The sequence below is a fragment of the Paenibacillus sp. J31R34 genome (assembly GCF_059383715.1).
Map to the genome: position 1 here is coordinate 1 of NZ_JBXENU010000015.1, position 57,671 is coordinate 57,671.

49 protein-coding genes, 1 rRNA gene and 1 pseudogene (1 of these 51 running past the window's edge) are annotated in these 57,671 nt (G+C 49.2%); 21 read left to right on the forward strand and 30 right to left on the reverse strand.

The genetic code is table 11. The features are described from left to right. Positions 1–209: ribosomal RNA gene (locus tag AC50YG_RS28670) — 16S ribosomal RNA — on the reverse strand; the annotation flags it as partial. A 557-nt stretch (positions 210–766) separates the two neighbouring features. On the opposite strand from AC50YG_RS28670, the gene AC50YG_RS28675 reads away from it, so the two are divergent. The 5 genes and pseudogenes from AC50YG_RS28675 (at position 767) to AC50YG_RS28695 (ending at position 4,097) form a co-directional block, all read left to right on the forward strand. Continuing rightward, positions 767–934: a hypothetical protein gene (locus AC50YG_RS28675; RefSeq protein WP_494831972.1), complete on the forward strand. Its 168-nt coding sequence runs from the start codon at positions 767–769 to the stop codon at positions 932–934. Then, positions 925–1,230: pseudogene (locus tag AC50YG_RS28680) on the forward strand (adenine deaminase C-terminal domain-containing protein); the annotation flags it as partial. The gene AC50YG_RS28675 and the pseudogene AC50YG_RS28680, both read left to right, overlap by 10 nt. Before the next feature lie 225 nt (positions 1,231–1,455). Next, positions 1,456–2,133, forward strand: coding sequence for a GntR family transcriptional regulator (locus AC50YG_RS28685; RefSeq protein WP_494831974.1), 678 nt, complete (start codon positions 1,456–1,458; stop codon positions 2,131–2,133). A gap of 18 nt (positions 2,134–2,151) precedes the next feature. Further along, entirely contained in the window at positions 2,152–3,237 is a 1,086-nt protein-coding gene (uxuA, locus tag AC50YG_RS28690; RefSeq protein WP_494831976.1) for a mannonate dehydratase, read from the forward strand. Next, on the forward strand, positions 3,234–4,097 hold the full coding sequence (locus AC50YG_RS28695; RefSeq protein ID WP_494831978.1) for an SDR family oxidoreductase: 864 nt from the start codon (positions 3,234–3,236) through the stop codon (positions 4,095–4,097). Before uxuA ends, AC50YG_RS28695 begins: the two co-directional genes overlap by 4 nt. 225 nt (positions 4,098–4,322) lie before the next feature. On the opposite strand, the gene AC50YG_RS28700 is transcribed toward AC50YG_RS28695, so the two are convergent. The 3 genes from AC50YG_RS28700 to AC50YG_RS28710 form a co-directional block, all read right to left on the reverse strand. Next, the gene (locus AC50YG_RS28700; RefSeq protein WP_494831980.1) at positions 4,323–6,299 is read right to left on the reverse strand and encodes an ABC transporter substrate-binding protein; all 1,977 of its coding nucleotides are present in this window, start codon (positions 6,297–6,299) and stop codon (positions 4,323–4,325) included. 427 nt (positions 6,300–6,726) lie between these two features. Continuing rightward, on the reverse strand, positions 6,727–8,325 hold the full coding sequence (locus AC50YG_RS28705) for an acyl CoA:acetate/3-ketoacid CoA transferase (protein WP_473759049.1): 1,599 nt from the start codon (positions 8,323–8,325) through the stop codon (positions 6,727–6,729). Between the two features lie 74 nt (positions 8,326–8,399). Continuing rightward, complete coding sequence (locus AC50YG_RS28710; protein WP_494831982.1) at positions 8,400–9,200, reverse strand: enoyl-CoA hydratase/isomerase family protein; 801 nt, start codon at positions 9,198–9,200, stop codon at positions 8,400–8,402. Between the two features lie 206 nt (positions 9,201–9,406). On the opposite strand from AC50YG_RS28710, the gene AC50YG_RS28715 reads away from it, so the two are divergent. The 5 genes from AC50YG_RS28715 to AC50YG_RS28735 all read left to right on the forward strand — a co-directional run bounded on the left by AC50YG_RS28715 (position 9,407) and on the right by AC50YG_RS28735 (position 14,091). Further along, positions 9,407–10,456, forward strand: coding sequence for a LacI family DNA-binding transcriptional regulator (locus tag AC50YG_RS28715; RefSeq protein ID WP_494831984.1), 1,050 nt, complete (start codon positions 9,407–9,409; stop codon positions 10,454–10,456). A 208-nt stretch (positions 10,457–10,664) separates the two neighbouring features. After that, complete coding sequence (locus AC50YG_RS28720) at positions 10,665–11,480, forward strand: transporter substrate-binding domain-containing protein (protein WP_473759052.1); 816 nt, start codon at positions 10,665–10,667, stop codon at positions 11,478–11,480. Positions 11,481–11,483: 3 nt separating this feature from the next. Continuing rightward, positions 11,484–12,152 carry an amino acid ABC transporter permease gene (locus AC50YG_RS28725; RefSeq protein WP_341279484.1) on the forward strand — a complete coding sequence of 223 codons (669 nt, stop codon included), beginning with the start codon at positions 11,484–11,486 and terminating at the stop codon, positions 12,150–12,152. Positions 12,153–12,162: 10 nt separating this feature from the next. Next, positions 12,163–12,903, forward strand: a complete 741-nt coding sequence (locus AC50YG_RS28730) for an amino acid ABC transporter ATP-binding protein (protein WP_341279485.1) — start codon at positions 12,163–12,165, stop codon at positions 12,901–12,903. Between the two features lie 18 nt (positions 12,904–12,921). After that, positions 12,922–14,091, forward strand: a complete 1,170-nt coding sequence (locus AC50YG_RS28735) for a MalY/PatB family protein (RefSeq protein ID WP_494831987.1) — start codon at positions 12,922–12,924, stop codon at positions 14,089–14,091. A gap of 217 nt (positions 14,092–14,308) precedes the next feature. On the opposite strand, the gene AC50YG_RS28740 is transcribed toward AC50YG_RS28735, so the two are convergent. From AC50YG_RS28740 to AC50YG_RS28755, 4 genes are all read right to left on the reverse strand, one after another. Then, positions 14,309–16,303, reverse strand: a complete 1,995-nt coding sequence (locus AC50YG_RS28740) for a methyl-accepting chemotaxis protein (RefSeq protein WP_494831989.1) — start codon at positions 16,301–16,303, stop codon at positions 14,309–14,311. A gap of 347 nt (positions 16,304–16,650) precedes the next feature. Beyond that, positions 16,651–19,131, reverse strand: a complete 2,481-nt coding sequence (locus tag AC50YG_RS28745; RefSeq protein ID WP_494831991.1) for a CopD family protein — start codon at positions 19,129–19,131, stop codon at positions 16,651–16,653. A 148-nt stretch (positions 19,132–19,279) separates the two neighbouring features. Next, positions 19,280–20,344, reverse strand: a complete 1,065-nt coding sequence (locus tag AC50YG_RS28750; protein ID WP_494831996.1) for a DUF4198 domain-containing protein — start codon at positions 20,342–20,344, stop codon at positions 19,280–19,282. 165 nt (positions 20,345–20,509) lie between these two features. Further along, positions 20,510–21,184 carry a response regulator gene (locus AC50YG_RS28755; RefSeq protein ID WP_473759057.1) on the reverse strand — a complete coding sequence of 225 codons (675 nt, stop codon included), beginning with the start codon at positions 21,182–21,184 and terminating at the stop codon, positions 20,510–20,512. A gap of 253 nt (positions 21,185–21,437) precedes the next feature. Here AC50YG_RS28755 and AC50YG_RS28760 point away from each other — a divergent pair, with 253 nt between their 5' ends. Beyond that, complete coding sequence (locus AC50YG_RS28760; protein WP_494832000.1) at positions 21,438–22,865, forward strand: FAD-dependent oxidoreductase; 1,428 nt, start codon at positions 21,438–21,440, stop codon at positions 22,863–22,865. A gap of 151 nt (positions 22,866–23,016) precedes the next feature. Here the strand turns inward: AC50YG_RS28760 and AC50YG_RS28765 are convergent, their stop codons facing one another. The 3 genes from AC50YG_RS28765 to AC50YG_RS28775 form a co-directional block, all read right to left on the reverse strand. Then, a complete protein-coding gene (locus tag AC50YG_RS28765) occupies positions 23,017–23,334 on the reverse strand; it encodes a hypothetical protein (RefSeq protein ID WP_341279491.1) in 318 nt (105 codons plus the stop codon). Positions 23,335–23,389: 55 nt separating this feature from the next. Beyond that, positions 23,390–23,710, reverse strand: coding sequence for a hypothetical protein (locus AC50YG_RS28770; protein WP_494832002.1), 321 nt, complete (start codon positions 23,708–23,710; stop codon positions 23,390–23,392). A 237-nt stretch (positions 23,711–23,947) separates the two neighbouring features. Beyond that, a complete protein-coding gene (locus AC50YG_RS28775; protein ID WP_494832004.1) occupies positions 23,948–25,390 on the reverse strand; it encodes an S-layer homology domain-containing protein in 1,443 nt (480 codons plus the stop codon). Positions 25,391–25,857: 467 nt separating this feature from the next. Here AC50YG_RS28775 and AC50YG_RS28780 point away from each other — a divergent pair, with 467 nt between their 5' ends. From AC50YG_RS28780 to AC50YG_RS28800, 5 genes are all read left to right on the forward strand, one after another. Further along, a complete protein-coding gene (locus AC50YG_RS28780) occupies positions 25,858–26,553 on the forward strand; it encodes a GntR family transcriptional regulator (RefSeq protein ID WP_473759062.1) in 696 nt (231 codons plus the stop codon). A 121-nt stretch (positions 26,554–26,674) separates the two neighbouring features. Next, positions 26,675–27,421: an ABC transporter ATP-binding protein gene (locus tag AC50YG_RS28785; protein WP_494832006.1), complete on the forward strand. Its 747-nt coding sequence runs from the start codon at positions 26,675–26,677 to the stop codon at positions 27,419–27,421. Then, entirely contained in the window at positions 27,418–28,299 is an 882-nt protein-coding gene (locus AC50YG_RS28790) for an ABC transporter permease (protein WP_494832008.1), read from the forward strand. Before AC50YG_RS28785 ends, AC50YG_RS28790 begins: the two co-directional genes overlap by 4 nt. A gap of 99 nt (positions 28,300–28,398) precedes the next feature. After that, the gene (locus tag AC50YG_RS28795) at positions 28,399–29,511 is read left to right on the forward strand and encodes an ABC transporter substrate-binding protein (protein ID WP_494832012.1); all 1,113 of its coding nucleotides are present in this window, start codon (positions 28,399–28,401) and stop codon (positions 29,509–29,511) included. Between the two features lie 100 nt (positions 29,512–29,611). Next, a complete protein-coding gene (locus tag AC50YG_RS28800) occupies positions 29,612–31,003 on the forward strand; it encodes an allantoinase (RefSeq protein WP_494832017.1) in 1,392 nt (463 codons plus the stop codon). 159 nt (positions 31,004–31,162) lie between these two features. Here the strand turns inward: AC50YG_RS28800 and AC50YG_RS28805 are convergent, their stop codons facing one another. The 6 genes from AC50YG_RS28805 to AC50YG_RS28830 form a co-directional block, all read right to left on the reverse strand. Beyond that, complete coding sequence (locus AC50YG_RS28805) at positions 31,163–32,974, reverse strand: tetratricopeptide repeat protein (protein ID WP_494832019.1); 1,812 nt, start codon at positions 32,972–32,974, stop codon at positions 31,163–31,165. A gap of 570 nt (positions 32,975–33,544) precedes the next feature. Next, a complete protein-coding gene (locus tag AC50YG_RS28810; RefSeq protein WP_494832021.1) occupies positions 33,545–34,153 on the reverse strand; it encodes a cupin domain-containing protein in 609 nt (202 codons plus the stop codon). 32 nt (positions 34,154–34,185) lie between these two features. Next, the gene (locus tag AC50YG_RS28815; RefSeq protein ID WP_494832025.1) at positions 34,186–35,139 is read right to left on the reverse strand and encodes a DUF8832 domain-containing protein; all 954 of its coding nucleotides are present in this window, start codon (positions 35,137–35,139) and stop codon (positions 34,186–34,188) included. Between the two features lie 129 nt (positions 35,140–35,268). After that, positions 35,269–35,469 (reverse strand): copper ion binding protein, encoded by a 201-nt coding sequence (locus AC50YG_RS28820; RefSeq protein ID WP_341279501.1) that lies wholly within the window; start codon positions 35,467–35,469, stop codon positions 35,269–35,271. Positions 35,470–35,497: 28 nt separating this feature from the next. Then, positions 35,498–35,812 carry a metal-sensitive transcriptional regulator gene (locus tag AC50YG_RS28825; RefSeq protein ID WP_338556994.1) on the reverse strand — a complete coding sequence of 105 codons (315 nt, stop codon included), beginning with the start codon at positions 35,810–35,812 and terminating at the stop codon, positions 35,498–35,500. A gap of 222 nt (positions 35,813–36,034) precedes the next feature. Continuing rightward, the gene (locus AC50YG_RS28830) at positions 36,035–36,901 is read right to left on the reverse strand and encodes a YitT family protein (RefSeq protein WP_473759072.1); all 867 of its coding nucleotides are present in this window, start codon (positions 36,899–36,901) and stop codon (positions 36,035–36,037) included. Positions 36,902–37,038: 137 nt separating this feature from the next. Here AC50YG_RS28830 and AC50YG_RS28835 point away from each other — a divergent pair, with 137 nt between their 5' ends. After that, a complete protein-coding gene (locus AC50YG_RS28835; protein ID WP_494832029.1) occupies positions 37,039–37,641 on the forward strand; it encodes a TetR/AcrR family transcriptional regulator in 603 nt (200 codons plus the stop codon). A 67-nt stretch (positions 37,642–37,708) separates the two neighbouring features. Continuing rightward, positions 37,709–38,899, forward strand: coding sequence for an MFS transporter (locus AC50YG_RS28840; RefSeq protein WP_494832032.1), 1,191 nt, complete (start codon positions 37,709–37,711; stop codon positions 38,897–38,899). A 108-nt stretch (positions 38,900–39,007) separates the two neighbouring features. Here AC50YG_RS28840 and AC50YG_RS28845 read toward each other — a convergent pair whose 3' ends face one another. Continuing rightward, the gene (locus AC50YG_RS28845; protein ID WP_473759077.1) at positions 39,008–39,574 is read right to left on the reverse strand and encodes a PadR family transcriptional regulator; all 567 of its coding nucleotides are present in this window, start codon (positions 39,572–39,574) and stop codon (positions 39,008–39,010) included. 119 nt (positions 39,575–39,693) lie between these two features. Between AC50YG_RS28845 and AC50YG_RS28850 the strand changes: the two genes are divergently transcribed. Continuing rightward, positions 39,694–41,142 carry a DHA2 family efflux MFS transporter permease subunit gene (locus AC50YG_RS28850; protein WP_494832035.1) on the forward strand — a complete coding sequence of 483 codons (1,449 nt, stop codon included), beginning with the start codon at positions 39,694–39,696 and terminating at the stop codon, positions 41,140–41,142. Positions 41,143–41,294: 152 nt separating this feature from the next. Here the strand turns inward: AC50YG_RS28850 and AC50YG_RS28855 are convergent, their stop codons facing one another. Further along, positions 41,295–42,776, reverse strand: coding sequence for a carboxylesterase/lipase family protein (locus AC50YG_RS28855; protein WP_494832037.1), 1,482 nt, complete (start codon positions 42,774–42,776; stop codon positions 41,295–41,297). Positions 42,777–43,042: 266 nt separating this feature from the next. Next, positions 43,043–44,245, reverse strand: coding sequence for an MFS transporter (locus AC50YG_RS28860; protein WP_494832039.1), 1,203 nt, complete (start codon positions 44,243–44,245; stop codon positions 43,043–43,045). Between the two features lie 178 nt (positions 44,246–44,423). On the opposite strand from AC50YG_RS28860, the gene AC50YG_RS28865 reads away from it, so the two are divergent. Continuing rightward, positions 44,424–44,786 (forward strand): winged helix-turn-helix transcriptional regulator, encoded by a 363-nt coding sequence (locus AC50YG_RS28865; protein WP_494832041.1) that lies wholly within the window; start codon positions 44,424–44,426, stop codon positions 44,784–44,786. Positions 44,787–44,984: 198 nt separating this feature from the next. Here the strand turns inward: AC50YG_RS28865 and AC50YG_RS28870 are convergent, their stop codons facing one another. The 5 genes from AC50YG_RS28870 to AC50YG_RS28890 form a co-directional block, all read right to left on the reverse strand. Then, positions 44,985–46,682, reverse strand: coding sequence for a glycerol-3-phosphate dehydrogenase/oxidase (locus AC50YG_RS28870; protein ID WP_494832043.1), 1,698 nt, complete (start codon positions 46,680–46,682; stop codon positions 44,985–44,987). 258 nt (positions 46,683–46,940) lie between these two features. Then, a complete protein-coding gene (locus AC50YG_RS28875) occupies positions 46,941–47,948 on the reverse strand; it encodes a LacI family DNA-binding transcriptional regulator (protein ID WP_341279510.1) in 1,008 nt (335 codons plus the stop codon). A gap of 273 nt (positions 47,949–48,221) precedes the next feature. Then, on the reverse strand, positions 48,222–49,046 hold the full coding sequence (locus tag AC50YG_RS28880) for a carbohydrate ABC transporter permease (RefSeq protein WP_473759092.1): 825 nt from the start codon (positions 49,044–49,046) through the stop codon (positions 48,222–48,224). Further along, entirely contained in the window at positions 49,047–49,895 is an 849-nt protein-coding gene (locus AC50YG_RS28885; protein WP_494832046.1) for a carbohydrate ABC transporter permease, read from the reverse strand. It lies immediately after the preceding gene. A gap of 444 nt (positions 49,896–50,339) precedes the next feature. Next, entirely contained in the window at positions 50,340–51,674 is a 1,335-nt protein-coding gene (locus AC50YG_RS28890) for an ABC transporter substrate-binding protein (RefSeq protein WP_494832047.1), read from the reverse strand. A 311-nt stretch (positions 51,675–51,985) separates the two neighbouring features. Here AC50YG_RS28890 and AC50YG_RS28895 point away from each other — a divergent pair, with 311 nt between their 5' ends. Beyond that, positions 51,986–52,396, forward strand: coding sequence for a VOC family protein (locus AC50YG_RS28895; RefSeq protein WP_494832049.1), 411 nt, complete (start codon positions 51,986–51,988; stop codon positions 52,394–52,396). A gap of 101 nt (positions 52,397–52,497) precedes the next feature. Here AC50YG_RS28895 and AC50YG_RS28900 read toward each other — a convergent pair whose 3' ends face one another. The 5 genes from AC50YG_RS28900 to AC50YG_RS28920 all read right to left on the reverse strand — a co-directional run. Then, positions 52,498–53,064, reverse strand: a complete 567-nt coding sequence (locus tag AC50YG_RS28900; RefSeq protein WP_473759100.1) for a beta-class carbonic anhydrase — start codon at positions 53,062–53,064, stop codon at positions 52,498–52,500. A 208-nt stretch (positions 53,065–53,272) separates the two neighbouring features. Beyond that, a complete protein-coding gene (locus AC50YG_RS28905; RefSeq protein ID WP_494832156.1) occupies positions 53,273–54,316 on the reverse strand; it encodes a zinc-binding alcohol dehydrogenase family protein in 1,044 nt (347 codons plus the stop codon). Continuing rightward, entirely contained in the window at positions 54,316–55,281 is a 966-nt protein-coding gene (locus AC50YG_RS28910; RefSeq protein WP_494832051.1) for an aldo/keto reductase, read from the reverse strand. Before AC50YG_RS28910 ends, AC50YG_RS28905 begins: the two co-directional genes overlap by 1 nt. A gap of 14 nt (positions 55,282–55,295) precedes the next feature. Beyond that, on the reverse strand, positions 55,296–56,810 hold the full coding sequence (locus AC50YG_RS28915) for a UxaA family hydrolase (protein WP_494832053.1): 1,515 nt from the start codon (positions 56,808–56,810) through the stop codon (positions 55,296–55,298). Next, positions 56,803–57,671 carry the 3' portion of a tagaturonate reductase gene (locus AC50YG_RS28920; protein ID WP_494832055.1) on the reverse strand. The gene runs 643 nt beyond the window's last position, so only the last 869 of its 1,512 coding nucleotides appear in the window; the start codon falls outside the window, past its right edge — the gene reads right to left on this strand; the stop codon is at positions 56,803–56,805. The genes AC50YG_RS28915 and AC50YG_RS28920 overlap by 8 nt, the downstream gene beginning before the upstream one ends.

A 57,671-nucleotide genomic window follows, 5' to 3' on the forward strand; every position in this document is an offset into this window, starting at 1 on the left:
CAACTCCGATCATGCGACCAAGTTGTGTATCCGGTATTAGCATTCGTTTCCGAATGTTATCCCAGTCTTACGGGCAGGTTACCTACGTGTTACTCACCCGTCCGCCGCTAAGTATCAGGAGTGCAAGCACTCCATCAACTCCGCTCGACTTGCATGTATTAGGCACGCCGCCAGCGTTCGTCCTGAGCCAGGATCAAACTCTCCATTTAGGTGTTTGACTTGCTCATTACTTTTTTGTATCGCTTTACATTAACCGAAGTTAATGTGGCAGTTTCACTCGTTGTTCAGTTTTCAAAGAACAATTTCTCTTGCTTGCGTTTCGTTCTTGTCTGCCGTATGTCTCAGCGGCGACTCATATAATATATCACGGGTGCCTAGAGGATTGCAAGTGTTTTTTCAAAAAAACTTTTAACTATTTCATTTTATTTAAAAACTGCGCTCGAACTTCCGTTCATAATACCTCACTATAATGAAGTAATTATTTTAAACAGCCTATAAATGACTAGAATTTTAATCAAATACCTTTAATTATCATAGTTCCTGTCTACCTCCTTTCTCCCGAACAGTATTCATATATCTATTTCATTCTCTAAAGCTGCTCATACAACCGGAGCTAGAGCATCAATGTTCGGGTATTTCAATACTCTTATTAAACATTGATAAATGGCAACGTATACATAAATACTGCAACAGCCAATACGTGCAAGATTTTAGATTTAGCGAAAAATCATACAACCCCTGTAATCCGCTGAGCAGGGCGCCGTTAATGCGCAAGCCGGTATTCGATCACCGCGTGCATGGACAAGATGGACTCGGCGATGCGCTCAAAGAGGTTGCCCCCTCCACCGAACGAATAAGCAAAGACAGCTTCGGTTCTAGTTTCCTAATTGAGCAGTTGCAGAAGTATTCTAGCGAAGTTTCGCTGATATGCTGATTGCCGCGAATACGGTGATTAAGCAGCAGGGAGGATTTTGCGTTGTAGATAATGGACAATTGCTCGCTAACCTGCATTTGCCTGCCGGGGGTATTTTGACCGAGGCTCCGCTTGAAGAAGCTGGCCCAGCTGTCAAGCAGCTGCGTGAAGCGATGCAGTTGATCGATTATCGCCATTATAATCCGATTATGTCGATTGCTACCCCTTCCATGCCTGTCAGCCCTTTTCTGAAAATGACAGACTATGGCCTCATTGATGACAATGCAGGCAAAGTCGTTTCTTTAATTGTCAGCTAAAGGCTCATAAGCAGCCACTATAGCAAAAGCAACAAGTATCGTTCAGCATTCATCTGCTTGGACTAGACTTGTTTTGCTTTAGGCAGGCGGATATCGCGCATGCTCTGAAGGAAATATTTTTCACCAAAAATGTTTCCGCTTCCAAACTACCATACAAGTATGGTAGTATAGTGAAAACGTAGCTTTTAGCTTAAGAAATGAGCCTATCTACCGAGGAGGTGAACGATGGATTTTACGATAAAGCCCACTGCCGTATCGACGCGGGATGCGATTTATTTGACGCTGAAGGAGCAGATTTTGAGCCTTGAGCTGCCTCCCGGCACGAGCATTTCGGAGAAGGAAATCTCCCTAAAGCTTGGCGTCAGCCGCACCCCCGTTCGGGAAAGCTTCGTTCGGCTGGCGCAGGAAGGATTGCTGGAAATTTTTCCGCAGCGCGGCACTGATGTGTCGCTCATTGATTTGGAGCTGGTCGAGGAAGCACGCTTCATGCGCGAGCAGTTGGAGACTGCGGTTATCCGCCTCGCCTGTATCAGCTTCCCTGCCGAACGCTTGACGGCGATGCGTCACAATCTCGCCTTGCAACGGGCTTGCGTAGAAAGCCAGGATTACAAAACGATGTTTGATCTGGACGAGGCTTTTCACCGCACGTTGTTCGAAGGCTGCCGCAAAAGCAACACTTGGGCCGTCATCCAGCAAATCAACGTCCATCTCAACCGCAGCCGCATGCTTCGTCTTGCTGCCGATCACCATTGGGAGCATTTGTACGAGCAGCATTTGCAGATGGCACAGGCGATTGAAAGCAGCGATACTCAGCTTGCCGAACGGCTGATGAAAGAGCATTTGAACCTGACGATTGCCGATCAGGCGCTATTGAAAGAGAAGTTCCCTACCTACTTCAAATAATCGGAGGCGAAACGCATTATGAAAATGGTATTTCGTTGGTTTGGCGAAGGCAATGACACCGTCAGCCTTGACCAAATCAGACAAATTCCCGGCACGGAGGGCATCGTCTGGGCGCTGCATGACGTTCCAGCTGGCGATGAATGGCCGATGGAAAAAATTATGAAGATTAAAGAAGCAGCGGACAAAGCCGGCCTGCACATTAAGGTCGTTGAAAGCGTCAATGTTCATGAGGACATTAAGCTTGGCCTGCCAAGCCGCGATTTGTACATCGACAACTATAAGAAGACAATTGCCAAGCTTGCGCAGGTCGGCGTCAAAGTCATTTGCTACAACTTCATGCCGATTTTCGATTGGCTGCGTACCGATCTTCATAAGGAGATGGAAGACGGCTCGACGGCACTTTTTTATGAAAAAGCGATGATTGATAATGTCGATCCCTTCGAACTCGTTAAACGCATCAACGAAAACTCCAAGCTGACGATGCCGGGCTGGGAGCCGGAGCGGCTGCAATATTTGACCCAGCTGTTCGAAGCCTATCAGGGAGTTACGCAAGAGCATCTATGGGCAAATGCGAAATATTTCCTCGATGAAATTATTCCATTTGCTGCTGAGCATGACATTAGAATGGCCATTCACCCGGATGATCCGCCTTGGCCGATTTTTGGCCTGCCGCGCATTATTACTGGGCAAGATAATATTCGCCGTTATCTCCAATTGCATGACAGCCCTTATAATGGTCTTACTTTATGCAGCGGATCGCTGGGCGCTAATCCAGAAAATGATATCGTGTCGATGATTCACGAGTTTGCCGACCGTATACCGTTCACGCATATTCGCAACGTACGCGTCTATGAAAACGGCGATTTCATCGAATCGTCACACCGGACACAGGATGGTACAGTCGATATCGCTGGTGTTGTGCAGGCCTACCATGAGGAGCAATTCGAGGGCTACTGCCGTCCGGATCACGGCCGCCATATTTGGGGCGAAGAGTGCCGTCCAGGCTACGGCTTGTATGACCGTGCACTCGGCATTATGTACCTTTGGGGCTTATGGGATGCGTATCAGAAAGCTGCCGCCGCGGAAGGAGCTGCTGCGAAGTGAGTGAAACGATAAGTTTACCGAAGCATGCCTCTATCGAGGGCAAAGTCGTCGTCATTACAGGCGGCGCAGGCGTATTATGCCGCGCAATGGCGCTGGAGCTCGGACGGCAAGGAGCGAAAATTGCCGTGCTTAACCGCACATTGGAAAAAGGCGAGCAGGTTGCCGCAGATATTAAAGCCGCAGGCGGACAAGCTATTGCGGTCGCATGCGATGTTACCAACCAGCAAAGCGTTGCGGCAGCGGCGGAAACGGTGCTTGCCCAGCTTGGTCCGTGCGACTTGCTCATTAATGGCGCGGGCGGCAATCATCCGAGCGCCAATACGACGAATGAGACGTTCCAGCCGGAGGATTTGGACAATCCCGACGTTACCTCCTTCTTCGACTTGAAGGTGGACGGCTTTCGCAATGTGCTTGATTTAAACTTTGTCGGCAGCCTGATTCCGACTCAAGCTTTTTCCAAGCAGATGCTTGGCAGGGCTGGCGCAGCCGTTATTAATATTTCGTCGATGAGCGCACCGTCGCCGATGACGAAGGTTCCGGCGTACAGCGCAGCCAAAGCTGCCATTAACAATTTCACGCAGTGGCTCGCTGTCCATTTAGCTGATGCTGGCATTCGCGTAAATGCAATTGCTCCTGGCTTCTTCCTGACCCAGCAAAACGAGCGGCTGCTGCTGAATGAAGATGGCTCCCATACGGCGCGGGCAGGCAAAATCATCGCCCACACGCCGATGCGCCGCTTCGGATCGCCGCAGGATTTGCTAGGCACGCTGCTATGGCTGGCGGATGAGCAAATGTCCGGCTTCGTCACCGGCATTGTCGTTCCGGTCGATGGCGGCTTTATGGCCTATTCCGGCGTCTAGTCTATCCAGCTCTTCAAGCGTAAACGTCTGTCGCCGTCCCTTGGCGGCAAAGCTAGTGTCTCAAGGATGAAATATAAGCCGATTATAAGGTGAAACTTATAAATTCTTAAATTTTAAAGAAATAAGTCGGGCTCCTTCATCACCTATGAAGGAGCCCGACTTATTTGACTAGCTCAGCTTGAAATCAAGCTGTCGATCGTATTCTTTTTCAACAACTGCTGCATATTATTTCAGGGCTTCATTGATCTGGTCTAATACTAGGTTAATAGCAACCGGACCATAATAGGCAATCCACAAATTCGTATCTTCTTTGTAAACATGGCCGTTTTGGACGGCTTTCATGTTTTTCCAAATGGCCGAGCTCTCGAATTCCTTCGTCAGCTCCAAATTGCTGCTGTCCTCCATCAGAAAGAGATGGTCGACCTCAAGCTCAGGAAGCTTCTCAAGCGACAGCGACGCACTGCTGTTCTCTGCATCTACCGCCATTACAGGCGGAGTCAGCCCCAGCTCATTGTACAAAAGCGCAGCTGTACGATGGGCTGTTGTATGCAGCCTCACAATATTGTCACGCGGTCTTAGCAGCGCAAACGTCTGGCCTTTGTATTTTTCGGATAGCTCTGCCTTCAGCCCGGAAATTTTGCTATTGTATTGATCAAGCACCTGCTGGGCTTCCTGTTCCTTGTCCATAATGAGGCCAAACGTATTCAGCGTTGTCTGCCAATCCTCATTGCGTTCAAAAATAAGCGTCGGCGCGATTTTCGTCAGCTGGTCGTAAATTTTATCCTGAAACTCCGTACCAATAATAATATCCGGCTCAAGAGCGATAATCGCTTCCAAATTAGGCTCATCCTTCGTGCCGAGCGTAACGACATCTACCAGCTTGCCCGCCATGTAATCCGGAAATTGCGATTTTTCCGATTCTGTCACTACGCTGCCGGAAGGCTGCTCACCAATGGCAATGAGCTGATCCATGAACTGGGTATCCAGCACAGCAATTCGCTGCGGCGTTTGCTCCAGCTTCAGCTCGCCCTTCATATGAGTAATGGAACGCGGCGCACTTTCCTTCGAGCCCGTGTCCGTTACGCTTGGCGACGCAGTTATGCTATTGGATGGAGCTGACACTCCTCCTCCTGCGCTCGTGTTCGTACCGGCCGCGCCTGAGCATGCAGCCAGCAGCAAAGTTAGACTAAGCAGCAGACTGACCGTCCATCCTGCTTTAAAGCTTCTGTTTGTATACATCGTTCCAGCACCCCTAAAATGGTATTGATAATGATTTTCATCACTACCTTTACCACTATACGGACGCCGCTTCCTTGCAGCAATTGCATATCGCGACAACTCGGATGGATTATGACGACTGTCCGCCACAGGCTCACGGGCGATTTTAAAGCTGCTGGGGGAGCACCCCACATGCTTTTTGAAAATGCGGCTGAAATAGTAGCTGTCCGGATAACCAACCGCAGCTGCTATATCCTTCAATGAAGCATCTGTACCTAAAAGCAGCTCACGCGCCTTCTGCATCCTCACTTGAATCAAATAATCGATGGGCCCTGCCTGATAGCGGGCTTTAAAAAGGCGCTGCAGCTGCCTTGGGCTGCAATGAAGCAGCTCGGACAACAGCGCAAGCGTTACCGCCTCGCCATAATGCTCATCCAAATAACGGCTGGCCTGCGCAGCGATATCCGGCACTGCCGCTGCAATCTCTTGGTGATGCAGCTGCCCCAGCAGCTCACAAATGAGCTGGTAAAACAGCGATTTCGTCTGCAGCTTCTCCAGAGCGCCCGCTTGCTTCCATTCCTGCTCCATACGGGCGATTTTCAAATAAATAGCGGCATGATGCAGCGGCGCAAAGCCATATTGCATGTGAAACGGCTTGCTGCGCTCCAGCAGCTGCACATACTCCTTACGTACAGGCAGCGGTAACGACGCTTTATAAAATATGAAATAATATTCGAGTCGACCGGAGGTTGCCTCCATATCAAGAAACGCCCCTTTGCCTGCATGGCAAAGATAACAATACTCGGCGCGATGCTCCATTCCATCAAGCATGATCCGCCCCTGCCCCCGCGAGGTAAAAAGAAAAGCGCTCGCAGGCAGCTGATACGAGCGCAGCTCCTCACCTAGCTCCAGCACCGCATGCCGGATATCAAGCACCTTGATGGAGGCTTGGTTCCACAATTGAATGTGTTCATTCAAGTTCATCGCCCTTGTTCAACTCCTATGGATCAAATAGGTCAGACCGTAAAGCTCCTCTCCCCATTATAGTGATAACAATTCTCATAGTCGATTGGAAGATGTGAGGAATACAGCACAAAAAGCCGTCAAATCACTCATTGATTCGACGGCCTTTAATTATTAAAGAACAGCCTTAAAAGCTGTTCTTGTTGCTCTTGTTGCTCTTGTTGTTCTTGTTGTTCTTGTTGTTCTTGTTGTTCTGTTGTTCTGTTGTTCTGTTGTTCTGTTGTTCTGTTCTGTTCTGTTCTGTTCTGTTCTCTTTTCTTTAATTGTAGGCGGAAGTATGTTTGAGTTGACTGGACTTTTGGTAGTTCAGACGAATGTGACTCAGCCTATGGCTGGATTACATTCGTAGAACGGACAACGGCCAGGCAACCAATCATACTGTAGCGAATCATACTGTAGCAGCATCCCACTCTTGCTTGAGGCCCATAGGCTCCGCTTGGAAGAGTCTTGCATCCATCAGCTTGAGCTCCGGTGAAATAAGCGGCTCAAACGCCAGCAGATCAAGAACATCCCGCTGCAAATCGATTCCTGGGGCAATCTCGCAAAGCATCAGACCGCGAGCTGTAAGCTGGAACACCGCTCGCTCCGTAATAAAAATAACTTCCTTGCCGTTTTGCGCCGCCTCGACTCCGTTGAAGGAAATGTCTGCGAGCGCGGGCACGATTTTGCGGAAGCGTCCTTCCTTTGCAATGTCGACCTGGCCATCCTTTACCTGGACGTCGAGGCCTCCGGCGGTAAAGGTGCCGCTGAATACGACTTTTTTGGAATTTTGGGCAATGTCGATAAAGCCGCCCACACCCATAATTTTCCCATTGAACTTATGAACATTCACATTTCCCGCTTGGTCCATTTCAGCAAAGCTCAAGAAGCTGACATCCAGCCCGCCGCCATCATAAAAATCGAACTGGTACGGCTGGTCAAGCACCGCCCTAGGGCTGATCGTCGCTCCAAAAATAATGCCTTTCGCTGGTGTGCCGCCTATCGGACCCAGCTCCACCGTAAACGTCAGCGCTTCGCCAACGCCCTCCTCGGCCGCCACATAACCAACACCATCAGATATGCCAACTCCAAGATTGGCTACGGCTCCAGGGAATGCCTCCATGAGCGCCCGCCTTGCGATAATTTTGCGTTCAGTTAGCTGCAAAGGCTCGATACCGCCCTGTACGGCTAGCAAATCACCGCTCATATAGCGGTTGCTTTCCGTCTGGTACGTCTGCATTTGCTCTGGAACGACGACGACGGCATCGACCAGGAAGCCGGGAATTTTGATCGTCTTCGGATGCTGCGAACGAGCTTGAACCATTCGCTGCACTTGTACAATGACAATGCCGCCGCTATTTTTCGTAGCCTGTGCAATGCTGAGCACATCCAGAAAAGTCGGCTCATCCTCCATCGTAATATAACCGTCTGTATCGGCAGTCGTACCGCGAATAATCGCCACATCCGGCTTAATCGACGGATAGAACAGCCATTCCTTGCCGTCGATTTCCATCAGGCGGACAAGCTCCTTCGTCGTGCGCTCATTAAGCTTGCCGCCTTGCTGGCGAGGATCAACGAATGAGCCAAGCCCAACATGGCTCAAAATACCGGGATGCCCTGCTGCCGTGGAACGGAACAGCTGTGTAATGACACCTTGCGGGAAGCAATACGCTTCGATTTGGTTCGTCTCAGCCAGCTCCGACATCCGCGGCGACTGCCCCCAATGCCCGCCAATCGCTTTGGTGCAAAGGCCGGCAATCGCGATCGGGCTCATCCCTCTATCTGCCCGGTCACCGAGACCGGTTGTGTGAAGATAAGTCAGCCCGCTTGGCTGCTGCTCTTTGTGATAGCGATCAGCGAGTGCTTCAATGACAGCAGTCGCCTCGACAATTCCGCCGCCGGCGCCGCTAAAGGCGACCGTGGCTCCGTCAGGAATGAGGCGCACGGCCTCATCAGCGGTCAAAATGGGAACCGGACCGGTTCTTTTTTTCAAAGTTGCATTAGACATGATGGATAATTCTCCTTCTTTGGCTGCTTTCGTCTGTGCTGCTATATAAGTTGAGCAAATCAGCGGTTAGAATGTTACACTTTTTGGACGGTATCACCTGCGAAAACAGGAGGACGCTTCTCGAAGAAGGCCTGCATGCCTTCCTTAAAATCTTCGCTTTCCGCTACCTTTTGCGAAATATCGAGCTGCGTTAAATCAAGCCATGACTGCTCTGGCATAAAAATGCGGGTAAGCGCCTCCTTTACAGCGCGTACGGCCGAGCCGGATTTTGCGGCAATTTCCTCTGCCCAGCGATAGGCCAGCTCATAAGCGGTTCCTTCGTGTGCAATCTCATTGACTACGCCCAAGCTAAGCGCTTCCTGCGCACTCATCGGCTTGGCAAGCAGCATAAACTGCATCGCTCTTCCTGCTCCGATGAGGCGGGTGATGCGGTAGGCGCTGCCGCTTCCCGGGAATGACCCAATGTTTACCTCTGGCAATGACAGCACAACATGAGGTGCAGCTACCCGCATATCGCAGCTAAGAGCCCAGTCAAAACCACCGCCATAAGCGGAGCCGTCCAAAGCGGCAATCGTCGGAATCGGCAGTACGGACAGGCGGGTGCGCAGCCGAATCTCGCTTTCCATTTTGTCGCTGACATACGTATCTTTTTCCAAATGCTGCTGTATTTCATTCATGTCTGAGCCCGCCGAGAATACTTTGCCATTATGAGTAAGCACAACAACGCGAAGCTCGCCATCCGACTCAATATCGGCTAAAATCTTCTCAAGCAGCGCAAGCCCGTTATTCGTTCCCAAGTTCAGCGGAGGATTGTTGAAGCGGATAATTCCGATACGGCCTTCCTTGTGAAATTCAATTCCCGGATTTGCTGACATGACAATAACCACCTTATTATGAGATTATAAATTATCATTGCTGTCCAATTGAACAGCTGCCGTTCGCTATTAGATCGATCTAATCTTTCCATTGATTATAAAAAACGGCATCCCCCCTGTCAACAGCAAGCCGGGGAATCTATAGTCATTCCATATGCTGCGATTATGTACTATAATTTTCACTAATGAAAGAGGTGTGACTGATTGTGGGCGATAAAAAAGAAAAACGCGTAACGCTTCAGGATGTCGCGAAGGATGCAGGCGTGTCACGCGCCACGGCATCGCTCGTTGTCAGAGGCAGTACGTCCATTACTGAGCAGACGAAACAGAAGGTTCTTGCATCGATGAATAAGCTCGGTTATGTCTATGATCGCGTCGCAGCAAGCTTTCGCTCCAGACGCTCTTCTACTGTGGGCATTATTATAACGGATATCGGCAATCCCTTCTTCTCTGAGCTGCTCGCCAACTTGCAAGATCGGCTCGATGAACTCGGTTATACAACGCTGCTTGGCATGACTTTTGAATCGGATAGCAAGCAGGAGCGCATACTCGAGACGATGCTGGAGCATCATGTTTGCGGCATTATTATGGCTCCCGTTGCGGGGACAAACCCTGCCGTATTTGCCCGGCTAAAGCATTTAAACGTCCCTTGCGTCCTTATCGGCCGTGAAATTTCCGGAGCACGCGTTGATTATATCGGCACCGATTTCCAATGGGGCACGAAGATGGCTGTCCGGCATTTGGCCGACCAAGGGCATAAGCATATTGCTCTGCTTGGCGGCACGCCTCATACATCCGCTTATAACGAACGGCTCGCTGGCTATTTGGAAGGACTTGAGGAATCCCGCATCCCGACCGATCAGCACCACATTATTCCTGGCCCGCCTACACGCGAAAGCGGCGCTGTCATTATTAATCAGCTCATCCGTCAGAACAAGCTGCCTACAGCGGCGCTGTGCCATAACGATATTGTCGCGCTTGGCGTCATCGTCGGACTTAGGGAAAATCGGCTTGTCGCCGGCAAGGATATGGCTCTCGTTGGTTTTGACGATATTAAAGAAGCAGCTACGGCAAATCCTGGCTTGACGACGGTTGCCGTTGGGTCTGGCCAGTGGGGAATCGAGGCGGCAAACCTGCTCCACCAGCGCATCAGCGCCGAAACACCTACAGCGGCTGCTCAGGAGACGGCTAGAATTATTTTGCCGCCAAAGCTTGTTATCCGCGAATCCTCAACACATTTTATGGGCGTGCATTAATCGATGCACCCCTGTCATTTAGCTGGCGAAATGGTCATTGACATTCAATTTTTAACTTGCTATAATTCCAACAAAACTAATAGGAAATAGACGTTACGCGTTTATTTACTAATAGAATCAAGCGCGAACGGTTTCGCTGGCTACAGCAGCACCCGGACACGTTTGGCTTATAATTAGATCGATCTACTAAGAGGAGGCTTTTGTCAACATGTTTGGAAAAAAAAGTGTGGTCTTATTAATGCTTGCCATGACGTTAGTACTGGGAGCGTGCGGGTCGAAAACGACTAATGATTCTGAAAGCGCTAGCTCTGGCAACAAAACAGAAAGCAAAGAATTAAATCTGGCAACGTTTGGCGTCAGCATCGGTTTCTCCAAGAAAGATGGGGACAAGCTGGAAGGTTATGATATTGCTGTAGCAGAAGCTGTTGCCAAATATTTGGGCTACACGAAAGTAAACTGGACGACTGCTGATATGGCGGGCATGTTCGGCATGCTGGACGCTGGCAAGATCGACACGATCGCCAACCAAGTGGAAGCTAACGAAAAACGTAAAGAAAAATACATCTTCTCCAATACTTATATTTATTCCGGAGCACAGCTGATCGTCCGCGCTGATGATGATTCCATCCAATCGCTGGCTGATTTGAAGGGCAAGAAAATCGGTGTTGACGTTGGTACAAGTAAGGAAGCTTACTTGCGCGCCAATGATCCTAACAACGAGCTGAACATTACAACTTATGAAGATCCTAGCGTAATCTTGAATGATGTTGCTCTGAAACGCCTTGATGCTTATATTATGGACCGCGCCGGTGCACAGCTGCTGATCGACAACTCGGGCCTTGCTTTGAAGAAAGCGGGAGACCCGGTTTACACTTACGAGGAAGCATTCCCGTTCCCGAACACCGAAGACGGCAAGAAGCTGCGTGATTCCTTCAACGAAGCACTTGAGGCCCTTGCAAAAGACGGCACGCTGACGAAGCTATCGAATGAACATTTGAAACAAGACATCAGCAAGGCTAACTAAACGATGAATTTCGATACAGCGTTTATATTCGAAGCGATACCCAAGCTGCTGAAGTATTTGCCGATGACGCTGATGCTGGCGGTCGGCTCCATGCTTCTGGCTTGTCTTATGGGTATTGTGCTGGCGCTCATTATTAACAATAAAATTTTTATTTTGTCACCAGTGGCAAAAGTATATATTTCCTTCTTTCGCTCGGTGCCTACTCTTGTTACGCTGTTTATCTTTTATGTGGGAATTCCGCAAATTTTTCCGGAATTCACCTTTATTGATGCAATTACCGCAACAATCGTTGCTCTCAGCTTTAAAAATGCCGCCTATTTGGCGGAAGAATTCCGTGGGGCGCTGAATGCGGTCGATAGCGGGCAAATGGAAGCCTGCCTTTCAGTCGGCATGACCAAATGGCAGGGCTTCCGCCGAGTTATTTTGCCGCAAGCGATGCGGATTGCCGTTCCAAGTCTAGGCAACTATTTGATTATGCTGGTCAAGGAGTCCTCGCTCGCCTTTACAGTTGGTGTGACCGACATTTTCGCGCAAACGAAAATTTTGGCCAGCAACTCCTTCCGTTTTTTGGAGAGCTATATTGCCGTTGCCCTCATTTATTGGGCCGTAACGATCGTGCTGACCATGCTGCAGGGAAAATTGGAAAAGGCAATGAGCAAGCCTTATCGATAGGAGTTCTGTTATGCTAAAAGTGAGCGGGTTAAGCAAGCATTTCGGCGATAACGAGGTGCTGAAGCAAATCAATCTGGAAGTGAAGCGCCGCGAGGTCGTTGCGATTATTGGACCGTCCGGTTCGGGCAAATCCACGCTGCTTCGCTGCCTCAATCTGCTGGAAACGCCGGATGCCGGCCACATTGAAATTGATGGTTTCGAGGTCGATGCAAGAAGGCTGAAGAAATCAGATGCCTACGCCCTGAGACAGAAATCGGCGATGGTTTTCCAGCATTACAATTTATTCAAAAATAAGACGGCGCTGCAAAACGTCATTGAAGCGCTTATTGTCACCAAAAAGATGAATAAGCCTGATGCCGAAGCACTGGGCCACAAGCTGCTGGATCAGGTTGGGCTAGCAAGCAAAGCAAGCAGCTATCCTGCCATGTTGTCCGGCGGACAGCAGCAGCGCGTGGCCATTGCTCGTGCACTGGCCGTCAATCCTGCGGTGATTCTACTCGATGAGCCAACCTCGGCGCTTGACCCCGAGCTTGTTGGGGAAGTTCTGCAGGTCATCCGCTCTATCGTTGCTACGGACACAACGATGCTGATTGTGACCCATGAAATGTCCTTCGCCCGGGAAATTGCTGACCGCGTCATATTTATGGCGGACGGCTCGATTATCGAGGAAGGCGATCCGCAAAGCCTGTTCGGACAACCGCAGCAGGAGCGGACGAAGAAATTTTTAGGAACGGTCTTTTCCAAAAACTGACGACAGGGGAAGAGGCAAATGATGACTCGCACACATAATTTTAGCGTACAGCTCGATCGACGTCATACCGATTCACAAATGCACACCCTATTTCCGGAAGATGTGCTGCCCATGCATTTGGCAGAAACAGATTTTACAACGGCACAGCCCATAATTGATGCACTCGCTGCACGGGTAGAGCATGGCATGTTTGGCTATGTCGCCGAAAGCGAGGGACTGGCGCTTGCTGTCCAGCATTGGATGGCAAGCCGCTTTCAATTTCCAATAGAGCCGAAATGGGTCGAGTATTCTCCCTCTGTTGGCTCTTCACTCGTATTTGCCGTGCAAGCTTTCACACAGCCCGGTGACCGGGTATTGATTCAGACACCTGTCTATCATGCTTTCCACAGCTTGATTGATAATAGCGGACGCATTAAAGCGGAAAATAAGCTCAAGCTGCACAATGGACGCTACGAGATCGATTTTGAGGATTTGGAGCGCCAGCTTAGCAACCCGCGTACGAAGCTGATGCTGCTTTGCAATCCGCATAATCCGGTCGGACGCTGCTGGACAAAGCTAGAGCTGACAAGAATCGCCGAGCTTTGCCTGCGCTACAATGTATTCGTTATCGCAGACGAGGTACATGCTGATCTGGCTTACGAAGCGTTTACTCACATTCCGCTGCCAGCTATTTCGGATGAAATCGCTCAGCAATGCATCGTCACCGTCAATCCAAGTAAAACGTTCAATCTCGCTGGCATGCGCGCCTCTGCCGCTATCATTCCTAATGAGCGCTGGCGTGAAGCTTTCCGTATTGCCCTTATCAACAACAAAGCGATTGACCGTCCCGTGTTCGGCGTGGTGGCGCTGGAGGCCGCCTACTGGCATGGCGGCTACTATGTTGATCAGCTCGTTGCGTATCTGGAGGAAAATGTACGGTTTGTAGGGGAATATTTGCGGAAACATATTCCTCAAATCAAGCTCATTCAGCCGGAAGCAACCTATTTATTATGGCTTGATGCCCGTGAGCTGGGCTTGCCTCCGGAGCAGCTTGCCCCTTATTTTATGCGGGAGGCAAAAATTGCGTTCAGGGATGGCTCCTCCTGCGGCAACGGCGAAGGCTTCCTTCGCATGAGTGTCGGCTTTCCCACAGCTGTGCTGGAACAAGCTCTTCACCAAATGAAGCAAGCCGTTTCCAAGCTGGGGTGAACTACTGACTAATTAGGCATTGGCTGCGCGCGAAGCTGCGTCGTTTAACTTTCGCTATAGCGTTCAGCCACCGAGCAGCAATAAAAACAGCCATCCTGCATGGCAGCCAATAGGCTGCGCAGGACGGCTGTTTTTGTATTTAATCCTCTATTGATTTCCGTGTTTATTGTTTATTTCTTTGTCTACGCTAATCAGGCGTGCATCGTGTTATCGCAGCTTACAGTTTAAAGCTGCCTACTTTGTTTTGCAGCTCGGAAGCAATTTCCGACAGGCCGACTGCAGATGAGGAAATGCCCTCCATCGCATCAAGCTGCTGGTTGCCAGCCTGTGTCACTTGGCGAAACGATTGTGACGATTCGTTCGCAATGCCCGAAACCTCGTGAATGGACGCCGCCACTTCCTCGGCACTTGCCGACATCTCCTCCGTCACCGCCGAGACATCATGAATTTGCTGGACAATCAGCCTCGTGGAATGTTCAATGCTTGCCAGCGCCTGTCCTGCTTCCTCCGTTATACGCAGTCCTCCCCGCATATCCTCGGAAACTTTGTATTTCATCATATCGTAAGTAGCTGCAACCAGCTTCGTCATTTGGCCAATCGTATCCAATATTTCATCGGCTGTCGTCTTCGTCTGATCTGCCAGCTTCTGCACTTCCTGTGCAACGACGGCAAAGCCTTTGCCATGATCGCCTGCCCGCGATGCTTCAATGGCCGCATTAAGCGACAGAAGATTCGTCTGCTTGGCAATGCCTGCAATCGCTGTACTCATCTGCGTCACCTGTGCGCTAAGATCATGCAGCTGCTCGATCTGCTCGGAGGACTGGTCGATGGATTCGCCGATTTTTCTCATTTGAACCGTTACTTCCTGTACTTTATCGCTGCCTTCCGCAACATTCTGCTCCGTCTCCTTCGACGATTGCACAATTTCAGACGATGCTTCAGCAATTCTCGTAATGCCGATCGCCATTTCCTCCATCGTTCTGCGCGTCTCGTCCGTCATGCGCGCTTGATTGTCCGCCCCTTGTGCCGCTCCGCCGATCAGCTCCGATACAAGCTCCACCGTCTTCGTATTTTCAGTTGTGCTTGCACTAAGCTGCTGGCTGGCAGCCGCCAGCTGATTCGACGAATCCGCCACTTCCATAACAATACCGCGGAGAGAATCGACCATCGCGTTGAAGTTACCCGCAAGCTCCCCGATTTCGTCCCGGCGCTTCGTCTCGACTTTTTCCTGCAAATAACCTTCGCTTACCCGTCTGGCCGCACGGTTCAATTGCTCGATAGGCCTTGTAATGGCCCGGATAATAAAGAATAAAATGCCGAATGCCGCAACGAGCGAAATGACCATGACGAGCAGCGAGTTAAGCAATATAGGCAGCGCGGCCTCCCTAAACTCCTCGGTTGGCAGAGCCCCGACCAATTTCAGTCCGGTATCCTTGTTCGTCACGTAAAAGGCTTTGCGTTCCACATTGTTAATCGGATCATTGTAGAAAAGCTCCCCGCTATCCTGCCCAAGAATGGACTGAATACCTTCATTATTAATAGGAGTTCCTACTTCAATCGTAGGATGCGCCAAAATAACGCCCTGCTGATCCATCAAATAAACAAAGCCCTCCGAGCCGATTTTAACATTTTGAATTAATTGCCCGATTGCCTCTACGCTCAAAGCAACGGTAACCCCGCCCTGACCATCTGCAAACGCTTGAGACACAGTAATCGTATACTTATTCGTCGTTGCCGATAAGCCCGGCTGGGATACGACAACTTCTCCTGAAGCCGCCATAATCGCCTTGTACCAAGAGCGCTCCCGCGGGTCGTAATCCTCCTGACCCGGATTCGGCGATTTCATCCAGCTGCCGTTCGCGTTGCCAATCGTTACAATTTCCACCTCGGGATGGTTTGCTGTAAAATTGTCTATAAGCGCCTGAGTAGTCTCAGCCTTTTCATCTACTGCTGCCGATGAGAGCAAGTAGGCTAGTTGCTTCACATTGGCTTTCTCAAGCCCAATGATCTGATCGATCGACATATCAAGCGAGGATACCGTAGAGGCTGCTGTTTGTCCCATTTTATCCTGAAGCTGAATTTTAGCATTGCTGTAAGAAAAGAATGTAGAAACGGCAAGTGAAAGAATGAGCATCAAGGAAATATAGAGAAGAAGCCTGCTTCTAAGCCTCCTCATATAAAACTTTTGCTGCCATTGCGTTTTTTTCTTCATCTCTCTCTTCTCCTTCATGATGTAATCTCCCCAGCTTGCATTTATTGTATATGTAATTATAGTCGACAGACCTCATTTGAAAATTGATAGATTTTTCATTGTATTTGTAACAAATTTTCAACAAAAAGATTATTGTATCCGTCTCATCTCCAATTCACGATTGAAATGGTTGCTAAATCATTCCATACTAAAGGAATTCTTTCCTTTCTATTCCTTTTCACTTATTTAAAATAAAGAAAGAGGAGCAAGATTTGCTCCTCTTTCCGTTGTATACTCATTCGTTTATGTTCGGATTATATGCCAAAATAGTCGTTTCGCGGGCTAGCGGTTATCGCTTATTTCACGCATTAAGGTATGCGCTTCTCGTAGCGATGCTCCTTGCCCGTTGAATCGGTAATGACAATCGTCATATCCCATATATCGCCGACCGCAGGCACGGGAGCCTTAGACAAATACGTATATTTGTCAAAGCCTTCAAAGCCATAAGGATCTGGCCCGCCCTTATTAAACTCGAAGGGAATGTTCCGCATATCCCCCTGCTCGCTATCATCCTTCGCTTGTACCGCGATAAGCGTTGGAGCGCCCATACCAGTCGGCAGCCACACATCCAGCTGATAGATCTGCTCTTCTGGCTTAATTCGCATAGACATATGGGCTTTATCGCCCATCACATGCCAGTACACAGGTTCAGCAAAAGCAGGCTGCTCTGGTGGCGCAGTGGAAGACAGCATGCCAGCTACGATAAAAGCAGCCAGCGCCAGCAGCGCCTCTACACGCACCGCTTGCACAAATTTAGGAGCAGAGCTGTTGTCTGCTACCCCCTTTTTCATCCCTGCCGCCAAACGCGGCATTAGGGAAAAACGATGATAAGCGCCAATGCCGATAACGGCAACCAGCAGCAGCGTTTTTAGCACAACCAAACGTCCATAGCTGCTGCCTGCGAGCTCCGTCCATGCGTTAAGCCGCTGCAACGACAAGATGAGACCCGTTGCGGCCAGCAAAATAATAATAGGCAGCGCGGCCTTTGAAAATCGCTTGATCATGAGCATTAACGCGTCTCGCTGCTCTTCGGCGCTAGGAAAACTAGTCTTCCAAGTGGCCCCAATAATGGCGAGGATGCCGCCGAACCATATGGCTGCGGTCCATATATGCACAATATGCGACAGTACCGCCACTGATAGGAAACTAGAAGCATTAGCATGACCCGTTAATGGGTAAAGCACCGTTAACAGCAAAGCCATCAACCACTTCAACGGCGCAACCCAGCGTTCATCACGCTGCGGCGCATAGGCCAGCAGCAGCATAAGCGCCGCCAATGCAGGCCGCAGCCATGCTGCGCGTCCCACCATCGTCGTGGATAAAATCTTTTGGTACAGCGCTCCGCCGCTTCCCATTTCAAATGCGCTAAGCTGCTCTGCTAACAGCCATACGTGGAAAAATCCTGTGGCGCCAAGCGCTATCGCCGCACCTATAAACAAGAGGCGCTCGCTGCGCTTGCTAAGCAGCCGCGGTATCGCTGAGCTATCCGCACGCGACCAAAGCACATACCTGGCATATAAAAAAGCAACTATGCACGCCGCAGCAATGACCTCAATAATTCGCAGCAGCGTGTAAATAACTGTACGCCAATCGCTCTGATGTCCAGCATCATGGTCATCCGAATGGCCGATCATATTGCCGTTCGCATCCATGTCCATGTCCATGTCCATATCGTGATTGGCTCCATGATCGCCAGACATGGAATGCCCATGCGATTCATCCGCTGCTTGCGCCGCCTCGCCCGCTGCTCCATCTCCTTCCACTGCAGTAGGCGATTCGGATGCGGTGTTTGATGGGTCAAGACCGGTTGCAGCTTGCTGCTCACCGTTAGCCAATGCAGCAGAATCGCCGCTTGCCGCTTTCCCGTCGCTCTCTTTAAGAGAGCCTGCAGCCTCTTCACTTCCCACGGATACTTCGCTGCTCCCAGCTCCAGCCGATCGATCCGGCTCCGCTACCGAGCTAGTACCGCCTGCTGCGCTGCCCGTTCCGCCTTGACCGGAGCTGCTGGAGCCTTCCGCTTCCCCAGCGCCCGATCCAGTGTCGCCTCCTACTGCTCCACCGCTTCCTGAACCAGCACTTGATGCAGGACTCGCCGAGCCGCTTCCACCGCCATTCGTCTTGGCTTCTGAGGAAGTGCCACCTCCCACCGCGCCTCCAGAGCCGCTGCCGTTAGCGTCAACACCACCCTGCGAGCCGCCGCCTTTACCTCCAGAGGTGCTGCTGCTACTGCTGGTGCTTCCGCTACCCGGCTGGCTAGCCGCTCCCGATGAAGCGTCCTTGCCCTGGCCGACGCTCCCGCCTCCGGCACTCGGCGAGGCTGATGCACTAGGCTTCGCCGTCGCTGTCGGTGACGGCGAGGCATTGCTGGCACCGCCATCAAGCGAGATCGTATCGCTTGGCTTCGTCGTCGCGAGCGGCATGCCGACTGCAAAGCGAAAGGAACCGTCCGTGACATGTGTATCCACGGACAGCACCTGCCATTTCACCTTATAGATACCTGGCGACAGCTTAGGAATCGTATATACAAGCCATCTGTCCTTCTCCGCAGACAGCTTGCCTTTTATCGTATTGCCAGCCTCATCCTCCAGCACAATCCGGCTTAAATCCGGATCGAACTCTTCTGTATACTGAATGCGAATGGATGAAGGCGATTCGCTGAGCTCGGCATCCTGGAGCGGAGTCGAGCGCTCCATATTCGCATGCGCGTCCGCAAGGGCCGGGCTGCAAAGCATGAACAGCAGCAGCGCCGCCAGTGCAAGCAGGTTTATTTTCAACTTATGAGGAATCATTCGCCTCTCCTTCCTTCTCATGCAAACAGAGCCGCCTAATGATGGCGACCCCGCTATGCGTAAGCAGTGCTGCGCGTTTAGGGCAGCTGCTTTCAATTGTTGTTCACTGGCAGACAAAGCACTATTGCTCGCTGCCGGTTATGACCTTCTATTTTTTCGTATAAATCAGCACGGCTGCACGTGTATCGCCAACTGCCGGCAAAAACTCGACAACCGCTCCTGCTTTTTCAGCTGTTTGACGCAAGGAAGCGGCATTTTTGCTGCTGTAGCTCGGGTCAATATATTGCTTCAGAAAATCGGCGCTCGCGTTCGTTGAGCCTTTCACAATGGTTAGGCTGTCGCTGGATACGAGTTTCCCATCGACATATACATAAGGAATAGGGCTAGCTTTGCCCGCTGGCAGCTTGACGCCTGCATTTTGCACCGTGTAGGTCATCGTTGCTGTATAATTGACCTTCGTATATTCGCCCTCTTTGCTCTCATCCGTAGACGTCGAAGCACGCAGCAAATAATAGTCGGCTGCTCCCGTCTTATAAGTCACAAATCCATTGTCATCCGTTGTCAGCGTCTGCCCTTCGGAGTTGCTGCGGCGAATGAGCGATACTTTAGCATCCGCTACCGGCTCGCCTTTGAGCAGCAATTGCACCTTTACATCCTGACCTGGCACGGCAGCTGCCGGATTGAACTGCGGGACGAACTCCGCACGGTCAAGGCTCACTGGATTCGCAAAGCCTTTCAGCGCGCTGACTCGGGCAATAAGCGGAAGATCGCTGATGGCTACGAACGATTTCGCGCTGCGCAACGAGCGGCTGAGCGAGGTCGTACTCACGCTGTCCGATTCACCCGTTACGATGTAAGCGCCTGGCGATGCCGCCGAGAAGGAAGCGACAAAACCATTGTTTACGGCTGGCTCCGTCTCTGTAGCTGCTTCACCTGTGTAAAACCGCGTTGACGTAATGTCCGTCTTCACGCCTGCCGGAGAAGTCACATATACCTTCGAGCTGTCTACACCCCATTGGCCGGTAATGCGATAGCTTTTGTGATCATTGGAATGGTTGCCGAAAAGCATATCCACATACGCAACCTCACCCTGCGCGATAATCGGCGCATTCGTCTGTGTCCAGCCGTCATGGGCGAAAGCCGTCGCCGAAACGCTGAATGTTAATACTGCGGCAAGCACTGCGGCTGCCAGTTTCTTTTTCCAAACGATCATTAAAATAGCCCCCTGAGCATCGATATTGGATAACTAAATCCTATTATATCGACCTGCCCTCAGGGAAAGAATGACTACAAAGGGCTATTTCCGCACCCGCATTGTCGCCAAGCTGTGAACCTTTGATGACGCTTCGCCAGCATGGCACAAGCATCCTTCCAAGCTTTAGTCCCGCAAATACCCTTGCTCGAACGCATATTTCGCCAGCTGTACGCGATTGTCCAGATGGAGCTTCTGCAAAATGTTTTTGAGATGATTTTTCACGGTATGCTCGGAAATCATCAGCATGCCGGCAATGTCCCGATTGGCCGCCCCCTGTGCCACACAGCGCAAAATCTCCTGCTCCCGCGCCGTGAGCGGACTTTCCTCAGCCTGCTGCCTGCCCGCTCCAGCAAGGGCAAACTCCTGCAAAATGCGCTGCGCCAGCTCCCGCGACAAAGGCGCTTCATCAAGCGCAATCGCCTTCAAATATTCGCGCCAGGCGCCGGGATTTAAATTTTTGAGCAAATAGCCCTGCGCACCTTTCTTTAGCGCCTCAAACAGATGCGTTATATCATCCGATACGGTTATAATCACTATTTTTACATAGGGGTAACGGGCTTTGATTTCCTTCGTCGCTTCGAGCCCGTCCATCTCTTTCATATTAATATCCATCAAAATCAAATCCGGCATCAGCTGCTCCGTAAGAGCAAGCGCTTCAAGCCCATTGCAGCCCTCGCCGACAACCTCAAACAAAGGCTCCGCCTGCAAAATCGCCCGAATGCCCTCGCGCGCATGATGATGGTCGTCCACAATTAATATTCGAACCGGCTGAGTCACGCCGCATCCCTCTTTTCTCATTGACGTCTGGCCCTCGCGCCACTGTCACTCTATCCTACTCCTGTATATTGTACACCTTTTATTGTGGCTGAAAACAACCCGCTTGAATATGGCTCGAAGGGGCTATGCCATACCTTGTGAAAAAGTTCACAATTCCGACCTTGTTTTCAGGCATCGAATGTTTTATGATAATACCAACAACACATTGTGAATCATTTCACATTAAACATTATGGTTGTGAAAACATTCACATATACTCGAGGAGGCCCCTACTATGAAGGTTACCGTTATTGGATGTACACATGCAGGAACTGCCGCTATTAATCAAATGATCAAGCTTCACCCTGAGGCGGAAATTACCGTTTTCGAGAAAAATGACAACATTTCCTTCCTGTCGTGCGGCATCGCCCTTCATGTCGGAGGCGTCGTCAAAGATCCAACGAAGCTTTTCTACGCTTCGCCTGAGCAGCTTGCCGTCATGGGCGTTCAAACGCATATGCAGCATGAGGTGCTGAACGTCGATACCAATGCAAAAACCGTAACCGTCCGCAATCTGCTGACGAATGAAACGTTTGAAAATAGCTATGACAAGCTCGTCGTGACAACTGGCTCGTGGCCGATTATTCCAAAGCTTGAAGGCATGGAGCTTGAAAATATTCTTTTATGCAAAAACTACAATCACGCCCAAACGATTATCGAAAAAGCAAAATACGCCAACCGCATTGCCGTCATCGGCGCTGGCTACATCGGCATCGAGCTGGTGGAAGCGTTCGAGCAGCTCGGCAAGCAGGTGACGCTGATCGATAATATGGATCGCATTTTGTACAAGTATTTGGATCAAGAATACACCGATGTCATTGAAGCCGATCTCGCCGCGCATGGCATCGAGCTTGCGCTTGACCAGACCGTTACCGGCTTCAAGGGTGCGAATGGTGAAGTGAATCAGATTTTGACGACCAAAGGCGAATACGAGGCTGATCTTGTCATTATGTGCATTGGCTTCCGTCCTAATACGGAGCTGCTGAAAGGCCAAGTCGATATGCTGCCCAATGGCGCAATTATCGTCGACGAATATATGCGCACCAGCCAGCCGGATGTGTTCGCTGCCGGAGACAGCTGCGCGGTGATGTACAACCCAACTGGCCAGCATGCCTACATTCCACTCGCAACGAATGCGGTTCGGATGGGAACGCTCATCGGCAAAAACCTGCTGCAGCCGCGCGTGAAATATTTAGGCACGCAAGGAACGTCGGCGATTAAGCTATTTGACTACAATATTGCTTCGACGGGCCTAACTGAAACGGCTGCGCTTGCTGCTGAAATGAATGTGAAAACTGTCACAATCATTGAAAACTACCGTCCGGAATTTATGCCAACGTTTGAGGAGGTCACGCTGAAATTCGTTTATGAAGCGGACAGCGAGCGTGTCGTCGGTGCACAAATTTTATCGAAAGCCGATCTGACGCAAATGATGAATACGATGTCGGTGTGCATCCAAAACCGCATGACGATTGATGAGCTCGGCTTCGTCGACTTCTTCTTCCAGCCGCATTACAATAAGCCGTGGAGCTTGCTTAACCAGGCAGCGCTTCAAGCGATGCTCGCCCCTGCTGAGCAGGTCGAGACGCAAGCTCAGCCAGCACGTGAGGCTGACCCAGCCGCTGCGGGAACACCGACAGCACCCGTCAGCCCGGTGAAATAACAATTCGTACCGATATCTCCCGCTCAACCTTCCATTTACCTGCATGATGCAGCAAGGGATGTCCCCGAGCCTAACGGTCGGGGACATCCCTTTTCACCTTCACCTTCACCATTACATTAATTACGTTAATTGAACAAGCTGCACCCTGCTCCTATACGGGAAAAAACTTAACCATAAAATTTTCACGTTGACTTGAAGGTACCTCACAAATATAAAATGTATTTGAATCATAATAATCTATTCTTGAACCATTTTTGACGTCATTATATTTCGTAACATCGTTTCCATTATTAATATCAATAGCCATGCTGAATTTAATATCATTATTAATTTTACCATTTACGCTCACTTCAACCTCCATATATTTACATGAGCCAAACCATTTCGTCGAAAAATTACCACTTGTGCGACTTCTTTCATCATTTAAAACGGTATTACTGGATACAACAACAGCGATTGGTCTGCTCATGATTCACACTCCTAAATTTAATGGACTATCTTCATAAAAATTCATTTTGAATGATTTACTTGACATAAGGTTTAAATGTAATCATAAAATTCTTATTCACTGGACATCTAACCTCACAAATGTATAACGAGTTACTTCCTATATACCCCACTTGATCGTTATTCTTCACATTTTTAGCTCTAACGGGATCACTGCCACTTTTATCTTCAGCAATACTGAAAGTTATCGTATTATCAATTTGACCATCAACCGTTACTTCAACCAACATGACATGGGCTCCTCCAAACCAATCCGTAGAGAAGTTTCCACTTGAACGACTACCTTGCCCTGCTAAAGCATGCGGTTCTGACACAATAATCCCAATAGGCCTTTCCATAAACGATCCCTCCTGGTAATAAGCTCTAAACCATTAAGTGCAATTAACACTATAAATACCATCTCAATACTAAATGGCATATATACCCAGAGTATGATAAAGGTATCCAAAATTAGAACAGGAAGTCCTTTTTTTTGGACATCATTTCATCAAGAACACCAAACCCGCTCATCCTTTGAGCAAAAAGAGAAAAAGCACCCCTTCGCTCTCATAGAGAGAGGACAAGGGATGCTTCGATTACGATTGATAATACGTTCTGAAGTAAGCGCCTGAGTCGGTTTTAAGGTGAGGCGGATAATAGTTGCTTTTAAGATAGGTGCCAAAGGTCCAAAAACGTCTGACGCTATCCTTAGTAAAATAGGTGGAAGTAGCCATCGGGACGGTAGTCAGCCCGTTTTTATCCATCGTTTCGGGAGCAAGACGGCTGAACTTGAAAAATCCGTTCCCATTCCCATTGCCGATGGCGCTATAGAAGCCCATGAGATCCATTTTTTCCGCATGCGTCTGGATCGTCATTTCAGTGAAGGCCATATAAACACTATTATCAAGCTTGCGCCAAGATGCTATGGAATCAGCAAAATAGTTGGCATAAACACCCTTCGCCTCCCCCTTGCCCGTGACGGGAACATCGACGAAAATCATCCGGTGCAGCTTGACCGTAGCGACCTTCTTGGCCTTAATCGGGCTGTCGACCACGTCGGCGAAAGAGGTAAACGGCATCCGGCTCTGCTCTATATTAATATAGGCATCCTCGTGGGACAGCAGCAATTTCAAATCTTTTGGGCTAAGCTGGCCAGGCTCCTCCACTCCGAGTCTAGGAGAATATCCGCTAGCATAGGCATCGGCGACAGCTTCCTCGAGGCTCATCTCAAGCTCCTCCAGCTTGACGAATTTATAACGTTGGCTATAGCCATTTACATAAACATGGTAATCCAGTCCGATGCCAGGAATGCTGAGATAAGGCTCTAATGTACGGGCATCAATATGCTGATCCAAGTCAATTCCAACCTTGGCAACAGCTTCGAGCCTATAGCTTCCGTCATCGTTGTAAGGAGATTCCCGCGAATATTTATATTTCGTAATGCTGGTCAGATTAGTGCCGGTTAATCCCACTTCGCGCAGCTCATTCAAAGCCTGATAGCTGTCAGCTTTGGTACCCTCCACTCGCTTATAGCGGAGCAGAATGGCCGCCAGTTCAGCTTTCGAAATGGGATCTGCTGGCCGAAACGTGCCGTCCTGCATCCCTGTAATAATGCCGGTACCTCGAATAACGGCAATGTACGGAATTTGCTTGTCCGCAATGCCGCCTTTATAAGTCTCAGGAGTAGGCAGCAGCGTGCTCGCAGTATCCGCCAGCGCTTGCTTGAAGCTTTCATCGGACGCCGCAAGTCCGCTGGCCATCCACTTCATCATTTCAAAGCGAGTCACTGCCTTGTCAGGCTGGAAGCCTTTGGGGTAGTCATTTTTCGCAATCATTCCAAGTGCAACGAGCTTGCGCACATCACTGCGGCTGCTATGCTTGTCCAGATCAGGAAATACCGACGCGACATCCGCCATGTTGGGCTTTGGCAATTGGGTCACCCGGCTCAGCATGCTGGCCGCCTCAGCTCGTGTAAGGGCGTTATCCGTCTTAACGGCTGAGCTTGCGGCAAACTCTTGAATAACCGCTCTCGCCGACACCACTTGCTCCCTAGGCAAATAAACCAATGACATAAGGACAATAATCAAGCCTGTTATACCGATACGATAATAAAATTTAAAAATGATGATTCAACCCTCTCAACTTTAGTTCTTTATACCCTTCACATTCATTTCACTCACCCAATTCTACCACTATATAGGTGTCTTTTATAGTTTAAAAGTAGGACAATATGTAACTTAAAAATCAGCTATTAGCTTTTAGTTTGCGTTAATTTATATAACATATATATGCCACAAACTAAAAGTGAGCTAGCGAAAAAGACTAGCATTTATACGTATAAGCGCTAAATTCAGTTGAAATTCTGAAAAACCTTTAAAAAATCGTCATTTCACTCCACTCAAAAATAACTATTGACTTATAAAGTGCTTTTAATTTACTATTCATGTTATAAAACATAACAAACATTTTCGTATGACTGATCCACCTTATAAAGGAGATGTTCCCAGTGGGGGTAGCAAATGAACTTGATATTTATATAGCAATCAAAGATGCCATTATTCAGCAAAAGCTCCGCCCCAGCATGCAGCTCGTCGAGGAGGTTATTGCCGAATCGTTTGGCGTCAGCCGCACGCCCGTACGCAATGTGCTGCGCAAGCTGGCCGGAGAGAAGCTGGTGACGGTTATTCCATACAAGGGAACATTCGTTGCATGCCCTACCGTCGAAGAAGCCAAGGAAGTTTTCGAAATGCGCAGAGTCATTGAAGCTTCCGGGGTGAAAAAGGTAAGTGGAACGCTGACTAAAGAACAGCTCAGACAGCTGAGCGAGCTGCTGGATGAGGAGCACGCGGCTCACCACAACGGAGACCCTTTGCTCGCCGTTCGGCTCTCGGGCAACTTTCATCTAAAAATCGCCGAGTTCACGGGCAACAATTATTATTTCCGCTATTTAGAGGAGCTTATATCACTCACTTACGTCATCATCGCTCTATATGGCATGAGTAAGCACATGCACTGCAGCGATCATCGACGATTAGTGCTCTTGATTGAGCAAGGCGAGGCGGAGCAGGCGGAACGGTTGATGATCGAGCATTTAAAGGAAATCGAGGATACGCTTCAGTTTGAAGAAAAAGGAACGGCTCCTCAATCCTTAAGCGAGGTTTTCCGCGTGGCAAACGGTCATTACGCCAGCGTGAAGGGCTGAATCAGAAGCCATCATTTTTTTTGATTAGGATTGTATCCAATCTTGGATTAGATGTTGTGTGGGATAGGCTCATAAATCGTGTACAACGCAGGACATGAATGGGAGAAAGCGAGGGACAGCTATGAAGTTGATGGTGCGTAATGCAGGAAAGCGCTTTGGGGACCGGACGATTTTGAAAAATGTCGATTTGACGGTGGATGCTCATGAGTTTGTATGCATACTCGGACATAGCGGCTGCGGCAAATCTACGCTGCTTAATATGATCGCTGGCTATTTGCTGCCTGATGAAGGGGAGCTGCTTGTAGATGGCGAGCTCATTCGTGGACCTTCCAAAGCCCGCGGGATGGTGTTTCAAGATCATGCCCTGTTCCCTTGGTATACGGTACTTGAAAATATCAGCTTCGGACCAGAGGTCCAAGGAGCAGGAAAAACAGAAGCGAAGGAAATCGGCAGACAGTTTTTAAGCCTAGTAGGCTTGGAAAAATATGCAGACCAATACCCTGCCGAATTGTCAGGCGGCATGAAGCAGCGGGTGGGCATTGCCCGGGCGCTCGCAAGCTCACCGGATATTTTGCTAATGGATGAGCCTTTCGGCGCTTTGGATATTTTAACCCGCGATATGATGCGCAGAGAGCTTCGCCGCATATGTGAGAAGCTAAAGCCGACGACTTTGTTCGTGACTCATAGCATAAGCGAAGCGATCTATCTAGCTGACCGTGTCGTAGTCATGAAGAACGGTGTCATTGCTGATGAATTCAAGGTCGATATTCCGCATCCCCGCACCTTCGATATGCCTGGCTTCGGCGAGGCTATGCAGCGAATCGAGCACGTATTGATGGAGAATGAATTGGAGGAGGCGCTACAATGAGCGAGACATCGGGTTCTTTCACAGCCGAGGGGGCGCAAGTGGGCAAGCTTGGAGCGCATAAAATCGCACGCAAGGCGAAGTCCAAAGCAGGCTCCGGCTTTATGAAAACATCGAATTTCATTCCATACCTGACCTTTTTCATCCTATGGGAAGTTTTTTCTCAAATGAATATGAAGCTGGCCTTGTTCAATCCGCTTTTTCTTCCACCTCCTTCACTCGTTATTGTTGATGCTTGGGCACTTGCGCAAACCGGGCTTCTCTTTGACAGCTTGCTATCCAGCACCTTGCGTATTGCAGCCGGTTTTGTAATCGGATGTGTGCTGGCAGTTTTCATGGGTGTATTAATGAGTAAATTTCGCCAGGTGGAGCGCTGGATGTCTCCCCTACTTAATCTAGTAGGCCCAATCCCAGCGCTCGCCCTGCTCCCTCTTATTATTATCTGGTTCGGCATCGGTGAATTTCCGAAGGTACTGCTCATTGCTTGGACAACATTCCTTCCAGTATTGGTGTATACGGTAGACGGATTCAAGACCGTTCCTTCTACCCTTATTCGCTCGGCAATGAGCCTCGGCGCTTCGGAGCGGCAAATTTTCAGAAGAGTACTGCTTCCCTCTGCCATTCCGAGTTTCATTGTCGGAGCCAGAGTCAGCCTTGGCTTATCCTTCTCCGCGCTAATCGTCTCTGAGATGATGGGAGCCAAATCCGGACTCGGCTATATTATCGTAGACGCACGGAATTATTTTAAAATTTCCAATATGTTCGTCGCCATTATTTGTATTGGCTTGATTTATAGCATTTTCTCGGCGCTGCTTAAGCTGATGGAGAACAAAGTTCTTAGCTGGCGTAAAGGAGGGATGAACGAGGCGGTTGAGAAATAGCGTGTGCAAATAGGGGAGCTTGATCCGCTTAAGGCAGCTGGAAGCCCCGTGTATTTAGAAAGTAGAGACAAAAAACATTGGGTATAGGGAGAGATTACGATGGCTAATCAAAAAAAATGGGTTCAACAATTAATGGTCGTTTCCGCTTTGGCATTCGTTTTAACGGCATGCGGTGCGAAGGAAGAAGCTACGAGCGCAAGCAGCGGGAACGCAAGCTCTGCTCCAACTGCCGCGGCAGCAGAAACGAGCTCGCCTGAGGCTGCTGCCGATGACACTCCCGAGACGACAACCGTTACGCTCGTCGGCGTGCGCGACGCCCAAATTTCCTCCCAGCAAATCATTGCCGATAAGCTTGGCTACTTCAAGGAAGCAGGCCTCGATGTAACAAGCCAGCTCATTGAAAGCGGCCCGGATATTGCTCCATTGGTTGCAGGGGGCAGCGCTCCCGTCAGCATTCAGACGAACTTTATGGATATTATTTTGAAATCCTCCAATATTCCCGTGAAAATAGTAGCCCCGCTAGCTCAAATTGCCGGAACACAGGCAGTCGTTGGCTCCAGCAAGCTCGAATTGAAAAGTGCAAAGGATCTGGAAGGCAAGACGATCGGCATTCCAAGCGGTGCAGATGTCAAGTTCGCCATTGATAATATGGGCAAGGAGCTCGGCGTCGACGTAAGCAAGATTAAATATGTTAACCTCGCGCCAAGTGACGCCGTTGTTGCGCTGCAGAACGGGTCTATCGATGCCATGGCAGCTTGGGAGCCATTCATCACGAAGGCGATTCAAGGCGGCGGCAAGTTTCTGTTCAGCGGTACGAAAAGCGAGCTCCCAGATAAAACTGGCGCTGTGAACTGGATGAGTGTACACACAACGGTGCAAGTCACTGATGAGTATTTGAAGGAAAATCCGAATACGATCAAAGCGATGCTCGGAGCCTTGGAGAAGGCGACGGCTTACATTAATGACAACCGGGAAGAAGCGATTAAAATATTGGCGCCTGAGCTGCACTTAACCGAGGACGAGCTCAGAGAGATTATGAACCGCAATGTGTATGCCATGGAAGTTAATGATACTTACATTAACGGAAGCAACGGCCAGGCTGTAGGCGAATATTTGAAAAGTGTAGGCAACATTAAGAGCATACCTGAATTCGCATCTTACCATGATCTAAGCTTGCTCAAAGCGCTTGATCCTGCGCTAGTGACAGAGTAATAAAGTAGTAATAAAAATAAGATGCGTACAACAGGAAGGCTGAGCCCTTGTGGTTCTGCCTTCTATGTTTATATTCTCATAATAGGACAGAGGTGAGCTTATGAAGGAACCATTGGATTTAATCATCCGGGATGGCTCAGTTGTTTTGAGCAATGACGTACGCCAAATGGATATTGGGATCAGCAATGGGCGAATTGTACAGCTTGCCAAGCGACTGACGACTCCCGCTAAAAAAACGATTTCGGCATCCGGCATGATTGTAATGCCCGGAATGATAGACGCCCATGTCCATTTGAACGAGCCGGGACTTGGAGCTTGGGAAGGCTTTGCTAGCGGCTCCGCGGCTCTTGCAGCAGGCGGCTGTACCACTTATATCGATATGCCTCTAAACGGCATTCCTCCTACCGTTACCGTTGCTGCATTAGAGCAAAAGCTGGCTGCTGCGCAAGGAAAATCTGTTGTGGATTATGCATTATGGGGCGGACTTGTGCCGGGGCATCTCGATGACTTGCGAGCCTTGGCTGAGGCCGGAGTTATCGGCTTCAAGGCCTTTATGTCTTCTCCCGGCGATCCGTCCGAGGATGCCTTCCGCGAGGTAGATGATGCGACGCTGCTGGCAGGTATGAAGATTATCGCAGAGCTTGGACATGTACTAGCGCTTCATGCAGAGAGCGAGCCTATCGTAGCTGCCTTGACGAAAGAAAAGCTGGCCAATGGCGCCGTATCCGCGGCAGATTATACGGCTTCACGTCCAGTGCGCGCTGAGCTTGAGGCGGTTAATCGGGCTCTCCTGTTCGCAGAGAAGACGGGATGCGCTCTGCATTTTGTTCATATCAGCAGTGCGGATGCCGTCCAGACGATTGCCAATGCCAAACAGCGCGGGCTCGATGTGACCTTGGAAACTTGTCCTCATTATTTGGTGCTTACGGACCGTGATTTGGAGCTGATTGGTCCGGCGGCCAAATGCGCACCCCCATTACGGAGCCCATATGAGCAGGAAAAGCTGTGGGAAATGCTTGCCGCTGGACACATCGATATGATCGCCTCCGACCATTCCCCCTGTCCGAGCGAATTGAAGCAATCGGACAATTATTTTACAGCGTGGGGAGGCATAGCTGGAGCACAAAATTCACTGGAGCTAATGATTGACGAAGGCTACACGAAGAGGGGAATTCCACTCCCCGTGCTGAGTCGCATGCTTTCGTCCGCGCCCGCCTCACGGTTTGGCCTCAGTGATACGAAGGGCGAAATACGGCTCGGAGCGGATGCGGATATTGTGATGCTACAGCTCGACGCTCCATACACGCTTGAAGCGCAGCATCTTTATCACCATCATAAGCATAGTCCTTATATCGGCAGAAAATTTGCCTGCCGTGTTATGGCTACCTGGAGCAGAGGGAACATGGTATACGAGGTTAAAAGCGGCATAGCTCAGCCATTTGCAGGACAGTGGCTGAACGGCGCTCCTGCTTGCACGAAGCAGGAGGTGTGACTTCTATATTTTCTTGGCCCGCAAAAAAAGAAACTGCCCATCAGTTATCTCGCAAAATGACTGATGGGCAGCTTTCTGTTGTATGCTGTTCACTTAGAAATCTGGCCGCTTACAAAAAAATTAAGTTTTAAGAATTTAATCTTGTTGTATTGCCATTTTTCACTTCTCGTCATCTTCCTCATAACTTTCACCTGCGGCGGCCTCACTAATACTCAGTTGTAGATCCTTAATAATTGTTTCAAGCCTGCTGCTGTAGCTGCTATCTAACTCTATGGCTTTCTCATAATCCCTTAAGGCCTCCTCATGCTTTCCTAAGTTTTCATATACAACCCCACGGTTAATATATGCAGAAGCATCTTCGGGGTTTAACTCTATTGCTTTCGTATAATCCCTCAAGGCCTCCTCATGCTTTCCTAAATTATCATATATATCCCCACGGTTATAATAAGCAGAAGCGTTTTCGGGGTCTAATTCTATGGCTTTCGTACAATCTTTCAGTGCCTCTTCATGTTTTCCTAAGTTATTATACACACTCCCACGGTTATTATAAGCCTTAGCATAATCTGGTTTTATCTCTATTGCTTTCGTATAATCCCTCAAGGCCTCCTCATAATTCCCTAAATTTTCATATACAACCCCGCGATTATTGTAAGCCTTATCATAATCTGGTTTTATCTCTATTACTTTCGTATAATCTCTCAAGGCCTCCTCATGCTTTCCTAAATTATCATATACATCCCCACGGTTATAATAAGCAGAAGCACCTTCTGGGTTCAACTCTATTGCTTTCGTATAATCCTTTAATGCCTCTTCATATTCTCCTAAACTATCATACACATTCCCACGGTTATTATATGTAGAAGCATCTTCTGGGTCTAACTCTATTGCTTTCGTATAATCCCTCAAGGCCTCCTCATGCTTTCCTAAATTATCATATAAAACCCCACGGTTATAATAAGCAAAAGCATCTGCTGGGTTCAACTCTATTGCTTTCGTATAATCCCTCAAGGCCTCCTCATGCTTTCCTAAATTACTATATACATTCCCACGGTTATTATAAGCATTAGAATAATCTGGTTCTATCTCTATAGCCTTTGAATAATCTTTTAATGCTTCATCTTTATTACCAATATTACTAAAAATAACACCACGATTATTATATAACACAGCTATTTCAGGTTTTAACTCTATTGCCTTAGTATACTCATTTAGAGCTTCGTGCTGATTTCCCATACTCCCGAGTATCTCCCCACGATAAGCATACGCCTGGAAATAATCAGATTTATACTTTATTGATTCACTAAAATCAGCTAATGCTTCGTCTAGTCTACCAAGTTTTCTAGATGCATCACCACGTAGAGTGTACGATCTAGATAAAATAACAGGATCTTTTTCTACCTTAATAATAGATGAGAGTTCTTGAATTTGATCTCCTATTGAATGGAGTTGACTGATTTGTTCAAACCTAGTATCCCATTCCTTTTGCTGTTCTACCTTCTTGTTAAGACTTTCATTTTCATCTTCAATTTCTTTTATTTTTTGGTTTTTTCTGGATAAGCTAAACAAAACAAGCGCTAAACTGGCGATTGTTAAAGCATTACTTATTGATGCAGAGCTTATATCAAGGCTAAGAGTACTATTTAAATAGTTTAAAAAACATTTCAACACTTGTTTCATAGTTTCAAACTGTAATACTTGTGGAATTGTAATTGTAAAAAGTATTCCTAGAAGCAGCATGCCCCCACTTTTTCCAGTCGTCATATCATATAAAGTAAAAAACAATCCAGAGAAAGCAAATGAAACTAAAAATGATACATTATTGAATGCTCCAGCAAAAGCAAATGGGACCAGCACAAAAAAGGAGAGTGCTACATAATGAATGAACGCGGTAGCGGAATTCTCATCTTTCTCTAATAATATTATTGCTTTCATTAAAAATATTTTCTCCTTCATTCCAGCAAGAAAATTCATCTGCATGCTTCCTTTCAGAATATGTAAAAATATCAACAATTTCAATTTTAGCATAATTCATGCTATTTTTTTAGCCTGAAATTGAGATAACAAAAAACGGAGTCCTATCGAAGTCCGCTCTGTATGTTACTTTTATATAAAATCATGTCTATGAACAAATTACTCACTCAGTGAATAATTTCTAATCCATTATTTCTGCCCCGTAACCCTCAACGATTGCCTAAATTCCTGAGGCATCATGCCTTCATACTAGCGGACAAGGCGGCTGAAATATTCAGGATCTCGTAGCCGAACAAAGAGTTGATTCCTTGTACGGGTTTCTCGGTATCCAACAACTGCTGCGAAGCTCGTCTTAGGTGGAGACCCGTGAAATAAGGTTCCGGTGCCATACACATTCGTTCTTCAAACAGTGTGCGGAAATGGCTGTTCGGAGAAGCTGCTTTCCTAGCGTAGCTTCTCAAACGCCGCAACCGAAATTGGCTGTTCTTCGATAAGCAGCTCCATCTGATGCGCGGAAGAGATCATATCGCTGAATTACTTCTGCTTAGCATCTTGCTGATTTTAGGAGTGCTACAGCGTTTGAATCTCTTGCGCGCCACCTGTTATATTTTCAACCAGCTGCACAATTAAGTTCAGCATTTCCGCGTCGGTACGCAGCCGCTGATAGACACCGCCCTGCTCATAGGCGCGCAGCGTCCAGCCTGCACAAGCAAACAGCTCGTCTGATGCCGATTCAAGGACCGCCACATGCGGCAGCCAAATGGAATTCGGTGCTAGATGTGATTCTTCCGATACTAAAGCTGATGCCGATGCTATCGCTTCCGCCTCCGCACCGGATGCCTCATTGTTATCCGTTAAATTTAATAGCTCCTCATGCGCCTGTGCCTGAGGCTCCCAATCGAAATGAATCGCGATATGCAGCTCATCCTCATGTTCTTCCTCCTCCTGCTCCTGCGTTAAGCTGTAGGCAACGCCCGGTGGAATCATAATAACCGAGCCTTCCTTATATGCCGCTTGCTTGCCTTCAGAAGAAACGATACCGCTCCCCTTCAGCACAAAAATAAACGCATGCTCGTAAATGGTTGTTGGCACTGCCGCTATCGTGCTGACGCACAGGTGGGCGAAGCGGACCAACGGTCTAGCCGTTCGGTGCTGCAGCAGCTCTATGAAAGGAAGCAACCGCCTCTCCTCCTCTTGCTTCTAAGTTTGGTCTAAGCTTGAATGCTCACGACGAAGGGGACGATAAACGTCTTCCCGCCGCGCTGAAATTGCCCCCATATTTTATATAAGCCCGGCTCTGGGAACTCGGTGGCAAAAACAGCTTCCGGACCAGCTGATGCCTCATCCAGTGGATGCACATGCAAATATTTTTCCAAATCGCTGCTAATAATGACGACATGGCCAACCGCGCCCAGATAAGGCTCTAAATCTTTAACGGGCTCACCTGACGCCGCATCCTCAAAGGTGTACGTGAGCTTAGCTTCCTCTCCCGCTTTCGTCGTAGACAGCGCAAGCTTCACCTTCTGGCCTTCAATCGTTTGCACAAGCTCATCGTCTGCCTTCAGCTCGACTTTAGCAGCAGCCTGTCCCGATGCTTCCATATCTGTACTCACTGTCTGCTGCGCAGCTCCCGTTGGTATAAAATCGGCAAACAGCTTGTATGAACCTGCCTCCGGGAACGTTTCCTTTACTGTAAACTTGCCGCCACTTTCATAACTCGGGTGTATATGCGAAAAATAGCTGAGGTCGCTGCTTACCGCAATTAAATGCATGAGCTTCTCATGATTCAAGTCAAACTTCTCGATGGGCGCATCCGCAGCATCGGTGACCTTAAGCTCAATAACGGTTTCCGAGCCGGCTGCCGGCTGCCCACTTTGGAAGCTCCACTTTACCTGGGCGTTTGCCTGCTCATGCTCCATACCGTCCATATCGCCATGCCCGCCATGACCGTTATCGCTCTCTGCCTTCTCGTTCCCTGCTGTATGCCCACTATGCGTGTCACCTGAATTCGAAGCCTCCGGCGCAGCTGCCGGGCTCGTCTGCTGATGACCCTCATGTTCGCTTGCGCTTGCATCGCTTGTGTTAGCAGATTTTTCTCCGCATCCTGCCAGCATGCCCGCAAGAGCGATCATCGTCATATAGAGCGCTGCTTTTCTTTTTGCCATCTTCCTTTTCCCAGCTCCCTGCCCCTATTTTTAAAAACACAAAAAAACCGCTCCTTCTCCAAAGCCCAAACCATCTTGCTATGTTCGCTTCGGAAAAAGAGGGCTGTGCAAGCTTAGCTTATGCCCTTGTTATACGACGTCGAATCCGGTATTTTCAATCGCTTCTTTAATGGAAGCCAGCGATACTTTCGCTGTATCAAACTCCACCGCTACTTGTCCAGCTGCTAAATCGACTTTGCCGCTTGCTCCCGCTTCATTTACAGCCTTCTCTACCGTGCTCACGCAGTGCCCGCAGGACATGCCTTCTACTTTAAGTGTTACGTTTTCCATCTTAATTGCCTCCTTGAGTGATGTTTTATTATTTCAATAATTTCTTAACGGTAATCAACAGCTCGTCGATAACTTCATGCTCACCTGCCTGAATACGATCCACAATGCAGCTCTTCATATGGCCTTCCAGCAGCAGCTTGCCTACCCCGTTTAATGCCGATTGCGCAGCCGCTATCTGAGTAAGCACATCATCGCAATACGTATCCTTCTCAATCATCGCCTTCACGCCGCGGATCTGGCCTTCCACCTTGTTCAGACGCCTGATCAAATTCGCTTTCATTTCATCGGAATGATGGCTCAAGCGCTCCATGGACTGGCCGTCGCCTGCACCGCCTGAGTCCATATGCTGATGCAAACAAGCCGATTTCGTTTCTTTGTCCATCCAAATACCTCCAGGGGGTATATCATAAGCTTATTTTTATATTAACATACCCCCATAGGGTATGTAAAGCCGTATATAAAGGATCAAAAAAAGCAGCAGCTCCAGACGAGAAATACGCGTCCAGAACTGCTGACTTGGGGAGAAATAAGATCATATAAGATTGTACATTTATGTGTTAGTGAGTTAGTGAATTTCTTTCTTGCTAAAGTTGCCACCGCTAACATCAGATACATGCTCAATGGCAACGAAAGCGCGGGGATCGATGTCATGGACGATCGATTTAAGCTTCGCCACTTCCAGACGGTTGACTACGCAGTAGATCATTTGTGTTTCTTCTCTAGAATAGCCGCCTCGTGCTTGAATATACGTAGTGCTTCTGCCCAAGCGGCTCATAACCGCTTCAGATATTTCCTCGTATTCGGCGGAAATAATGGTGACTGATTTGGACTCGTCGAGACCCTCTACTACAATATCCATTACTTTCGTCGCTATATAATACGTGAACATCGAATACATTGCGGAATCCCATTGGAAGACGAAGCCCGCCAAAATAAAAATGAACACGTTGACGATCATAATAAACTGTCCTACCGGCATGGAAAATTTCTTCGAGGCTAAAATCGCCAAAATTTCCGTGCCATCCAGCGATCCGCCAAAACGGATAACGAGACCGATACCGCCACCTAGAATAATACCGCCGAACAATACAGCAAGCAGCTTATCCTCTGTAAAAGCGTCCACGTGATGCAGCAGCTGCGTCGTTACGGACATGACCACGATACCGTATAAGGTAGATATTGCAAACGTCTTGCCAATTTGCTTGAAACCGATGAACAGGAACGGCAGGTTTAAGAGGAAAATAAAAATACCCAGAGGCTTATCTGTCAGGTGAGAGACCATAATCGAAATACCGGTAATTCCTCCGTCGATGACGCTATTGGGGACGAGGAACAGCTCCAGCGCGACGCCCATGAGGACGGCTCCGATTGTAATAAACATCGCTCTTTTCAAAATTTCAAGCTTTGAGAGTTTCTTGTGTGCTTTTGCCATGCTTTGCCTCCGACTATTTTCTTTTAAGACTAGCATAGAAATGGATATTTTTCAAAACAACGGCTGGAAATCTTGCAAGTAAAATTTCAATCCGCTATAATTAGACCGATCAGTCGGTCTAGTAGGAGGTAAAGCAAATGGTCAAAGGACGATCAGATGGCGAAGAAACAAAGCGCCGCATCGCCAGTGCAGCCAAGCAATTGTTTTTGCATAAGGGCTATGGAGCCGTTTCCATGAACGAAGTATGCGACACCGCTAAAGTCAGCAAAGGAAGTCTCTATCACCATTTTCCGAGCAAGGAGCAGCTTTTCCTTAAGGTGGTTGAGGAGGATAGTGAGCAGTGGCGTTTGGCATGGGATCGTAAACGAGAGAAGCTGGCTACTGTTGAGGAACAGCTTTATGCACTTGCAGAGCATTACGCCCATGACTTTCAAAACCCGCTCATGAAAGCTATGGAAGAATTTTCGCGCAGCCAGGTGTTTACCCAAGATGTATTAGATCGTCTGCTGCTTATTATGAACAATGCTTCGCAGGCATGCCGCGACCTTATACGTGAAGGGCAGGCGAGCGGGATCTTTGTCTCCGGTGATGAGGAGGAGCTTGTGCTTATTGTCAGCAGCATGATGGAAGGCCTCGGAAAAGTCTACTTTACGATAGACTCTGAGCAACAGCCCGAACGGATATCACAATTATTCCGTCAAGCAGCTAGTCTGCTCTTAAACGGAATACGCGCTAAGTAAGGAAGTACTGGCGCATTTTTTTGGAATTTAATTAGACCGGTTGGTCGGTCTGCAAAGGGAGATGAACATGTTGCTCTATCAAAACCGAACTTTTCGCATTATTCTTTTTTCGGATGTTATTCAGCAGCTCGCGATTTGGATCCGCAATATGGCCCTTCTCTTTTTTGTCATGGAAAAGACGAACGGAGATAAGGTAGCCGTATCCTTGCTGTCTATTTTGGAATATGCGCCAATTCTAATCTTCTCGATTATTGGAGGCGTGCTTGCCGATCGCTGGAATCCGAAGCGCACAATGATTGCCAGCGATCTTCTCAGTGCTGTGTCGATCGGCGTCATTTTGCTCATGCTCGCTGGTGGCTGGTGGGGCGCGCTTTATGCGTCGGTATTCGTGTCGGCCATACTCAGCCAATTTTCGCAGCCTTCGTCGGCAAAGGTGTTCAAGCGGCATATTTCGGAAGATCAGATTCCTGCGGCTATTGGCCTCTCCCAAAGCATGTCGTCACTGTTCCTCATACTCGGCCCTATTATTGGAACGGCGATTTATCAGTGGGCTGGACTCACGATGTCTCTTCTGGCACTGCCTGTCTTGTTTCTCGCTTCTGCAGCCGCGCTGGCTATGCTGCCTAAAGAAACACGTACCGAGGAGCAGGAGAAGTCAACATTAAAAAATGATTTGTCCTCCGGCTATCGTTTTATCGTTGCAGAGAAAGGACTGCTGCGGTTATTTCTAACCTTCGCCTTCATCGGCCTGGCGGCTGGGCTCGTTCAGCCCCTTGAAATTTTCATCGTCACGGAGCGGCTTGGCCTTAATAAAGAGAATGTGCAATGGTTCGCAGCTGCTGACGGAATCGGCTTGCTGCTGGGCTCTCTAATAGCCGGTCTATTCCCCAAGCTGCTTAAGGCCAAATACTTGCTGCCGCTTGCCCTAGCCTTCCTCGGCATTACCTTTTTAGTAGAAGGCTCCTCCATTTGGCCGCTTGTGACCGGGGCATTTCGTTTTGGCAACGGCCTATTGCTGGCAATCTTGAATACGGCAGTGGCCAGCTTCGTCATTACCCGAATTCCAGATACAATGGTCGGCAAAGTGAATGGACTAATGACACCGCTATTTACAGGGTCCATTTTGCTAGGAACGGCGGCCTCTGGACTGCTGGCGTCATCCCTCGGCTTGTTTGTCGTTTATGCGCTGTCTGCTGTCCTTTGCTTTATTTCTATCGCTCCGTCACTGAAGGTCGGCTTGCAGAAGAAAACGGCCTAGCTCAATCCCCATTACAGCACAGCGTAGAGTCACGCTTGTTTTTTTCAAAGGACGCTTAACCCGTTCATAAAACGGGCTAAGCGTCCACTTTGCGTATGATTCTGCTCGTCAGCCTTCCAGCCACTCGCTCGCCTCCAGCTCCTTCATCGCCCATTCGCAAAAAGCTAAGGACGTCCGCGTATCCATCTTTCGTTTGCTAAGAAGCAAATATCGCCCAAGCAGCCGTGCGTTTTTCTTGCGCGCATTCTCTCCGCTTACCCGCTTCTCCTCCAGAGCACGCATAAGCCCGTCGTAACGTACCAGCTCGCTCCTGCAAAACGCTTCGCGCGTAACCAGGAGCGCCTTCGCCTTTTCCGGCTCTGACAACCATATGCCATACAGCTTAAAATGCAGCTCATCCCGCAGCACGGGATTTTCCGCAGGCAGCTCAACCCATCTTCCCAGCTCAACCAGCCCTTTATCGGTAATGGAATATTCCTTTTTGTCCGGCTTATCCTGCTGCTCGATTCGCTCAAAAGCGATATAACCGTTCTGCTCCAGCGCAGCCAGCAGCGGGTAAATTTGGCTGTGGCCCGCCTGCCACAGCGGCTTTATTTTTTGTGCCAAATCATAGCCTGTCAGCGGACTTGCACTTAGCAAAGCAAGCAATCCGTAGGATAAAGTATTTAATCGCATCGTATAACGGCCTCCCAATATGTCATTATTGACATATAAAATGCATAGGTGTAACATGAATAACACAGATTATTATATGTAAAAGTAGACATATAAGCAATGACAGGAGGACATTTGTTTTGGAGGAGCCGACGAGTACGATACGATTTTGGCCGATTATGATTGCGATTTTCTTCGGAACGTTCCTTTCCGTGCTAAGCACAACGACGATTAATATTGCGCTTCCGCTGCTGATGGAGCATTTTCATTCGGATCTTTCCACCATGCAGTGGATGGTGACGGGCTTTATGCTGGCAACCGGCGTTATTTCACCACTCGTCGGGTATTTGGGAGGACGATTCAGCTATAAACGATTATATTTATACGCGCTGGTCGGCTTTACGCTGTTTTCGTTTTTGTGCGCGGCCGCATGGGATACGACGTCGCTGATCGTATTTCGAATGCTGCAAGGGGCATGCAGCGGACTGATCATGTCCTGTACGATGACGATTATTTTTCAGGTCGTGCCGAAGGAACGCCGAGCGTTTGCAGTGAGCCTATGGTCGCTGTCGGCGATGGTCGCGCCTGCGATTGGGCCGACTTTCAGCGGCTGGCTGCTGCAGCAGGCAAGCTGGCATTGGCTGTTTTTGTTCAATGTGCCGATCGGGCTGATTGCGATTATTTTGACCCAAAAGCTGATTCCTTATTATCGGATGAACATCCCGAAGTCGCTCGATATTCCAGGCGTCATGACCGTTATTCTCGGCAGTCTGGCGCTGCTTGTCGCTTTCAGTGAAGGCAACAGCTGGGGCTGGAGCTCTTGGAAAACGCTGCTGCTTATGGCTGTAGGCGTCGCCTTGCTGGTGCTTTTTGTTTGGCGGGAGCTGACAGCTAAGGAGCCGCTGCTGAATTTACGCGTATTTCGCATCCGCCGCTTTACGGTCATGCTGTGTATCTATGGCATGGTGACGGTCGCGCTGTATACAGGGACGTATTTGACGCCGCTGTTTTTGCAGCAGGTGCAGCTCCAAAGTCCGCTGGCAACAGGGCTGATTTTGCTGCCCTCCTCCGTCATATTGGCACTTCTAAGTCCGCTAGCCGGAAAGCTCTATCCAAAGCTTGGAGCGGTGAAAATGATCAGCATCGGCATCGTTTTTATTTTCGCAGGGCTGTTTATGCTGAGCTGGCTGCATGTGAATACGGCATACAGCTTCGTGCTATGGGGTATGATCATTCGCAATATCGGTCTTGGCTTTGCTTCCGTTCCGAGCAGCACCGCCTCCATGGAAGAAATTCCGCCCGAGTGGTCCGGTCATGCCGCTTCCATTAGCAACTGGCTTCGCAATGTGCTCAGTTCGTTCGCTATTGCGGTGTTTACAGGGCTCATCTCCAGCCGTTCCGCCGTTCACAGCAGCGAGCTTATTCAGTCTGGAGCTACCGACACAAATGCGATCCGCCTGATGTCGTTTACAATGAGCATTAATGATGTGTTTGTGGTTGGAGCTATTACGGTGCTGATTGGCTTCCCTCTTCTGCTGCTGCTTAAACAGCGGAAGGGTCGGGCAGCGGTTTTGCAGACAAGCGGATAATGAGAGTGTATTGCACCCCTATAACAAAACACCAATGAAATAGGCGATTATGCCTTCTTCATTGGTGTTTTTCGATTCAAAGCTTATTTTATGGAGCATTTCATTCCATTAAAGATGCTATTGTGCTGGATTGCTCTAAAGAAGCAGTTGCTTTACAGCTCAAGCAGCTCACGTTTTTGAGCATCAGGATCAGCAATAACCTGAGTAGCATGGTTGAAAATGAACGTCGAACGCTCCTGCTTGCTATATGCAGGCCACGCAACATTTTCAGCCTCAGGCGTGCCCTGTTTGGCAAAAGTAATCCACGCATCCTGCATGCGCCAAGCGAGCTTCCTCATGGATTCATCAGGCGTCACGCCCATGCTCTGCATATGCTCCAGCGTGTTGAACACAAAGAAGATTTCAATGCCATGAATTGATTTATGGAGCAGCGGATGCTCCGGCAGCACCCAGTCAAAGCGATACATCCATACCGGCGCATGCTCGCTTTGAGCGGTAGCGAATTGCACAGATGAACGCCAGAAGAAGGCTTCGGTCATCATTTTGGCCTGCCCGTCGGTCGTTGGCGGATAAGCTGCAGCGGCGGCGGCGACGTTTTTGATATCCGGCGCCATAAAGGTTAACGCTTCAGACATATCGATGTTATCATCAAAAGGCATATCGGGCCTGATGAACAAATGCCCTTCATCTAAATTCGTCCCGATTAGCAGTGGGATGTCTGCTGCAGCCCCTTTATGAATCGCCTCAAGCGGCGACTGCGGGAGCGTTGCCTCGTCGAGCACCGGTTGAAACAGCAGCGCCAGCCGGTTCCCCGCCTGCTCCTTCAGCTTTTCCCCCGCTGCAAAAATCTGCTCCGCTGGCACAGTTCTAAGCTTGTCCAGCTCGGACGGACTGATGCCAAGCAGCTGAAGCAGGCCCGCCCGGATACCATCTGCTTGCTGCTGAGGAATGATTTGCGAGGCTCCGCTTTGCATAATGGCACGGCTGTACAAGCCCTTTGCCTTCGTCATACCCAGCAGCGCTGCAATACTCATGCTGCCTGCCGATTCTCCAAAAATAGTGACAGCAGCGGGATCTCCGCCGAACGCCGCAATATTATTTTTCACCCATTCCAGTGCAGCTATTTGATCGAGAAGCCCTGCATTGGACACGAAGGAGCCACCAAGCGGCGCGAGATGCAGAAACCCAAACGGCCCCAGCCGATAGTTGATCGTCACGACGATCATATTTCCCCGCTTCGCCAGCTCCGATCCATCATAGAGAGGCCAGCTTCCTGCTCCGGTCAAAAAAGAGCCGCCATGAATCCATACCATAACCGGAAGCGGCGCGTCTGCGGCGTCTCCAGCAACGACTGATTCCGGAGCCCATACATTCAAATAGAGGCAGTCTTCGGATTCGAGGCGCGTACCTGCGGCAAGCTCCGCTGCTGCCCCATTTTGCCGAGGCTGTATATTTTCAGGGCCAAAATGGAAAGCTTCTTTGACACCCTCCCACCGCTCTGGCGGAACTGGCGCTGCAAACCGCAGCTCATCTACTGGCGGCTTGGCATAGGGAATCCCCTTCCAAACGGAAATTCCGTTCAACTGTTGACCTCTAATCGCGCCATCCTTCGTATTTACCTCGATCGTAGTCATGCTTCACTCTCCCTCATTGCCCATTATTAAACGTTAAAATAGTGAGAACTAACGAAATGACTGATTTGTTCTTTTGGTCACTTTCTTCCTATTTATGATAGCAAATGAGCGTTAGCTTATCAATTTTATCCTCGTTCAATTTAAAACGGATTAATTGTACAAACGAATAATGATTTATTTGAAAAAGAAAAAGCCGCCCTCGCCATTTCACTGACGGATGGACAGCCCTGTTATTATTGCAGATTAATTGATGGCGTCCTCTAAAATTACGCCGCTTTCTGACCTGCCTTCTGATCCTTGCGCTCCAGCGCCATGCTCCAGCCTGTCAGCAGTACCGCTCCCACCACCATCAACGCGCCAATCCAAGTCGTATGAATAAGCCCAATAGTAGCAGCAATAATGCCGCCGAGATAAGCTCCAATGGCAATGCCTGCATTAAAGGCAGCAATATTGATCGCCGATGCCACATCAACTGCACGCGGAACGAATCGTTCTGCCAGCATCACCACGTACACCTGCAGTCCCGGCACGTTCATAAAATGCAGCAGCCCCATCGCAATAATCGTTACCAAGCCGATGATTTTGAAAGGCGCTGTAAAGGTCAGAATAACGAGCACAACCGCCTGTACCATAAACATATAGAACAAAGCAACAATCGGGTTACGGTTGGCCAGCCTTCCGCCAATCATATTACCGAGCGCAATCGCAATGCCGTATACGAGCAAAATGACCGTGACCGTTCCCGATTTAAATCCGGTTATTTGTTGCAAGAGCGGGGATAAATAAGTGAATACGACAAATGTGCCACCGTAGCCCAAGGCGGTGATGGCGAATAGCAGCAGCAGCCGGCCATTTTTGACCAATTGCAATTGATCTTTAAAGGAAGAACGAGCTCCTTTGCGCAAATCGCCCGGAATGAGCAGCATGTTCGCGATAAACGCAAGAACGCCGACAATCACAATAGCGACAAAAGCCGTTCGCCAGCCCCATAGCTGCCCGATAAATGTACCGAGCGGCACACCGGTCACCGTCGCAACGGTCAATCCGCTGAACATAATCGAAATCGCACTGGCGCGGCGGTTCGCCGGAACAAGGTCAGCCGCAATCGTCGAGCCAATCGACATAAATAGGCCATGCGAAAAAGCGGATATGACGCGCGCGATCAACAGCACTCCAATGCTATTAGATGCGGCTGCTACGCTATTGCCGATAATGAAAATAAGCATAATCCACATGAGCAGCGTTTTGCGCGACAAGCTGGACGTTAGGGATGTAAGAATCGGCGCACCGACCGTTACGCCTAGTGCATATAGGGAAACGGTCAGCCCCGCTGTCGGCAGCGATATATGCAAGTCCTCTGAAATCAGGGGCAGCAGCCCAACGCTTATAAATTCCGTCGTACCAATGGCAAATGCGCTAACGGCGAGAGCCAACAGTGCCAATGTGCTTCTTTTTTGATTAATAGTCATGCTGTATTGCCTCCTATCCTATCGTGTATCTAATGGGTACGGTTCACTTCACGAGTAGCCGCAGTGGATCGATAAGTGCTATGATAGGTTATATCTATCCAAAAGAATAGTACGTACTTTTCAGTACTGTAGGTACTAAAAAGTACCTATACATACCGATCAGCAAGGAGGAATACCCATGACGAAGAAGAAATACAATATTTCCGTAGAAGCAACGCTTGAGGTCATCGGAGGGAAATGGAAATGCGTCATCCTCTGCCATCTCACCCACGGCAAGAAGCGGACTAGCGAGCTAAAACGGCTCATGCCAGGCATTACGCAAAAAATGCTCACTCAGCAGCTCCGCGAGCTGGAGGACGATGGATTCGTGAACCGGATTACGTATAATCAGGTCCCGCCTAAAGTCGAATATGAGCTGACCGATTACGGACTCAGCCTTGATAGCATTCTCAGTGCCCTCTGCAACTGGGGCGAAGAGCATATTATCCGAATTTATGGTGACAAATATTCGATGTTAGAGGAAAGTGTTTTGAATAAATAAGCATGTATTCTTGTAGTAATGGAACAATCCTAATTTCAATAAAAAGGAATCAAAAAACAAGCCCCCTTTATACACGAATGGTGTATAAAGGAGGCTTGTTTAGTAGGCGGAAGCGGCTTGTGCCTACACTAGCTGTTGTCCGTTTTGCCGCTATATTACCGCTATTTCCCGTTCCTATTCCTATTCCTATTCCTATTCCTATTCCTGCTCCACAGGCGTCACTGCATAATGCAGCTCCTGCTCCAGCTCAGCAGCATAAGCTGCACTCGTATCTTCCGTCCAGCCAAACAGCGCTGCCATCTCGGCATGCACCGCTTCCTTCCACTGCAGGACGCGAGCGCGATCAAACAGCAGGTTGCCTGTACGGCGAATCCAGAAATCCGCCGGCTTCGTCGTCAGCTCATATTCCAGAGCATACATCAGCTCGATGCGCAGACTGAGCGAAAGCTCTTGGCCGCTAGCCGTTGGCTGGTCTTTGTATTGCGGGATAAGACCAAATACTTGATCCACATTGGTGCCAAAATGGCGGGCAAGCCGCTCTGCCTCTTCACGAGTGAGCCCAGCACGAACGCCTTCCTCCGTTTTCTTGGCAACGAAGGCCGGGAAATGGGAGGAGCCGCCGAAGTCGCCGCCTGACAGGGGCAGGTTTTTCGTTCCGCTTGGGCGAATGCCGCTGCGGCCTTCGGCTGTGAGCTGCGTGCTCACCGTGTTCACGACGCTTTCTGCCATTTTGCGGTAGCCCGTCAGCTTGCCGCCTGCAATCGAGATGAGCCCCGACCCGGCGACGAACACCTCATCCTTTCGGGAAATTTCCGAAGGGTCTTTGCCCTCTTGGTGAATGAGCGGACGGAGGCCAGCCCAGCTTGATTCCACATCGGAGGCTTTCAGCTTGATCGAAGGGAACATGAAATTTGCCGCCTGCAAAATATAGTCCAGATCCTGCCTCGTCATGCGTGGAAGCGCCTTATCTGCCTTGTAGTTCGTATCCGTTGTGCCAATATATGTTTTGCCATCGCGCGGAATCGCGAACACCATGCGTCCGTCCTGCGTATCAAAGTAGACCGCTTGATGCAGTGGGAAACGCGATTGGTCGAATACCAAATGCACGCCTTTAGTCAAATGCACCGTTTTGCCTTGCTTCGAGCCATCCTGTTCGCGCAGCGTATCGACCCATGGGCCTGTCGCATTGACAACCTTAACGGCACGCACCTTGTTCTCGGCTCCAGATAGCAGATCGCGCACATTAGCGCCAACAACTCTGCCATCCTCATAAATGAACGATTCAACCTTTACATAAGGGATCGAAAGAGCGCCCATGTCCACAGCCTTCTTCATCACTTCAATCGTCAGACGCGCATCATCGGTACGGTATTCCACATAATAGCCGCCACCCTTCATGCCTTGGCGCTTCAGCAGCGGCTCTCTGCTCATCGTTTCGTCTACGCTGAACATTTTCCGGCGCTCGCCGCGTTTGACGCCTGCCAGAAAATCATATACGCGGAGGCCGAGTGAGGTCGAGAATTTGCCGAAAGTTCCGCCTGTATAAAAAGGCAGCAGCATCCACTCTGGCGTCGTTACATGTGGTCCGTTCTCATATACAATCGCGCGCTCTTTGCCAACTTCCGCCACGACGCCGATTTCCAGCTGCTTCAAATAACGCAGACCGCCGTGAACGAGCTTCGTCGAACGGCTCGATGTGCCTGCAGCAAAGTCCTGCATATCCACAAGCGCTGTCTTGAGGCCGCGCGTCTGGGCATCCAGCGCAATGCCTGCTCCTGTAATGCCACCGCCAATAACGAGCAAATCAAAGGTTTCCTCACCTAAACTGCGGTAAAGCTGTTCCCTATTTAATGCGCTAAAAGCACCCTGTTTTGCCGTTCCTGTCTGTTTGCTCATCGTCTTCTCCACCTTTTCAGCTAGTTCTTGTCCAATATCCCAATTAAAAAAGGAAAACGAAAAAACCGCAAACACCTTAAGCTGCGCAACATCTAGCGCGATGCAAAAGGTTTCTGCGGTGTCTCCGTTTCTCCGACCGAATATTAACTTGTGCCCACATTATAGCATAACGGGGCCTGCTCGTAAACAGGCTGAAGAGGGGAAGCGCGATGGGAAGCCAAACCTTTCACGCAGCAAAGAGCCTTGTTCATCCTGTTATTATACTTCCGAGCAGCTATTCCTAATCGTCAAAGCCGTCGGAATCACGACCTTTTTCGGAATGGATCGCTTCGTGGTCAGACGTTCCGCGAGCAGCTCCACCGCCGTCTCGCCCATATATTCCATATGCACCTTGACCGTCGTCAGCGGCGGCTGGACAAATTCCGAAATCGGAATATCATTGAAACCCACTAGCGACACCGTACCTGGAACCTCAATTCCCGCCTCATGCAGCGCCCGCAATGCGCCTACGGCCATGGAATCATTTTCGATAAAAAAGGCTGACGGCAGCTCCCCGCTCTCAATTGCACGGGACATCTGAACATAGCCATCCTCCGAAAACAAATTTTCACCGGTAAATATATATTGGGGATGAAATATATTTTTACTTATCAAATAGTCACGCAGCGTCATTTCACGTTCATCCCGTACCCGCTTATTATTGACCATATTATGCCCGCCAATGTATCCGATTCGCTGATGGCCCAAATCTACAAGATAATCCAGCACTTCCGTAACTGATTTGCGCAAATCAATAATGACAGAATCAAAACGCTGATCATCTGGCGAAGAATCGACGAATACGATTTTGTCCATAGAAGCCGGGAACATATCAAGATCTTCCTTCTCGAAACGTCCAATCGCAATCATGCCGTCCAATTCGCCAACCCATTCGCTATAATACGAGCGCTCCTGACGGAACAGCTTGACGACCTTCATTTGACGCTGAAAGCATTCCCGCTCTACTCCAAGACGTACTGCCATATAATAAGGATCAAGCATCTCTTCCTGATCGGAATACCAGTTCACAATGCCGATCCGCGTTATTTCTTTCGCTGCTGCGCCATTACGCTCGCGCAGCGTTTTATAATTCAGCTCCTGTGCAATTTCGAATACCCGCTTGCGTGTATCGTCTCCAACCGATAGCGAGGGGTCATAATTCAATACCCTTGATACCGTCGCAATGGAGACGTTCGCCAGCTGCGCAATATCTTTAATTGTAGCCACTTCATCATACCCTTTCCTGCCTCAAGATCCAGTGAATGTACATCCGCTGCATCATCAGGCTTTACCGCCACCTAACTAACAGGGATCTATTACAATACTAGCATATGGACTCAGGTCATGTCCGCGAAAATGCTTAGGCTCAGCCATATGATTCATAATAAACCACAACTGGCGGTTCCCATGCTCCCGCGAATAAACTTCCACGCCCTGTCACTTTCAATATGCCAGATATCCTGTAAAGTTACAATGTCTTTGGGGATTTGCTCTAGCTGTCTATTCCTTGACGGAGCTTCCGAGCATCCCTTGAATGAAGTATTTTTGCAGCATTAAGAAAAAGAGAATGATCGGGAAGGTTGCGAGCGTCACACCTGCCATAACTTGACCATAATCAATACGCGACAAGCCGAACAGGCTCGATAGCGCGACAGGCATCGTATACATATCCTCAGAAGTTGCAGAAATGAGCGGCCAGAGGAAGTTGTTCCACTGGTACATGAACAAATAAATCGCCGTTGCCGCTAGCGCAGGCTTGGAAGACGGCAAAATGATTTTAGTGAAAAGTCCCCACTCGCTCACGCCGTCAATTCGTCCTGCTTCCATCATGGCGTTAGGTACAGCCATCATGTTCTGACGCATCAGAAAAATCGCAAATGGATAAGCAATGTTCGGCAAAATCAATGCTTTGTAGGTACCCAGCCAGCCCCAGGCCGCCATCATTTTGAATACCGGAATGACGATCGCATGGTAAGGAATCATCATCGACAGCAGAAATACGCCGAAAATGACCGCCTTGCCTTTAAAATTGAACTTTGCGAATACGTACCCCGCCATCGTTGAGACGATAAGCGCCAGCACCGTATAAATGACTGTAACAAACAAGGAGTTGAACATCACCCGGCCAATGCCGATGGATTCGTTCAAATTCCGGATATTTTCGAACAAGTGGTTTCCTGGCAGGAGAATCGGCGGTTTGGCGAAAATTTTGCCGCTCTCGTTCGTTCCTCCAATAATCGCCCAATAGAAAGGGAATAAGGAGATAAAGGAGCCAATAAGCAAAATCAAAGTTGTTATCGAGACGCGTACACGTTTGGCTACCATTTACTCATCCCCCGTTACTTTAAATTGAATGTAGCTGAGAATGCCGATCAAAATAACGATGACATACGCAAGCGTTGAAGCATAACCGAAGTTGAAATAACGGAAGCCCGTTTGGTACAAATACATGCCGATCGTAATCGTCGCATCACTTGGTCCGCCCTTGGTCAATGTATAAGGCTCCTCGAACAATTGCAGCGTACCAATCGTCGACAAAATCGCCGTGAACAAAATGATCGGCTTCAGCTGTGGAACCGTAATGTTGAAAAATTGGCGCACGCGGGTTGCACCGTCGATGCTTGCCGCTTCATATAGGGATTCCGATACGTTTTGCAAGCCTGCCAAATAAATGACCATATTGTAGCCCGTCCATCTCCAGGTCATGGCGATAATAAGCGATACCTTCGCCCACACGGGATGGGACAGCCATGGAATTGGATCGATGCCTAATGCTCCCAGCAGTTGATTCAAGATTCCGTCATTCATTAAAATAATCGAAAAAATAATCGATGCCGCAATGAGAGACGTTACAGCCGGCATGAAAAAGGCCACTCTGAACAGCGCCTTGAAGCGCTCAAGGGAGTTAAGCAGCGTCGCGAGCAGCAAGGACGTGAACAGCATGAGCGGCACTTGAATGATCAAAATAATAAACGTGTTTAACAACGCTTTGCCAAATATTTTATCGCTGAACAGCTTAGCGTAATTGTCGAGACCAGTAAATACGAGTTCTCCGCTTACGCTGGTCTGGAAGCTCAGCAATAGCGAATAAACGATTGGGTAACCCATAAATATCGCGAATAGCACGAGTGCCGGGGTAAGAAACAAATACGGAACAAACGCTTTTGTTCTCATACTCACCCTTCTTTCTATGTTAGTTTTTAAACCAATGGTGAAAATGAGTCTGCGCTGCGTGAAAAGCTTGGCCTCCGATCGCCATTACCCTTGAATTTCTTCGAATTCATTTCCCCCAAGGTGAAATTCAAGGGTAAAAGCGAACGCTATCGCTTCTCCAGCACAAGCTTTTCACTCCGCTCCGACTTTTCACCATCGTTTCGTTTTGTAGGCAGTTGAAAAACAGGGGATAACCTTCCTGTTTTTTAAATTTTCAAAATAAGGGAATAAGGGAATAAGGGCGTAAGAACGTAAAAACATAAGAGCTTAAGGGCATAAGAGAATAAGAGATCCAGGCGTAAGCGCTGAATCTCTTATCGGACTGCTATTTACTGCTTATTTAGTTCGTCATTTGCATGCTTCATTTAAACCAGATCATGCAGCCGGCTAAGCGCCGAGGCTGAATTAACCGCCGTTCACTTCGCGGCTTGTGCGGTCTTTCAGACGTGCCGCCGCTTCTTTCAAAGCATCAGCCGGAGCTTTGCCGTTGAATACGTCGGATTGTGCTTTTACCGATTCATCAAGGGCCACGGAATAATCTTTCGTGTAGTAAGGTGTTGGTACGGAATTCATTTCTTGTGCGAACAGCATCCAGATGTTTTGGTTGCTGAAAAACTCAACGCCCGTTGTGAAAATATCTTCGTTATATACGCTAGTCAGCGATGGGAACAAGCCGTATTTCTCCATAGCTACCTTTTGAACATCTGGTGTCAGTGAAAAATATTCCATGAAGCTGTAAGCTGCATCCACATTTTTGCTTGTGGAAGTCAGAGCCCAACTGCTGCCTCCAAGGTTAGCTGCGCGGTTGCCGCCTTTTTCAAAGGCCGGAACTTGGAATACGCCCCATTTGCCGCTCAAATCCTTCGCTTGATCAGATATTGTACCTGTATACCATGCGCCGAAAGCAATGGAAGCGATCGAACCGTCAACCGTTGCGGAAACGGTGCCATCCCAGCCGTTAACGTCTTTGATCAGGCCAGCATCATCAAATTGCTTTAATGTTTCCAACGCTTTCACATATTTCGGGTTGTTGAAGTCGATATTGCCGTCTTTGTCAAAATAGAAGGCGCCTTGCTCATTGAGCATAATACGAAGCGTTGCATCATCTTTGAATTTATCTACAGGGAACAGCTGTGCTCCTGTTTTTTCTTTAATTAGCTTGCCTGCTGCGAGATAGTCATCCCAAGTTTCAATCTTGGTAGCATCCACTCCCGCTTGCTCAAACAGATCCGTACGATAGAAGACGCCCGTTGGACCCGCATCAAAAGGGAAGGCATAGCTTGCGCCGTCTTTTTTCGTCAGCTCTTGTTTAAACGTCGGGAACTCGGAAAGCTTGGCATCAAAGCCTTTTTCCGAAAGGTTCACGAAGCCTTTAGGGAAAGCATCCAGATACCCTTGCAGCCTGTCGTCTTCCACGAGCACGATGTCAGGAAGGCCAGCACCGCCTGCTGCCAGGCCCGTGGACAACTTGTCATATACATCAAGGCGACCAATGTCTTGAACCTCAAGCTCAACATTCGGGTGATCCTTCTGATAAGAAGCAACCGCTTCATTTAAAGCGCCTACATTTACGTTCCAAGCCCAAGCCGTCAATTTCACTTTCTCTCCGCTGTTAGCGCTTTCAGGACTTGCATTTCCTGCTGTGCCTGCATTTCCTGTACCGCTGTTGTTGCCGCCGCATGCCGCAAGCACAACTGTCAACAGAAGCAAAGTGATCACTGATTTAAAAGATTTCTTCATGTGTAATTCCCCCTCATAAATAATGTGTCTGTATTTTTGTGCAAATAGATGAACGAAATGGATGCGGTTTGCACCCTTCCACTCTGAGGCAAGCTTTCTTTTTTTGAAACCGCTTGCATTACCTGAGTAAAATATTATTACGTTTTTTACTTAAAGTCAACTTAAAATTTTACTTGTTTTTATTGGTTATTTACCTCGTTTTCATATTTATCGCGCCCAAAACAAACAAATATAAAGATATTTTCGAAAAATAGGCTATACTGAACAGAGTACAAGCCTATACATTTCATAAATGGGAAGGATGCTGCACAATGGCGAAGCTCACGACTTATTTTTTCTCAGAGGATGCTAAAGCACAGGCTGATTTTTATATTCAGGCGCTTGGAGGGGAAATAATCTCCATGATGAAATTCGGGGATTTACCGGATACGCAAGAGGATGTAAAGGACAGAATTCTTCATTTGGAGATGAAGGCCGCCGGTGTTAGCTTCATGCTATGCGATGCCGTGAACCAGACGCTGACCCATGGAAGTGCCATTAATTTAAGCTTGGAATTCGAAGGCGAAGCGGAAGCACATGACGCATTCAATAAGCTGTCAGAGGGCGGAACGGTGAAAAAAGAGCTGAGTCCGGAATTTTGGGGCTCGCTGTTCGGACAGCTGGAAGATAAATTCGGCATCCAGTGGATGATTACGACTGCTGCGAAGACAAGCGCGGTTTAGCTCCTTAGCTCTACTTTAAGCACAAATTTAATGATAAAAAAAGCAAGCCCCTCTCACTTAATGAGAAAGGGGCTTGCTTTAATGTTATTTTTTCGGATAAATTATTTCTTCTTATATCCTTCATCCACCAAATCAAGACGTCCTGTCTCTGGATCGATAACGAAGCCATGCACAGGAATATGGGCAGGCATCAGCGGGTGGTTGCGAATAATGCCGATGCTGTCCATAACGCCTTCCTCCACCTTGTCGAATCCCTTCAAGAAACGGTCCATCTTAATGCCGGAGCTCTCCAGCGTCTCGATAACGACTTCTGAAATGCCGTTTTCCTTGAATTTATTGACCATGCCCTGCGTATCCAAATTGTTCATGCCACAGCCGTGATGCCCGATAACGAGCACTTCCTCTACACCCAGCTCATAGACAGCGACTAGTATACTGCGCATCGCACTGCCGAACGGCTGAGTCAAAATCGCACCTGCGTTTTTAATGATTTTGGCATCGCCATTGCGCAAATTCAGCGCTTGCGGCAGCAGCTCAACAAGACGGGTATCCATACACGTCAAAATCGCTACCTTTTTCGCCGGAAACTTGTCCGTCAAAAACTGTTCATAACGCTTTTCCTCAACAAATTTTTCATTATATGACAATAAATCATTTACAATACTCATTCTTCATCTCCCTCTCTGCTATTGCCAGATATACCTCGTCTATTATTTATAAGGCCTATTCATATAAAAAAGGAAGAGCCGCAGCTCTCCCTTCATTATCATTCCTGTACAGCTCACGCCATCTACGTAAGCTTAGCTCACACAGGATCAGAAAAGCTAAACTTACTTTAGCATAAGTCGCATTATCTGGGCAATAGCAAGAATTAGGTTACAGCTCAACCATCGCTTTAATGACTTTCGACTCCGGTTTCAGCCACTCGTCGAACACGCCAATCAAACCTTCAAAGGACGAACGATGCGTAATTAATCGGTCTACGTTAACACTGCCGCTGGCTACCGCTTCAATCACGATGTCAAAATCCTCACGGGTTGCATTACGGCTGCCCATCAGCGTCAGCTCACGTTTATGAAATTCTGGATCATGAAAGGCAATGTCCGCTTTCACTAGTCCAACATAGACCAGCTTGCCGCCATGCGCTGTCAGGCCGAAGGCATCCGTCATAGAGCGGGTATTGCCCGTTGCGTCAAAAACGACGGTTGGAAAGTCTCCCTCTGTCAGCTCGGCGATCCGCTCTTTCGGCTGCTGCAAAGCTTGAACCGTTTCATCAACATCAGCCCAATCCTTGCAAAAAGCAAGCCGCTCCTCATTAATATCCATCGCAATGACCCTTGCTCCCCTGTGCTTGGCAAACGCCATAACACCAAGCCCTATCGGCCCTGCTCCGATGACAAGCACGGTCTCGCCCGCTTCAAGGTCCGCACGGCGTACGGCATGAGCACCGATGCTAAGCGGCTCCAGCATGGCCGCCATATCCAGCGTTAAGCCATCCGTCTTGATCAGATGGGTGGCAGGAACTGCGATCAGCTCGCGCATGCCGCCATCCTTATGAACGCCCAGCACCTGCATGGCGGTGCAGCAATTTGTTTTGCCGCGCCTGCATGCGATGCAAGTACCGCAGTGCATATACGGAATGACACTAACTTGATCGCCTGGCTCAAGCCCAGTCACCTTTTCGCCAACTGCTTCTACAATTGCCGCCAGCTCATGGCCGAGAATGCGCGGATATTGGAAAAAAGGCTGGTTTCCTTTATACGCATGCATATCTGTCCCGCAAATGCCGATGCGGCGGATGCGAATAATGGCATCCCCTGGGCCAGCCGCTAGTGCCCCTTCACCGCCGCCGCCAAAAGCAGGCTGCTCCTGCTCCGTCAGCTTAAGACTGTCTGGCTGCTCACACACAATGGCTTTCATCATGTAGCGCTCCTTTGCCCAGCGCCGCCGCTGATGTGCTCATTATATTCCGGCAAGCCGCTGATCCAGCTTACATCTGCAACGGGTGCCAGCAATTGAAGCACTTCCTTAAGCAGCCGCTCATCCATAGGCTCCTCTATCCATGCCGCATTGCGGCGGATATTTTCCGGATTCGCTGTGCTAACCAGCGTCGTCGGAATTTGCTCATTCGCTACGGCAAACTGCATCGCCAGCTTCGCAATATCTGTCCCTTGCGCCGCACAATGCTCGGCAGCACGCAGACAGGCGGCCTTCAGCTCAGCGTTTGCAGGATGCCAGTCCGGCGTTCCTCTTGTGCCAAGCAGGCCCATCGACAATGGTGATGCGCTCACCAAACCGACATTGTGCTGCTCAATAAGCGGCAGCAGGCCCAGCAGCGACGTATCATTTAAGGAATAATGGCAATAGGATAAAATAACATCGACTTCCGTATGCGGCAGCCATTTTTCGAATAGCTGCAGAGGCAAGCCGGAAATGCCATAGTGACGGATTTTACCCTGCTCCTTGAGCTTTTGCAGCGCTGGAATTCCCTGTGCTGCATGCTCAGGCGAAACAAACTCAATATCGTGAAGGAACATAAAATCAACGTAATCCGTGTTAAGCCGCTGCAAGCTTTCTTCAAGGGAACTCATCATTCGGCTCTCAGAAAAATCAAAGCTGTCCACGCCATATCGGCCCGCTTTAGTAGAGAGCAGAAACTGGTCTCGCGGCAGCTCCTTAATCGCCTTGCCGAGCACCGTCTCCGCCTTCGTCATTCCGTAATAAGGCGAGACGTCGATATAGTTGATTCCTGCATCCAAGGCGCTATGAACGGTGCGAATCGCTTCTTCCTCATTCGTTTCCCTGAATACAGAACCGAGGGAAGACGCGCCGAAGCTGAGCACCGATACATCCAGTCCGGTTTTTCCTAGTTGTCGATATTTCATCCTTTTCCCTCCGATTACAAAATAACGCCGTCTTTGAAAATGGCAATTTCCTTAAAGCCATTGCGTTCATTATTCGTCTTCGCTTCGCCAGAAGCGAGCGCCAGCAATTGATCCCACAGCTCATCGGTCAGCTCGTTCATCGTCTTGCCTTCGAGCAGTTGTCCCGCGTTGAAATCGATCCAATTTTTTTTGCGACCTGCCAGCTCGCTGTTCGTCGCGATCTTCACCGTTGGCACCGGGCCGCCGAATGGCGTTCCCCGACCTGTCGTGAACAGCACGATATGTGCGCCACCAGCTGACAATGCCGTTACCGATACGAGATCATTACCCGGCGCTTCCAGCAAGTTCAGGCCAGTATGCGTAATCCGCTCGCCATAAGGAACAACGTCCTTCACCAGCGCGTGACCGCCTTTTTGCGTACAGCCGAGCGACTTCTCCTCCAAAGTACTGATGCCGCCAGCCTTATTGCCCGGCGAAGGATTCTCATAAATTTCCTGATCATGACGGATAAAATATTGCTTAAAATCATTAATCAAATGCACGATTTTCCCAAAAACCTGCTCATTGTCTGCGCGATTCATCAATATCGTTTCGGCGCCGAACATTTCCGGCACCTCGGTCAGAATCGCTGTGCCGCCCGCTTCAATTAAGCGATCCGAAACCGTTCCGACAAGCGGATTGGCGGTAATGCCGGACAAGCCGTCCGAGCCGCCGCATTTCAGCCCCAGCTTGAGCTTCGCAACCGGTACCGGCTCCCGCTTGAAGCGCTCTGCGAATTCGACGAGAGCGTCGATTTCCTCAAGCGCAGCCTCCAGCTCGTCTTCAACCTCCTGCGACTTAATAAACTTGACGCGCTCCGGATTGTAGTCGCCAATCGCCTGCTTAAACAGGTCGATCTGATTATTTTCACAGCCGAGACCCATTACGAGCACGCCTGCCGCATTCGGATGGTTCACAAGCGAAGCGAGCAGCTTCTGCGTGTGCTGAAGATCGTCGCCAAGCTGCGAGCAGCCAAACGGATGGGCAAAATGATAAACGCCATCGACGCGTCCCGCATACATCGCATCAGCCCGCCGTGCTACGATTTCACAGGTTTTGTTAATGCAGCCGACCGTATTAATAATCCAAATTTCGTTGCGGATGCCGACCTCGCCGCCATCCCGCACATACCCTTGAAACGTCTGGTTGGCACGATTCGCCGAGCTCGCAGCTGGCGCTGCCGATTCCTCGCGGCCCTTGGCCGGGTCATACGAATATTCCAGAAAGCCTTTCAGCCCGGTTCCAATATTATGGGTATGCACCCAGCTGCCTGCCGGAATATCCAACTTGGCGATGCCGATGGAATAGCCAAACTTGAGCACATGCGCGTCCTGTGGAATTGGCGTCGAAGCAATTTTATGCCCTTTGGGCACATCCTCGAGCAGCTCCAGCTCCCTGCCGTTTTCAAGCGTCAGCTTATCCCCTTGGGAAAGCGGCGTAAGCGCAATAACGACCTGATCCTTCTCATTAAGCCGAACCCAGTTATTCATGCTGACCACGCTCCAGTTCCTCTAATTGCAAAGCTACCGCTTCCACCAAGCCCGGTACTGCCTGCAAGTCGCGTCCCCATAGCTCACTTAAGGCCAGCAGCCGCTCTGCTTGCGCTTGTGCCGAGCCTTCTGCTGCTGCGCCTTGACCCGTTCCTTCCGAAGCCCACGCCGCTGTAAGCGCCGCTAATGCTCCAGCATCGTCGCGTACGGTATACACATTGCCGAGCAAATCTGTACCTGTATATGCGCCTGCTCCATCGCTCTCTACTTTATAGTAGCGCAGCAATCCGGCAAAAGCGCGCACCAGCCGTGCTGGCACTGGCTGGCCGCGATCTGCGTAATCCAGCAGCGATGGCAGCAGCCTAACCTTGAACTTGCTGATGCTGTTCATCGCAATATCAGCAAGCCGGTGGCGAATGAACGGATTGAGAAAGCGCTCATAGACCGCAGCGGCATAATCTTTCAGCTCTTCCTCGGGCAGTGGCAGTGCCGGAATAATCTCTTTCTCTACGGCTTCACGAACGTAGGGGCCAAACTCCGCATGCTCCATTACCTCGCGTACCTGCTCCAGCCCATGGACGAGCGCAAGCGGCGTCATCAGCGTATGGGCACCATTCAGTATCCGCACCTTCCGCAGCTGAAATGGCTTCAAATCCTCCACAAAATGTACATTCAGCCCTGCGCTGCGCAGTGGCAGCTGCTTATCCAGCTCCGGCTCCGCCTCAATCGCCCAAAAATGGTACGGCTCCGCTGTCGTCAGCATCGGGTCCTCATAGCCCCACTCCGCGAACCATTGCTGTGCCTGCTCCTCATCAGGGTAGCCGGTCACGATTCGGTCTACAAGCGAGTTCAGGAAGCGGT

Bases quoted from the DNA above. Each gene is read 5' to 3' on its own strand.
- AC50YG_RS28675 (WP_494831972.1), top strand. From the start codon at position 767: ATGCGCAAGCCGGTATTCGATCACCGCGTGCATGGACAAGATGGACTC.
- AC50YG_RS28685 (WP_494831974.1), top strand. From the start codon at position 1,456: ATGGATTTTACGATAAAGCCCACTGCCGTATCGACGCGGGATGCGATT.
- uxuA (WP_494831976.1), top strand. From the start codon at position 2,152: ATGAAAATGGTATTTCGTTGGTTTGGCGAAGGCAATGACACCGTCAGC.
- AC50YG_RS28700 (WP_494831980.1), bottom strand. From the start codon at position 6,299: ATGAACTTGAATGAACACATTCAATTGTGGAACCAAGCCTCCATCAAG.
- AC50YG_RS28705 (WP_473759049.1), bottom strand. From the start codon at position 8,325: ATGTCTAATGCAACTTTGAAAAAAAGAACCGGTCCGGTTCCCATTTTG.
- AC50YG_RS28710 (WP_494831982.1), bottom strand. From the start codon at position 9,200: ATGTCAGCAAATCCGGGAATTGAATTTCACAAGGAAGGCCGTATCGGA.
- AC50YG_RS28720 (WP_473759052.1), top strand. From the start codon at position 10,665: ATGTTTGGAAAAAAAAGTGTGGTCTTATTAATGCTTGCCATGACGTTA.
- AC50YG_RS28725 (WP_341279484.1), top strand. From the start codon at position 11,484: ATGAATTTCGATACAGCGTTTATATTCGAAGCGATACCCAAGCTGCTG.
- AC50YG_RS28730 (WP_341279485.1), top strand. From the start codon at position 12,163: ATGCTAAAAGTGAGCGGGTTAAGCAAGCATTTCGGCGATAACGAGGTG.
- AC50YG_RS28735 (WP_494831987.1), top strand. From the start codon at position 12,922: ATGATGACTCGCACACATAATTTTAGCGTACAGCTCGATCGACGTCAT.
- AC50YG_RS28740 (WP_494831989.1), bottom strand. From the start codon at position 16,303: ATGAAGAAAAAAACGCAATGGCAGCAAAAGTTTTATATGAGGAGGCTT.
- AC50YG_RS28745 (WP_494831991.1), bottom strand. From the start codon at position 19,131: ATGATTCCTCATAAGTTGAAAATAAACCTGCTTGCACTGGCGGCGCTG.
- AC50YG_RS28750 (WP_494831996.1), bottom strand. From the start codon at position 20,344: ATGATCGTTTGGAAAAAGAAACTGGCAGCCGCAGTGCTTGCCGCAGTA.
- AC50YG_RS28755 (WP_473759057.1), bottom strand. From the start codon at position 21,184: ATGAGAAAAGAGGGATGCGGCGTGACTCAGCCGGTTCGAATATTAATT.
- AC50YG_RS28760 (WP_494832000.1), top strand. From the start codon at position 21,438: ATGAAGGTTACCGTTATTGGATGTACACATGCAGGAACTGCCGCTATT.
- AC50YG_RS28765 (WP_341279491.1), bottom strand. From the start codon at position 23,334: ATGAGCAGACCAATCGCTGTTGTTGTATCCAGTAATACCGTTTTAAAT.
- AC50YG_RS28770 (WP_494832002.1), bottom strand. From the start codon at position 23,710: ATGGAAAGGCCTATTGGGATTATTGTGTCAGAACCGCATGCTTTAGCA.
- AC50YG_RS28785 (WP_494832006.1), top strand. From the start codon at position 26,675: ATGAAGTTGATGGTGCGTAATGCAGGAAAGCGCTTTGGGGACCGGACG.
- AC50YG_RS28790 (WP_494832008.1), top strand. From the start codon at position 27,418: ATGAGCGAGACATCGGGTTCTTTCACAGCCGAGGGGGCGCAAGTGGGC.
- AC50YG_RS28795 (WP_494832012.1), top strand. From the start codon at position 28,399: ATGGCTAATCAAAAAAAATGGGTTCAACAATTAATGGTCGTTTCCGCT.
- AC50YG_RS28800 (WP_494832017.1), top strand. From the start codon at position 29,612: ATGAAGGAACCATTGGATTTAATCATCCGGGATGGCTCAGTTGTTTTG.
- AC50YG_RS28805 (WP_494832019.1), bottom strand. From the start codon at position 32,974: ATGAATTTTCTTGCTGGAATGAAGGAGAAAATATTTTTAATGAAAGCA.
- AC50YG_RS28815 (WP_494832025.1), bottom strand. From the start codon at position 35,139: ATGGCAAAAAGAAAAGCAGCGCTCTATATGACGATGATCGCTCTTGCG.
- AC50YG_RS28820 (WP_341279501.1), bottom strand. From the start codon at position 35,469: ATGGAAAACGTAACACTTAAAGTAGAAGGCATGTCCTGCGGGCACTGC.
- AC50YG_RS28825 (WP_338556994.1), bottom strand. From the start codon at position 35,812: ATGGACTCAGGCGGTGCAGGCGACGGCCAGTCCATGGAGCGCTTGAGC.
- AC50YG_RS28830 (WP_473759072.1), bottom strand. From the start codon at position 36,901: ATGGCAAAAGCACACAAGAAACTCTCAAAGCTTGAAATTTTGAAAAGA.
- AC50YG_RS28835 (WP_494832029.1), top strand. From the start codon at position 37,039: ATGGTCAAAGGACGATCAGATGGCGAAGAAACAAAGCGCCGCATCGCC.
- AC50YG_RS28840 (WP_494832032.1), top strand. From the start codon at position 37,709: ATGTTGCTCTATCAAAACCGAACTTTTCGCATTATTCTTTTTTCGGAT.
- AC50YG_RS28845 (WP_473759077.1), bottom strand. From the start codon at position 39,574: ATGCGATTAAATACTTTATCCTACGGATTGCTTGCTTTGCTAAGTGCA.
- AC50YG_RS28855 (WP_494832037.1), bottom strand. From the start codon at position 42,776: ATGACTACGATCGAGGTAAATACGAAGGATGGCGCGATTAGAGGTCAA.
- AC50YG_RS28860 (WP_494832039.1), bottom strand. From the start codon at position 44,245: ATGACTATTAATCAAAAAAGAAGCACATTGGCACTGTTGGCTCTCGCC.
- AC50YG_RS28865 (WP_494832041.1), top strand. From the start codon at position 44,424: ATGACGAAGAAGAAATACAATATTTCCGTAGAAGCAACGCTTGAGGTC.
- AC50YG_RS28870 (WP_494832043.1), bottom strand. From the start codon at position 46,682: ATGAGCAAACAGACAGGAACGGCAAAACAGGGTGCTTTTAGCGCATTA.
- AC50YG_RS28880 (WP_473759092.1), bottom strand. From the start codon at position 49,046: ATGGTAGCCAAACGTGTACGCGTCTCGATAACAACTTTGATTTTGCTT.
- AC50YG_RS28885 (WP_494832046.1), bottom strand. From the start codon at position 49,895: ATGAGAACAAAAGCGTTTGTTCCGTATTTGTTTCTTACCCCGGCACTC.
- AC50YG_RS28890 (WP_494832047.1), bottom strand. From the start codon at position 51,674: ATGAAGAAATCTTTTAAATCAGTGATCACTTTGCTTCTGTTGACAGTT.
- AC50YG_RS28895 (WP_494832049.1), top strand. From the start codon at position 51,986: ATGGCGAAGCTCACGACTTATTTTTTCTCAGAGGATGCTAAAGCACAG.
- AC50YG_RS28900 (WP_473759100.1), bottom strand. From the start codon at position 53,064: ATGAGTATTGTAAATGATTTATTGTCATATAATGAAAAATTTGTTGAG.
- AC50YG_RS28905 (WP_494832156.1), bottom strand. From the start codon at position 54,316: ATGAAAGCCATTGTGTGTGAGCAGCCAGACAGTCTTAAGCTGACGGAG.
- AC50YG_RS28910 (WP_494832051.1), bottom strand. From the start codon at position 55,281: ATGAAATATCGACAACTAGGAAAAACCGGACTGGATGTATCGGTGCTC.
- AC50YG_RS28915 (WP_494832053.1), bottom strand. From the start codon at position 56,810: ATGAATAACTGGGTTCGGCTTAATGAGAAGGATCAGGTCGTTATTGCG.